Annotated in this window: 48 protein-coding genes, 3 tRNA genes and 1 riboswitch (2 of these 52 cut by a window edge); of the genes, 34 read left to right on the top strand and 17 right to left on the bottom strand. The window is 44.3% G+C overall.

Going from position 1 to position 57,671, the window contains the following annotated elements:
* The 3 genes from WC222_09945 to WC222_09935 form a co-directional block, all read right to left on the bottom strand.
* Window positions 1-316: the 5' end (the start) of a hypothetical protein gene (locus WC222_09945; protein MFA6916705.1), read on the bottom strand. Its footprint begins 530 nt before the window's first position; only the first 316 of its 846 coding nucleotides appear in the window; the start codon lies at window positions 314-316; the stop codon falls past the left edge of the window.
* A gap of 213 nt (window positions 317-529) precedes the next feature.
* Window positions 530-1,378, bottom strand: coding sequence for a hypothetical protein (locus tag WC222_09940; protein MFA6916704.1), 849 nt, complete (start codon window positions 1,376-1,378; stop codon window positions 530-532).
* Window positions 1,379-1,571: 193 nt separating this feature from the next.
* Window positions 1,572-2,930, bottom strand: a complete 1,359-nt coding sequence (locus WC222_09935) for an Npt1/Npt2 family nucleotide transporter (protein MFA6916703.1) — start codon at window positions 2,928-2,930, stop codon at window positions 1,572-1,574.
* A riboswitch (TPP riboswitch) is annotated at window positions 2,918-3,017 on the bottom strand. It overlaps the preceding gene by 13 nt.
* Before the next feature lie 108 nt (window positions 3,018-3,125).
* Between WC222_09935 and WC222_09930 the strand changes: the two genes are divergently transcribed.
* The 4 genes from WC222_09930 to WC222_09915 all read left to right on the top strand — a co-directional run bounded on the left by WC222_09930 (window position 3,126) and on the right by WC222_09915 (window position 7,722).
* Window positions 3,126-4,052, top strand: a complete 927-nt coding sequence (locus tag WC222_09930; GenBank protein ID MFA6916702.1) for a hypothetical protein — start codon at window positions 3,126-3,128, stop codon at window positions 4,050-4,052.
* Between the two features lie 18 nt (window positions 4,053-4,070).
* Entirely contained in the window at window positions 4,071-5,276 is a 1,206-nt protein-coding gene (locus WC222_09925) for a M24 family metallopeptidase (GenBank protein ID MFA6916701.1), read from the top strand.
* Window positions 5,277-5,398: 122 nt separating this feature from the next.
* Window positions 5,399-5,893, top strand: a complete 495-nt coding sequence (locus WC222_09920; GenBank protein MFA6916700.1) for a DUF2760 domain-containing protein — start codon at window positions 5,399-5,401, stop codon at window positions 5,891-5,893.
* Between the two features lie 23 nt (window positions 5,894-5,916).
* Window positions 5,917-7,722, top strand: coding sequence for an Hsp70 family protein (locus tag WC222_09915; GenBank protein MFA6916699.1), 1,806 nt, complete (start codon window positions 5,917-5,919; stop codon window positions 7,720-7,722).
* A 606-nt stretch (window positions 7,723-8,328) separates the two neighbouring features.
* On the opposite strand, the gene WC222_09910 is transcribed toward WC222_09915, so the two are convergent.
* A complete protein-coding gene (locus WC222_09910) occupies window positions 8,329-8,772 on the bottom strand; it encodes a SufE family protein (protein MFA6916698.1) in 444 nt (147 codons plus the stop codon).
* A 102-nt stretch (window positions 8,773-8,874) separates the two neighbouring features.
* Here WC222_09910 and WC222_09905 point away from each other — a divergent pair, with 102 nt between their 5' ends.
* The 13 genes from WC222_09905 (at window position 8,875) to rpoC (ending at window position 23,217) form a co-directional block, all read left to right on the top strand.
* A complete protein-coding gene (locus WC222_09905; GenBank protein ID MFA6916697.1) occupies window positions 8,875-9,666 on the top strand; it encodes a DUF1295 domain-containing protein in 792 nt (263 codons plus the stop codon).
* A gap of 92 nt (window positions 9,667-9,758) precedes the next feature.
* The gene (gene infA, locus WC222_09900; GenBank protein ID MFA6916696.1) at window positions 9,759-9,977 is read left to right on the top strand and encodes a translation initiation factor IF-1; all 219 of its coding nucleotides are present in this window, start codon (window positions 9,759-9,761) and stop codon (window positions 9,975-9,977) included.
* 55 nt (window positions 9,978-10,032) lie between these two features.
* A tRNA-Thr gene (locus WC222_09895) sits at window positions 10,033-10,104 on the top strand.
* A gap of 61 nt (window positions 10,105-10,165) precedes the next feature.
* A complete protein-coding gene (gene tuf, locus WC222_09890; GenBank protein MFA6916695.1) occupies window positions 10,166-11,350 on the top strand; it encodes an elongation factor Tu in 1,185 nt (394 codons plus the stop codon).
* Between the two features lie 69 nt (window positions 11,351-11,419).
* A tRNA-Trp gene (locus tag WC222_09885) sits at window positions 11,420-11,492 on the top strand.
* Window positions 11,493-11,622: 130 nt separating this feature from the next.
* Entirely contained in the window at window positions 11,623-11,919 is a 297-nt protein-coding gene (gene secE, locus WC222_09880; GenBank protein ID MFA6916694.1) for a preprotein translocase subunit SecE, read from the top strand.
* 24 nt (window positions 11,920-11,943) lie between these two features.
* Entirely contained in the window at window positions 11,944-12,492 is a 549-nt protein-coding gene (gene nusG / locus WC222_09875; protein ID MFA6916693.1) for a transcription termination/antitermination protein NusG, read from the top strand.
* Window positions 12,493-12,545: 53 nt separating this feature from the next.
* On the top strand, window positions 12,546-12,974 hold the full coding sequence (gene rplK, locus WC222_09870) for a 50S ribosomal protein L11 (GenBank protein ID MFA6916692.1): 429 nt from the start codon (window positions 12,546-12,548) through the stop codon (window positions 12,972-12,974).
* Between the two features lie 19 nt (window positions 12,975-12,993).
* On the top strand, window positions 12,994-13,692 hold the full coding sequence (gene rplA / locus WC222_09865) for a 50S ribosomal protein L1 (protein MFA6916691.1): 699 nt from the start codon (window positions 12,994-12,996) through the stop codon (window positions 13,690-13,692).
* A gap of 12 nt (window positions 13,693-13,704) precedes the next feature.
* Window positions 13,705-14,247 carry a 50S ribosomal protein L10 gene (gene rplJ, locus WC222_09860; GenBank protein ID MFA6916690.1) on the top strand — a complete coding sequence of 181 codons (543 nt, stop codon included), beginning with the start codon at window positions 13,705-13,707 and terminating at the stop codon, window positions 14,245-14,247.
* Window positions 14,248-14,286: 39 nt separating this feature from the next.
* Complete coding sequence (rplL, locus tag WC222_09855; protein MFA6916689.1) at window positions 14,287-14,679, top strand: 50S ribosomal protein L7/L12; 393 nt, start codon at window positions 14,287-14,289, stop codon at window positions 14,677-14,679.
* Between the two features lie 505 nt (window positions 14,680-15,184).
* Complete coding sequence (rpoB, locus tag WC222_09850) at window positions 15,185-18,946, top strand: DNA-directed RNA polymerase subunit beta (GenBank protein MFA6916688.1); 3,762 nt, start codon at window positions 15,185-15,187, stop codon at window positions 18,944-18,946.
* 74 nt (window positions 18,947-19,020) lie between these two features.
* Window positions 19,021-23,217 carry a DNA-directed RNA polymerase subunit beta' gene (gene rpoC / locus WC222_09845; GenBank protein MFA6916687.1) on the top strand — a complete coding sequence of 1,399 codons (4,197 nt, stop codon included), beginning with the start codon at window positions 19,021-19,023 and terminating at the stop codon, window positions 23,215-23,217.
* A 409-nt stretch (window positions 23,218-23,626) separates the two neighbouring features.
* Here rpoC and WC222_09840 read toward each other — a convergent pair whose 3' ends face one another.
* The 6 genes from WC222_09840 to WC222_09815 form a co-directional block, all read right to left on the bottom strand.
* Window positions 23,627-24,604, bottom strand: coding sequence for a hypothetical protein (locus tag WC222_09840; protein ID MFA6916686.1), 978 nt, complete (start codon window positions 24,602-24,604; stop codon window positions 23,627-23,629).
* A gap of 66 nt (window positions 24,605-24,670) precedes the next feature.
* Window positions 24,671-25,306, bottom strand: coding sequence for a hypothetical protein (locus tag WC222_09835; protein ID MFA6916685.1), 636 nt, complete (start codon window positions 25,304-25,306; stop codon window positions 24,671-24,673).
* Window positions 25,307-25,401: 95 nt separating this feature from the next.
* On the bottom strand, window positions 25,402-26,589 hold the full coding sequence (locus tag WC222_09830; GenBank protein ID MFA6916684.1) for an aromatic amino acid transport family protein: 1,188 nt from the start codon (window positions 26,587-26,589) through the stop codon (window positions 25,402-25,404).
* Window positions 26,590-26,802: 213 nt separating this feature from the next.
* Window positions 26,803-29,325, bottom strand: a complete 2,523-nt coding sequence (gene alr / locus WC222_09825) for an alanine racemase (GenBank protein ID MFA6916683.1) — start codon at window positions 29,323-29,325, stop codon at window positions 26,803-26,805.
* A 4-nt stretch (window positions 29,326-29,329) separates the two neighbouring features.
* Complete coding sequence (locus tag WC222_09820; protein MFA6916682.1) at window positions 29,330-30,403, bottom strand: LptF/LptG family permease; 1,074 nt, start codon at window positions 30,401-30,403, stop codon at window positions 29,330-29,332.
* A gap of 54 nt (window positions 30,404-30,457) precedes the next feature.
* The gene (locus tag WC222_09815) at window positions 30,458-31,591 is read right to left on the bottom strand and encodes an LptF/LptG family permease (protein ID MFA6916681.1); all 1,134 of its coding nucleotides are present in this window, start codon (window positions 31,589-31,591) and stop codon (window positions 30,458-30,460) included.
* A gap of 284 nt (window positions 31,592-31,875) precedes the next feature.
* Here WC222_09815 and WC222_09810 point away from each other — a divergent pair, with 284 nt between their 5' ends.
* The 4 genes from WC222_09810 (at window position 31,876) to WC222_09795 (ending at window position 38,155) form a co-directional block, all read left to right on the top strand.
* Complete coding sequence (locus WC222_09810) at window positions 31,876-32,220, top strand: DUF4339 domain-containing protein (protein ID MFA6916680.1); 345 nt, start codon at window positions 31,876-31,878, stop codon at window positions 32,218-32,220.
* Entirely contained in the window at window positions 32,220-33,530 is a 1,311-nt protein-coding gene (tilS, locus tag WC222_09805) for a tRNA lysidine(34) synthetase TilS (GenBank protein MFA6916679.1), read from the top strand. The genes WC222_09810 and tilS overlap by 1 nt, the downstream gene beginning before the upstream one ends.
* Before the next feature lie 93 nt (window positions 33,531-33,623).
* Window positions 33,624-36,383 (top strand): ATP-dependent zinc metalloprotease FtsH, encoded by a 2,760-nt coding sequence (ftsH, locus tag WC222_09800; GenBank protein MFA6916678.1) that lies wholly within the window; start codon window positions 33,624-33,626, stop codon window positions 36,381-36,383.
* A 101-nt stretch (window positions 36,384-36,484) separates the two neighbouring features.
* Window positions 36,485-38,155, top strand: a complete 1,671-nt coding sequence (locus WC222_09795; protein ID MFA6916677.1) for a cation:proton antiporter — start codon at window positions 36,485-36,487, stop codon at window positions 38,153-38,155.
* Between the two features lie 130 nt (window positions 38,156-38,285).
* On the opposite strand, the gene pnp is transcribed toward WC222_09795, so the two are convergent.
* The 3 genes from pnp to WC222_09780 all read right to left on the bottom strand — a co-directional run bounded on the left by pnp (window position 38,286) and on the right by WC222_09780 (window position 41,311).
* Window positions 38,286-40,388 carry a polyribonucleotide nucleotidyltransferase gene (gene pnp, locus WC222_09790; GenBank protein MFA6916676.1) on the bottom strand — a complete coding sequence of 701 codons (2,103 nt, stop codon included), beginning with the start codon at window positions 40,386-40,388 and terminating at the stop codon, window positions 38,286-38,288.
* 260 nt (window positions 40,389-40,648) lie between these two features.
* On the bottom strand, window positions 40,649-40,918 hold the full coding sequence (rpsO, locus tag WC222_09785) for a 30S ribosomal protein S15 (GenBank protein MFA6916675.1): 270 nt from the start codon (window positions 40,916-40,918) through the stop codon (window positions 40,649-40,651).
* 144 nt (window positions 40,919-41,062) lie between these two features.
* Window positions 41,063-41,311, bottom strand: coding sequence for a hypothetical protein (locus WC222_09780; GenBank protein MFA6916674.1), 249 nt, complete (start codon window positions 41,309-41,311; stop codon window positions 41,063-41,065).
* Between the two features lie 97 nt (window positions 41,312-41,408).
* Between WC222_09780 and WC222_09775 the strand changes: the two genes are divergently transcribed.
* From WC222_09775 to WC222_09765, 3 genes are read left to right on the top strand one after another with little or no spacing between them, the layout of a single operon-like run.
* Window positions 41,409-42,101, top strand: a complete 693-nt coding sequence (locus tag WC222_09775; GenBank protein ID MFA6916673.1) for a hypothetical protein — start codon at window positions 41,409-41,411, stop codon at window positions 42,099-42,101.
* A complete protein-coding gene (gene tadA, locus WC222_09770; GenBank protein ID MFA6916672.1) occupies window positions 42,101-42,682 on the top strand; it encodes a tRNA adenosine(34) deaminase TadA in 582 nt (193 codons plus the stop codon). Before WC222_09775 ends, tadA begins: the two co-directional genes overlap by 1 nt.
* Window positions 42,660-42,836, top strand: a complete 177-nt coding sequence (locus tag WC222_09765) for a hypothetical protein (GenBank protein ID MFA6916671.1) — start codon at window positions 42,660-42,662, stop codon at window positions 42,834-42,836. The genes tadA and WC222_09765 overlap by 23 nt, the downstream gene beginning before the upstream one ends.
* Before the next feature lie 25 nt (window positions 42,837-42,861).
* On the opposite strand, the gene WC222_09760 is transcribed toward WC222_09765, so the two are convergent.
* On the bottom strand, window positions 42,862-43,761 hold the full coding sequence (locus tag WC222_09760; GenBank protein ID MFA6916670.1) for a rhomboid family intramembrane serine protease: 900 nt from the start codon (window positions 43,759-43,761) through the stop codon (window positions 42,862-42,864).
* Between the two features lie 85 nt (window positions 43,762-43,846).
* On the opposite strand from WC222_09760, the gene WC222_09755 reads away from it, so the two are divergent.
* Both WC222_09755 and rlmN read left to right on the top strand, forming a co-directional pair.
* Window positions 43,847-44,722 carry a glycosyltransferase gene (locus WC222_09755; protein ID MFA6916669.1) on the top strand — a complete coding sequence of 292 codons (876 nt, stop codon included), beginning with the start codon at window positions 43,847-43,849 and terminating at the stop codon, window positions 44,720-44,722.
* A 66-nt stretch (window positions 44,723-44,788) separates the two neighbouring features.
* Window positions 44,789-45,862 carry a 23S rRNA (adenine(2503)-C(2))-methyltransferase RlmN gene (gene rlmN / locus WC222_09750; GenBank protein ID MFA6916668.1) on the top strand — a complete coding sequence of 358 codons (1,074 nt, stop codon included), beginning with the start codon at window positions 44,789-44,791 and terminating at the stop codon, window positions 45,860-45,862.
* Here the strand turns inward: rlmN and WC222_09745 are convergent.
* A complete protein-coding gene (locus WC222_09745; GenBank protein MFA6916667.1) occupies window positions 45,846-46,430 on the bottom strand; it encodes a hypothetical protein in 585 nt (194 codons plus the stop codon). The two genes, rlmN and WC222_09745, sit on opposite strands and share 17 nt — an antisense overlap.
* 55 nt (window positions 46,431-46,485) lie before the next feature.
* Here WC222_09745 and uvrC point away from each other — a divergent pair, with 55 nt between their 5' ends.
* Window positions 46,486-48,321, top strand: a complete 1,836-nt coding sequence (gene uvrC / locus WC222_09740) for an excinuclease ABC subunit UvrC (protein ID MFA6916666.1) — start codon at window positions 46,486-46,488, stop codon at window positions 48,319-48,321.
* On the opposite strand, the gene WC222_09735 is transcribed toward uvrC, so the two are convergent.
* Together WC222_09735 and WC222_09730 are read right to left on the bottom strand one after the other, a co-directional pair.
* The gene (locus tag WC222_09735) at window positions 48,318-49,250 is read right to left on the bottom strand and encodes a hypothetical protein (GenBank protein MFA6916665.1); all 933 of its coding nucleotides are present in this window, start codon (window positions 49,248-49,250) and stop codon (window positions 48,318-48,320) included. The genes uvrC and WC222_09735 overlap by 4 nt on opposite strands.
* A gap of 80 nt (window positions 49,251-49,330) precedes the next feature.
* Entirely contained in the window at window positions 49,331-50,278 is a 948-nt protein-coding gene (locus WC222_09730) for a bile acid:sodium symporter (protein MFA6916664.1), read from the bottom strand.
* 53 nt (window positions 50,279-50,331) lie between these two features.
* On the opposite strand from WC222_09730, the gene WC222_09725 reads away from it, so the two are divergent.
* The 7 genes from WC222_09725 to WC222_09695 form a co-directional block, all read left to right on the top strand.
* A tRNA-Val gene (locus tag WC222_09725) sits at window positions 50,332-50,405 on the top strand.
* 5 nt (window positions 50,406-50,410) lie between these two features.
* Entirely contained in the window at window positions 50,411-51,763 is a 1,353-nt protein-coding gene (locus WC222_09720; GenBank protein ID MFA6916663.1) for a hypothetical protein, read from the top strand.
* Between the two features lie 57 nt (window positions 51,764-51,820).
* Window positions 51,821-52,375 carry a translation initiation factor IF-3 gene (infC, locus tag WC222_09715; GenBank protein ID MFA6916662.1) on the top strand — a complete coding sequence of 185 codons (555 nt, stop codon included), beginning with the start codon at window positions 51,821-51,823 and terminating at the stop codon, window positions 52,373-52,375.
* Between the two features lie 37 nt (window positions 52,376-52,412).
* Complete coding sequence (gene rpmI, locus WC222_09710) at window positions 52,413-52,601, top strand: 50S ribosomal protein L35 (protein MFA6916661.1); 189 nt, start codon at window positions 52,413-52,415, stop codon at window positions 52,599-52,601.
* A gap of 53 nt (window positions 52,602-52,654) precedes the next feature.
* Window positions 52,655-53,014 (top strand): 50S ribosomal protein L20, encoded by a 360-nt coding sequence (gene rplT / locus WC222_09705; protein MFA6916660.1) that lies wholly within the window; start codon window positions 52,655-52,657, stop codon window positions 53,012-53,014.
* A gap of 67 nt (window positions 53,015-53,081) precedes the next feature.
* Window positions 53,082-54,104, top strand: coding sequence for a phenylalanine--tRNA ligase subunit alpha (gene pheS, locus WC222_09700; protein ID MFA6916659.1), 1,023 nt, complete (start codon window positions 53,082-53,084; stop codon window positions 54,102-54,104).
* 205 nt (window positions 54,105-54,309) lie between these two features.
* On the top strand, window positions 54,310-57,671 hold the 5' portion of the coding sequence (locus WC222_09695; protein ID MFA6916658.1) for a hypothetical protein. The gene runs 1,783 nt beyond the window's last position; 3,362 of the gene's 5,145 nt are visible here — the first part of the coding sequence; the start codon lies at window positions 54,310-54,312; the stop codon falls past the right edge of the window.

The raw sequence follows: 57,671 nt of genomic DNA, 5'->3' as shown, positions 1-57,671 counted from the left end.
ATCCAAGTTCAAGACCAACAGTCCAAGGCAAATCGAAAACGTCATTGAATTTTGGAGTCTTGCCAATGGAGAAAACTGGTACTAACAATGATGGGTTGACAGCGTAAATTGTGCCACGGTTATTCCAAGTTGTTGGAACAACTCCGCCTTTCACGAGTACGCTAAAATGGCATTCAGACAATGGGCCTGGGCAGCAGCTAGTTTCGCACTGGTTCCAGTCGCAGCAATCTTCACCCCATGCAAATGATTTTGTTGGGATTAACAGGCAGGTCAAAACTAGGAATAGTCCGACCACATTACGTAATTTAGAAGTCATGTATAGTCTCCTTGCTCAATCTTGAGTGGTTTAGGCCTACTGTAGAGAACAGGGCATAAAGAAGTCAAAAAAAATATTAATTTTGATGAAATTTTTCTAAAAAAATGCTTGAACTCGGGGATAGCGCCCAAACTTACTTTTTTGAAAAATTAATTATGGATGGGCTGGAAAAGAAAAGGATGCTGAATTCAGCATCCTTTTCTATGATGACGATTAGAAAGAGTAGCGTAAGGCAACAGTAATGGGGAAAGTGATTTCTGTATTGACTCTTCCGGCAATAATATTCGTTGCACCATTTTCAACTACAGCGGGAAGGACGATATTGCGTTTGCCTTGGATAGCTTGCGATACCAAAACGTCTGACTGCAATTGTAGCGATAGGCATTCCATTAAAGCACAATCCAAACCTAAGAATAAGCCAGCAGAAACGCCGGTTGTAGATTCAAACAAGGTGAAACTGCCTGCTTTTGACGCATTTTCAGTAACTTTTATGCGGATTTTCTGGTGGTGTACGAATCCTGCTTTAAAACCGATATAGGGTGCTACGCTGTCACAGATCCAATCGCGGCAGAAAAATTGACGGACGCCAAAATAACCGAACCAATCTTTGCCATCGTCCATTGTTTCACGGATAGTAATTTGAGTATCGGGGAAGGTTCTTGTGAGGACAGTTTTGTTAGGAGAGCATCTGTACAAACCTTCGATGAAATACTGAGTATGGCCTGTGGAGTTATAGGCGATCTCAAGACCGGCAGCCCAAGGCATATCGAAGAGGTCTTGGTAAGATTTAACTTGTCCGGAAGAAAGAACCGGAGGGACGTTAGTGGGGATGACAACATATCCATTGCCTCTGTTCATCCATATGGAAGGGGCGATGCCACCTTTAATAGAGATATTCCAGTTTCCTTCATTAAGTGGTGTGCCGCAGTAAGGGGCTTCAAGAACGCAAACTTCGTCGATGCAAGGGTCGTTGCAGCAATCAAATTCATCAGCATGCATTGTTGAGGAAAAGCAGAGTGTGGTGAGGGCGATAAAGGCGAATTTACGAAGTAGATCAGTCATAAGTAACTCCAAAATGGTGTGTGAATGGCCACATTTTTGAATAAAATAACTCTTAAGTCAATCGAATTTATTTAAAATCTTAAATTAAAAATATTTTTTTAGTTTGAATTACTATTTAGATTGCTTTGTTTTTAAATTAAAAGTAATCAGCTTTCACTTGTCAAAATAAAATATTGTTGTGTTACAAAGTTTTTTAGTTATTTGTTTCTTCTACTAAAGCAGAGTCAAGAACATCCCCCATTTTTAAAGTCATTTTTGTCCATAAATATGCAGTCGATAAAAAAGTTACAAAAAGCGGTGTTGCAGAAGCAGCGATCCCTCCGCTGAATGTGATGAGGCCTATCGTCGTTAATGAGGCAAGAGCCCTGCCTCCTCTGCTTGCAATACCCTCTATAATTAATTTCCCTTGCATCCGCAGGGTCGAATTAAGGGCTAGATAAGCAAGTTCCTTGGAACTGTCAAGCAGAGCGTATTTGGTTGCTCTGCAGACACAGTAGCACGTGCAGCTTAGTATGAGTGCTAATTCGATATGTCCTAAGCCCATCATGACCAATAGCATGTAGGGACCTGCCAAAGCAATGACAGAGACGGGTGTAACAAGCGCGACCGTTTTCCAAGAGCATCTACGCATAGCCCAAGGACCTACGATGATAGCCGCAAAGGCAGTGAGCGCTCCTGCCCACTGGTTAAGGGAACCCATGATTCCGTTGAAATCTATGGGTTGGGGATAACTGCTTTTTAGTGTGTCCAAGAAGAGAACTTCGAACAGTGTATAGGTGATGTAATCGGTGAGGACGATGAAAGAAAGGGAGGATAGGATAGGATTTCCTACTGTCGCTTGGAAGCTTTTGACAAGGTCTATCCTCTCCTTTTCGAAATTAGGATGTGAACTGACGGACATTTTTCTTATCAACACAAAAAATAAACCACCTCCAATACAGCTTGTACAAGCGATAATCCCCATTTCAAAAAGAAGGGTCGCATGCCAAGCGTCGATAGCAATGGAATGAAGTACCTCAGGTCCCCACTGAGTGGAAAGTTCAACTAAGGGACCGGCTAGAAATCCACCTAAGCTGGTTCCAAGCATCAAAGGGGCGTAGGTATTTTTAGCGTAGCTGAGCGTCATATAATTATTGATGAATCCCCACAGCAGAATGCTGATGAGCGCGACTTTCCACAGTTCCGTTACGACAAAGAAAGAACCGACCGAAAGATAAAAGGATATGTGGGATAGAAAAGAAGAAGAGGCAAGCCAATAGGCGGCGTGTGTTTTCCAAAAAGGATAGAAAAAAACAATGTAGCCTGAAAGGAAAAGGACAAAAGCAGCCAAAGTGTAATAGAATACTACCGGTAGGGAACGTTTCTTTAGGAAGGAAGCAAGGCACCATGAAAGTAAGATGGAAGCAGGTAAAGCTGCCAACTCATAATAAGGAATAAGGGAGGCAGTACCACCGATATCCGCGACAGCCAAAGCACTGCGTGCATTTCTTAATAATGTAAAAGCAGTGGTAAGCAAAGTTACCAATGCCATGATCATAGATGTAACTAACATCACACTCCCTCCGCTGGGATGACCCAGATCAGGTTATTGGGCTATAATCTCAGCCCTAAATACATTAGGGCACACCCGGTGAAATGCCTAGTCTACATAAGATCAGCTTTTATGTAAAAATTACCCAATCTTTAAAAAGAGTTTACAAATTACGTGGTATAATAAAGTATTATAAAAATTTTTTACGAGTAGATCATGAAGAGTATTATCTCCCATTTTGTTTTCTTAATTCTATTTACGGGAATATCTACAGCTATTGCTGCAAAAGAATGGGAAGAAGAGCCATCAGAAAAATTGATTTTTAATATGGTGAATTTGAACGAACTGCCACGCAGTTTCCGCACGACATCCTACGTTTATTCTCCCGAAATCATTAAACGCAAAGGGTTTGTCCCTAGCGATGCGGGTTTAAGAAAATTGAGAATGTCGGGAAGTTCCCAATTCTCTAAAGATTCCCTAGAGGTTATTCTTAACACCGTCGATAAGAACAAAAATAATATATATGTTGTCGATCTCCGTCAGGAAATCCATGGATTTGTGAATGGCCACGCCATTAGTTGGTATGCAAAAAGAAATTGGGGCAATGTGGGAATGAGTTCTACAGAAATCGAGAATCAGCAGCACCAGCGACTCGTGGACTTATTTTCTCAGCGTATTGCTTCCTTTTTTCTAGATAAGAAGAGCGATACATTAGAAAACATCGAAGTAGACCGCATTGAAAATGAAGAAACGATAGCTCAAGGCCTCGGCTCACACTATCGCCGTTTTTATGTGACCGATCATACTCGTCCCGCTGATAAAACTGTGGATGAATTCATTTCCTTTGTTAAAAAATTACCTAAAAATGCCTGGCTGCATTTCCACTGTAAAGGTGGAAAAGGACGCACGACCACCTTCATGTCAATGTATGATATGATACATAACGCGGGGAACGTCTCGTTTGAGGAGATCGTCTTACGCCAGTGGTTCATCGGCGGTATCAACTTATTTACTGATGAAATGGATGAAAGCTGGAAAGTAGAATATGCCGAAGCAAGAATTAACTTTTTACGTGACTTCTATAAGTATTGCCGCGAAAATCCCACATTTAACCAAGAATGGTCCTATTGGGTAAATAGTTAATGGGGAAGTGGAGTTTTTATGGCGGATATTGTTCCTTTCATCGAGCGGAGAGCACAGGCAACCGATATCCTTGCACAGGAGTGTGAGGGGTGGCTTGCTTATGATTTCCGCCGCAGCAATTCCCTAGCCTGCTATGCTCTGGGAATAGATCCCGGTGCCTTATTAACGCGCCGTTTTTTCTATTGGGTACCCGTTCAGGGCGATCCTGTCAAAATTGTACACGGCATTGAACCAGGCGTGTTGGATCACCTTCCCGGCGAAAGTATTACCTATAGGACATGGCAGGAATTAGATGTAGCCCTAAAAAATGCTCTTGAAGGTGTGCGCACTGTTGCAATGGAGTATTCCCCCCGCAATGCCATTCCTTATTTATCAAAAGTCGATGCAGGCACAGTCGATTGGGTACGTTCACTGGGGATTGATGTCGTATCATCCGGGAATTTTATTCAATATCTTACCAGCGTACTCACCCAAGAACAGATCAGAGCACATTTAACTGCTGAAGAAGCAGCTGTACACATCATGCGTGAGGCTTGGCAGTGGATTAAGCATGCATTGCAAGAAGACAAACTCATTACAGATTGGGCAGTGCAAAAATACATTCTAGATCAAATTGCACAACGCGGCCTAATCACAGAAGTCTCACCTCTTTGCGCACTGAACGCCAATACTGCCGACCCGCATTTCATGGCCGTGGAAGACACGGCCCGATTTATTCGGAAAGGGGATTTCATTATGATCGACTTGGGCTGCAAAGTCCCTGGAGACGCCGGAGTTTATGCAGATATCACCCATGTTGGCATAGCAGCAAAAAATGCTTTACCTATTCATCATGAGGTTTTTAAAACCGTTAAAGCAGCGCGAGATGCAGCCTGTACATTTGTACAGGAACGTTTCGAACGTGCAAAACCCCTGACAGGAGCTGAAGTCGACCGCTGCACGCGCACCGTGATCGAAGAAGCAGGCTATGGAGAATACTTCATCCATCGTACAGGCCATAACATCGGTTATCACGAGCATGGAGATGGGGCCCATTTGGATAGTTATGAAACAGAAGACAACCGTCAATTATTGCCGGGCACATGTTTTTCCATCGAACCGGGCATCTATCTTCCCGGCGATTTTGGCGTTAGGTTGGAACATGATGTTCTTGTCCTTCCTGATGGCGAAGTGAGAATGACCGGCGGAATGCAGCACGAACTGCATTATCTTTTAGCAGATTAAGCATTTCCCATAATTTAAACCCAACATGCCCCTAAATTGCAGCTAGAATTTAGGGGCATGTTGGGTTTAAAAATATCGTCAGATTGAGTATTGTTTAACCTAAAAAATTACAAGGAAATTCCATGGGACTCATGCTCGCATTTAAAGCTTTTATGAAAGCTCTCCGCCAACCTAAAGAAGCGGAAACATTTCTAAAAGATTCACAACCCGTCCTTCCCCTAAAAAAAGAGGATACTGCAGACAAAAACCATTTACGTTTGCTGTCATTTCTTCAACGAGATGGAAGATTATTAGACTTTTTCCAAGAGGATATCAGCGGATTTGATGATGCCCAAGTTGGAGCCGCCGCACGTGAAGTCCATCGTGCCTGCAAAGAAAGTTTAGATGAACTCATCTCCGTTGCTCCTGTCACCGATGATAGGGAAGGAGCCGAAGTAAGGCTGCCTAAAGGGTATGATGCAACGAAATATAAAGTAGTTGGAAAAGTTGTGGGAGACCCCCCCTATGTCGGTATCCTTGTACATAGAGGATGGCAGGCGCGTAAACATCAACTGCCAAAATCCACCTCGACAGAAGGGATAGAAATCCTCTGTCCCGCAGAAATAGAATTAAGGTAATGGACCCAAAAAAGGATAACAAAATGACCTACGTGATCGGCATCGATTTGGGGACCACCAATAGCACTTTAGCTTATATCATACCGGAAGAGGAAAACCATGAAATTCATCAGTTTCTAATTCCACAGTTGACTTCTGCAGGAACAATCACTGAGGAACCCTCCCTGCCGTCTTTCATCTATTTTCCTTTAGAAGAGGAATTGGAAAAAGGAGCAGCCATCCTTCCTTGGGATAAAAAACGTGAATACTGTATCGGCATTTATGCCCGCGATAGGGGAGGAGAAGCTCCTAACCGCTTGATCCATTCCGCTAAATCCTGGCTATGCCATCAAAGCATCGACAGAAAAGTGAAAAACCTCCCTTATTCGACTCAAGCAAGTGAAGCGCCACGCATGAGTCCGCTAGAAGCATGCACAGCATTTTTATCTTACCTGAAAGAATCTTGGGACTTCAAAATGGGTAAAAAAGCCCCCTTTGAACAGCAAGAAATCTTTGTCACGGTTCCTGCCTCCTTTGATCCAGGCGCACGTCAGCTCGTGCAAGAAGCCGCTACACTTGCAGGGTACCCTTCTTCAGTCATTCTCTTAGAAGAACCCCTTGCAGCATTTTATTCTTGGCTGCAACGCCATGCACAAGATTGGCGCAACCACCTTAAAATTGGAGACACCGTTCTTGTCGTAGATATCGGCGGCGGAACTACAGACTTCAGCACGATCGCAGTTAGAGAAGATGAGGGGAACCTTACACTCGAACGTAAAGCCGTAGGCTCCCACCTTCTCCTCGGTGGAGATAATATCGACCTTTCCCTGGCCTATATGGCCAAAGATAAATTGGAAGAAAAAGGACAACATATCGACGACTGGCAACTGAGCAGTCTCGTCCATTCCTGCCGCAGGGAAAAAGAGAAAGTCTTTAGCGACCCCTCCCTTAAGCACATTGAAGTGGCTATAGTGGGACGTGGAAGCAAATTGATCGGCGGTACACTTAAAGCGAAAATTGCTCGTGAAGAAGTTCTAACCATACTGCAGCAAGGATTTTTCCCTCTCGTTAAAGCAAGCGAACAAGCCATTGCCGATCAGCGCATCGGCCTAAGGCAAACAGGCCTTCCCTTTGCACAAGATGCGCGGATCACATGCCAGCTCGCAAAATTCCTTTCCATGACAGGCGAAGGAACAAATGGCGAAACAACCGACTTCATCGTTCCTACAGCAGTCCTATTCAATGGCGGTACCATGAAAAGCGATACATTCCGCCAAACTCTGCTCGACCAGATCAATGCCTGGGCTCAGGAGTTAGGACAGCCCTCAGCAAAAGAACTTCCCGCTGCCGACCTAGACCATGCTGTAAGCAGCGGAGCAGCCAGCTATGGGCTAGCGCGCAAAGGCAAAGCCGTGCGCGTACGTGCCGGCACCTCGCGCAGCTACTTCATCGGCATAGAAGATACAGCCCCTGCTGTACCGGGACGCGCGCCTAGGATTAGGGCGCTTTGCGTCGTTCCCTATGGTATGGAAGAGGGGACGGAAAAATCCGTCGAAGGACAGGAGTTTTCACTGCTGCTGGGTGAAAAGGCAACCTTTAGGTTTTTCAGCCACGGCACCATCAAACTGTCCAATGGAGATACTCCTGACGTAGGAACTATCATTCCGGATTGGCAAAAAGAATTATCTGAATTGTCGCCTATTGAGATGACGCTGGATAAAGGCATTCTTGATGGTAAAATGATCAATGTGCGATTGCATACACGTGTGACAGAGCTAGGCGTGTTGGAGCTGTGGTGCGAGGCTGCCGATGGCCGCCGCTGGAAGCTAGAATTCAATGTGAGGTCTTGAGTAGACGCAAAAAGTGCAGAGAAAAAGCTCTGTTCAGTAAGAAGTTGTCTTTAGGTGTGTTTGTGTGGCTTTTTTTTTTTGAACGCAAAGACCCAAAGAACGCAGAGAAGCTCCGCCCCGCATTAAGCTGCCACAGGCATGGTTGTTTTCGTTCCGATCTCACATCGCTGCGGTCCCCCGCGGGACCGCAGCGCCGACGTTGACATGCTCGCTGACGCGATCACGTCAAGGATTTACAATTCACCGAATTATTCTAGATTTATGCAGGATAAACCCAAATGGAAACAGTTCATTTTGGTCATGCTAACTCTCATTAAGTTCGCCCACTTGTTTCTTTTGTGCAAACCGCGATTTTGTTTTTTCTATGGAGTGTCTAACTATGTTTGACGTGATCGCGTCAGCGAGCATGTCAACGTCGGCGCTGCGGTCCCGCGGGGGACCGCAGCGATGTGAGATCGGAACGAAAACAACCATGCCTGTGGCAGCTTAATGCGGGGCGGAGCTTCTCTGCGTTCTTCGCGTTCAAAAAAAAGCCACACAAACACACCTAAAGGCAACTTATTGCTGAGCGAAGCTTCTTTTCATCTCAGCGCTCATTGCGTTATATTACGACTTGGCTAACAACAACTTCAAGGCCTGCTGCTTCATCTTCAAGTGTATACTATACAGCCCGCTAGCCCTATTAGGAGAGAGCATGGAGTTTAAATGCAAACGATCTAGAAACTCCGGGGGGCACTTCAAAACGACTTCCGGCGTCGATCCGCTATAAACCTTAATCAGCAGCTGTGCCAGACCCGAGGAAATCAAGGCTTCAGACTCGGCAGCGAAATAAATCCGCTCTTTTTCCATCCACGCATGCATAAACATTAAACTTTGACAGCCGGGAACATTATTTTCGGGAATCTTATATTTATCATTAAGCGGCAACGCACTGCGCCCCATCTCAATGATTTTCTCATATCGCTTCTCATCATCATTACAAGCAACGAACAATCTTTCAATTTCCTGCTGACGCTCTTGGCATTCCATCATCGCACTTTCAAAATCCAACACGACTCCTCCCAAATAAGGGGTCTATTGTAATTATTAACGGATTTTGACGCTAATCATCAAATTAATTATATGCTATTAGGGAAGATATGAGGTTATAAAATGGTTACTCTTTTCCAGATGATCGGCGCCAGCTTTGTCTTGGTCCAATTGCTAATGTTCATATTGTGGGGCATTTATACGCGTCAAAGGAATACCGCAATAGTCGACGTGGGCTGGGCTGTAGGATTTATACTTACAATGGTCGCTTATTTTTTCCTGGGATATGGCAGCTTCTGGAAAACTCTCCTTCTTCTTCTGATGGTCGTTTTATGGGCAAGCCGTCTAGCTTTCTACCTTTTCGACCGTCTAATCAATAATGTGGAGGATCCACGCTATGCAGAGCTGCGCAAACGCTGGGGCGACTCAAACGGTGATGTTAAAGTTTTAGTTCTCTTTGTATTCCAAGGGGTTTTAGTTACCGTTTTAACCTTGCCCTTTCTTTTAGTTGCATGCTGTCCTAATCCCATATGGACAGGTTGGGAGATCTTCGGGGCGCTTCTGTGGGCTGTAGGTTTAGCAGGCGAGACGTACGCTGACGAAAACTTGCGACAGTATAAAGCCGCCCAAACAGGAGAAGTATGCAAAAAAGGTCTCTGGTATTACTCACGTCATCCCAACTACTTTTTTGAATGGATTATTTGGCTTGGTTTCGCTTTCTATGCTCTTTCCTCTACGGCAGGTATTTTAGCCTTCATTTCTCCGGCCTTAATGTACTATATTCTGCGATATATCAGCGTTCCCTTGACTGAAGCGCATCTTTTACAGTCAAAAGGGGAGAATTATAAACAATATCAAGAAACCACTAATGAATTTTTTCCATGGTTTCCGGCGAAAAAAGCGGATTCTCCTTGACTTCTATGTAAATCCTGGTAACTTATCTCTATATTGCTGCTATGGCGACCGATAAATGCGGTTGCTGTAGCCCCACAAAAAATTTTACACTCATGCCAAAAGAAGATACTTTTAAGCTAGAAGGGGTGGTCGTAGAACCTCTACCGAACGCAACATTCCGCGTTAAGCTAACCAATGGAACTATTGTAACTGCTCACCTATGCGGTAAGATGCGAATGAAAAACATTCGTGTTCTCGCTGGGGATAAAGTGACAGTAGAGATGTCGCCTTACGATCTTTCGCAAGCGCGAATTATCTATCGGCAAAAATGATTGTAAAAGTTGTTGAATTTATTTTGTGAACAGAATAAATTTAACGGCACTTGACGCCCAGATAGCTCAGTGGCAGAGCGTGTGCATGGTAAGCACAAGGTCGTAGGTTCAATCCCTATTCTGGGCAAAGCTAGGCGCAAAAAATTGCGTTCACTAAGCAAAGTGTTAAAAATAACGGAGAAACAAAGATGGCTAAAGAAGCTTTTAAGCGTACCAAGCCACATGTCAACATCGGTACTATCGGCCACGTTGACCATGGCAAAACTACAACAACCGCAGCGATCACTAAAGTATTGTCCGAAAAATACGGCGGCCAAGCCCGTTCTTTCGCCAGTATCGACAATACACCAGAAGAACGCGCACGCGGTATCACCATTAATGCTAGCCACGTCGAGTATGAGACTGCAAATCGTCACTACGCTCACGTTGACTGCCCAGGCCACGCCGACTATGTCAAGAACATGATCACCGGTGCCGCACAGATGGACGGAGCAATCCTCGTCGTCGCAGCAACTGACGGTGCTATGCCTCAAACACGCGAGCACATTCTGCTTGCTCACCAGATGCAAGTTCCTGCCGTTGTCGTATTCCTCAACAAATGCGATATGCTCGGCGAAGCTGACGCAGAACTGATCGACCTCGTGGAAATGGAAGTACATGAACTACTAGAGTCTCGCGGCTACAAAAACAGCCCGATCATTCGTGGTTCAGGACTACGCGCCCTCGAAAACGATCCGTACTATGTGCAAAAAATCCTAGAGCTGATGGAAGCTGTAGACAACTTCATCCCAGAACCTGCTCGCGAAGTTGACAAGCCCTTCCTAATGCCAATCGAAGACGTATTCTCCATCTCAGGTCGCGGTACTGTAGTTACAGGTCGTGTCGAGCGCGGAAGCGTCAAATTGAACGATAAGCTAGAACTCATCGGTTTGCGTGAAACACGTCAAACAGTTGCTACCGGCTTGGAAATGTTCCAAAAAACTTTGGACATTGCTAACGCAGGTGAGAACGTAGGTATTCTTCTCCGCGGTATCAACAAAGAAGACGTAGAGCGCGGTATGGTTCTTGCTGCTCCTGGCACATGCACACCGCATAGCGAATTCAAAGGTAACGTTTACGTTCTAACTAAAGAAGAAGGCGGCCGTCATAAGCCATTCTTCTCCGGCTACCGTCCTCAGTTGTACATCCGTACAACAGACGTAACTGGTACAGTAGAACTTCCAGCAGACGTAGAAATGGTTATGCCTGGCGATGACGTCAGCTTAACAGTAAAATTGCTCGCTCCTGTTGCGATGGAACAAGGTATGCGCTTCGCGATTCGCGAAGGCGGCCGTACTATCGGTGCAGGTCTCGTAACTGAGATCATTAAGTAAGCGAAGAAAATCTTACAGATAAGGGCGAGAAAAATTCTCGCCCTTTTTTTAAGAAAAATGACTTGTTAAGGGTGTGTAGCTCAGTTGGTAGAGCGGCGGTCTCCAAAGCCGCGGGTCGGGGGTTCGAGTCCCTCCGCACTCGATAAAAAAAAATGTGTGCTAGAAAATAGTAAGATCTATTATGCTAGCTGCTGATTCACCTCATCAGGTACTCATTTGACAATACCTTGATGACACAAAGCTATATTAACGCGCCCTTGTGAGGTGTAAACGTGACAGTGGATTCCAAGATAATGGAAATTAAAAAAACACAGCCGCAAGTAACAACAGCAACACCGACTCCGACAACAGCGCCGGCAGTCAGTACAAGAGGATTTGCTGATTATATCGCGGGTGTTAAAGCCGAATTTTTTAAGATTACGTGGACATCACGCGATGAGCTGATAGTCTACACACAAATCGTCGTAGTTGCGACATTTGTTATGGGGTTGGCCGTCTTTTTTACCGACGTCCTCATTCGAGCTGGTTTATCAGCGATCGGAGGCCTCATCCACTTCATATTTGGCTAAATATACTAGGCGGATTGTGAACCCATGCATAAATGGTACGTTGTACAAGTTCTCTCGACGCACGAGAAAAAAGTTAAAAAAGCTCTAGAAGAGCAGCTTGAACACCAAGGGATGGCTGGGTTTATTGATAAAATCATGGTACCCACAGAAAACGTCTCTGAAGTGAAGAAAGGGCAACAAAAAATCGTTGAAAAAAGATTGTGGCCTGGATACATCCTTGTCAAAATGATCTTGAACGACGATTCGTGGAGCTACGTCAAAGGAACAGCTGGTGTGATCGATTTCCTAGGCGGAAAGTCACCCACTTCGCTCACTGACTCCGAAGTACAAGAAATACTTAAAGATCTTGAAAACAAAAAACAAACTGTTACGCACAAACATAAAATTGATGTGGGTGACCACGTTAAAATTGTTGACGGTGTCTTTGTTAACTTCATCGGCACAGTGACAGAAGTCTTCCACGATAAAGGACGCTTAAGCGTCATGGTTTCCATCTTCGGAAGAGAAACCCGCGTGGATGACCTCGAGTTCTCACAAGTTGAAGAAGTAACAGAAGAAGAAACAGCTAATTAGAATCCTTGCACAATGCATCGCCTCAACATGCAGCAAGGATAGATTGAGGAAATATGGCTAAGAAGAAAATCACAAAAATTATTAAGTTGCAGATCCCTGCCGGAAAAGCAAACCCAGCTCCGCCCATCGGTCCAGCACTCGGCGGTGCAGGCGTTAACATTATGGCATTCTGCAAAGAGTATAATGCGAAAACACAAAGTATGGCAGGAGATATCCTCCCTGTCATCATTACCGTCTATGCTGATAAATCTTTTACATTTATCACAAAAAAACCTCCAGTCGCTGAACTGCTTAAAAAAGCAGCCGGCGTCCAGAAAGGCTCAGCTATTCCTAACCGTAACAAAGTAGGCAAAGTCACTCGCGCCGACACTCTTAAAATTGCAGAAACAAAACTGCAAGATATGAATGCTCGTGATCTAGACCAAGCCGCTCTTATGGTTGCAGGTACTGCTCGCTCCATGGGATTGGATGTGGTCAACTAGAAGAAAATAGAAGGAAACAATGGGTCAAAAAAGCAAACGCGTTCGGGAGATGGACAAGTTAGTTGATGCCACGAAAGTGTACTCAGTTAATGATGCTATCGCTATTTTAAAGAAATCTCCACCTGTTAAATTTGAACAGTCTGTGGAAATTTCACTGCGGCTTGGTATAGACCCGCGTCAATCCAATCAAAACGTTAGAGGGACTGTAGCTTTACCGAAAGGTTCAGGAAAAACTCTGCGTATATTGGTGTTTGCTAAAGGCGACAAGGCACATGATGCCGAACAAGCCGGTGCCGATTTCGTCGGTTCCCAAGAGCTTGTAGATAAAGTCGCTGGTGGTTGGACAGATTTTGACGCGGTCATCGCCACGCCGGATATGATGCGCGAAGTAGGTAAACTAGGTAAAGTACTCGGCCCCCGCGGTCTGATGCCTACTCCAAAAGCCGGAACGGTGACTACTGATGTAACCACCGCCATTCGCGAACTCAAAGCAGGTAAAATCGAGTTTAAATCCGACAGACACGGTGTTGTTAACTCACTCGTCGGTAAACTTAATTTTGCAGCAGAAAATATAGCTGAAAATATCACATCTTTCATCGCCGCTGTTGTAAGAGCTAAACCTCCTACAGCAAAAGGTCAATATGTAAAGGGAGTATGCCTCTCTTCCACAATGGGCCCAGGTATGAAAATCGATATGCGCGAACTGGATCTATCATAGGAGTGCGACACCATGAGACAAGATAAACATCTCCTTCTCGATGAAGTAACAGAAAGCCTCCAAAAGTTTGATCACTTTTTCGTGATGCGCTACGGTAACCTAAACGCCAATCAAGCTAACAGCTTCCGCAACGAAGTAGCTAAGAAAGGCGGCGATGTACATATCCTTCGTAAAAGACTGTTCTCCAAAGCAGCAGTAACCATGGGTTACAGCATGGATCACATTCCTCTCGAAGGACATATCGGCCTCGTATTTGCATCCGGTGATCCGGTTGAAATGTGCAAAGCGCTCATTCAGTTCGGCAAAGAAAACAACGACACCATCGCTTTAGTTGGCGGACGCGTAGACAGCCAAGTGTTAGGTCAAGATCAAGTGGCCGTACTGTCTAAACTCCCAGGCAAAGCAGAAATGCAAGCTCAATTGCTTGCAACATTCGAAGCGCCCTTGTCGCAGACACTGTCTGTTATGGAAGCGCTCATATCCAGCGTCGTGTACTGCCTGGACAACAAAGTCAAAAAAGAAGGCGGCGAAGACACTCCCGCAGAAAGCGCTTAAAGCCGCTTAGATATAAGTTTTAAAAAAAGAGGTAGTATCGTGAGTAACAGTAAACATGAGAAATTGGTAGAAGAACTCAGCAATCTAACAGTGTTGGAAATGGCTGAACTAAAAACAGCTCTAGAAGATAAGTGGGGCGTTAAGGCCGCAGCAGCAGTATCAGTTGCAGCAGCACCAGCAGCCGCAGCACCTGCAGAAGCAGAAGCTGAGTCCACAGAATTTGACATCAATCTAGAGTCAGTTCCTGCCGATAAGAAAATTGGCGTTATTAAAATCGTGCGCGAAGTCACCGGCCTTGGCTTGAAAGAAGCAAAAGACCTAGTAGACGCAGCTCCAAAAACGCTGAAAGAAAATGCACCTAAAGCAGAAGCTGAAGACATCAAAAAGAAAGTCGAAGCTGCTGGTGGTAAAGTAGTATTAAAAGGCAAATAAGCCTTTGAAGATCGTCGCGTCCGAGCAGAAACTGTTCGGGCGCGTTTTGCATTCTTAAAGTATTGACAGCGCATCAAACTTTAAGTATAACTAATTAGAAGATAGGTTTGCTAATTCTATATGATGAGTCGACTATTACGTTTTTGCTTACCTACCCATTTGATTTGCAATTCCTTCCCATCGAAACGATTGCTTAACTTTGGTTTAACTCTTTCTATCAAGAATCAGTCTGTACCAAATCCTATGCAGCCATTTTTTTCCTCTCTGCGCACGAAAATCACTATTTGGAACAAAATTTTTTGTATCTACTCGCTTGCTCGAAGAAATAAGTTTTTCGCAAGTCCTAGATATGATGCAACAAGTTTATTTTTTGACTCCTTGCAAGCCTTGTTCTCCACGTCAAAATTACCTTTTGCACGTCGAACATATGCAAGTAGTTTATTGAGCCGAGAGCAAACGCCTCGTATAGTCTATTAGATCAACTCACACTAGGGAGTCCAGTGTAATGTTACTTAAGCCACCTCGTCGAGTGAGCTTCCACGAAAAGGAAGAAATCATCGATCTCCCCAATCTAATTGAGGTTCAGATCAAGTCGTATAACTCTTTTCTGCAAGCGAATAAATTTCCTCATGAAAGAGATAATAACGGCTTGCAAGAAGTGTTTAATGAAATTTTCCCCATAAAATCGTACGATGAAAAGACGATTTTAGAGTTTATCTCTTACAGCCTGGGAGTTCCCAAATATTTACCGGAAGAGTGTATACGTCGTGGGATTACCTACAACGTTACTCTGAAAGTGAAATTCCGCCTCACGGATGAGACGGGGATCAAGGAAGAAGAAGTCTATATGGGTACCATCCCCATTATGACCGATAAAGGGACTTTCATTATCAATGGAGCCGAAAGAGTCGTTGTTTCTCAGCTCCACCGCTCGCCCGGTATTTGTTTCGAAGTGGAACGCCACCCACGCGGCAACGTCCTACACTCCTTCCGCATTATTCCTTATCGCGGAAGCTGGTTAGAAGCTTCTTTTGACTCCAATGACCTCGTCTATATCTATATCGATAGAAAAAAACGCCGCCGTAAAATTCTGGCCACCACCTTCATCCGTGCTTTAGGCTACTCCACAAACGCAGATATCATCGAGGAATTCTTCAGCACACGCAAAATGAAGATCGCTTCCGAAAAAGATTTCGCTAAACTGGTCGGTAAAGTTCTAGCAGAAGATGTAATGGATGAAGATAGCGGAGTTGTCTTTGGCCGCGCTGCTGAAAAATTGACCACAGCAATGTTAAAACGCATGGCCGATGCAGGCATCGAAATGGTCCGTATCGCAGAAGATGCAGACGAATCCAGCCCTATCATCAAAATGTTAGCTAAGGATGCAACAGATTCTTATGAATCTGCCCTAAAAGACTTCTATCGTAAAATTAGACCCGGTGAACCCGCTACATTATCAAACGCCCGTTCGGCTATGATGCGCCTTTTCTTCGATCCGAAACGCTACAACCTCGGAAGAGTAGGCCGCTATAAACTGAACAGCAAACTCGGTGTCGAAATCGATGACGAAACTTTGCAAGTGGTGACATTGACGAAAGAAGACGTTATCGGCGCTCTAAAATACCTCATCCGCTTAAAACAAGGCGATGAAGATGCTAATATCGACGATATCGATCACTTAGGCAACCGTCGCGTCCGTTCCGTAGGGGAGTTAATCCAAAACCAATGCCGTATCGGCTTGGCGAGAATGGAGAAAATCATCCGCGAAAGAATGAACTTGTTCGACTTCTCCTCAGATACTCTGACTCCAGGCAAAATTGTTTCTGCCAAAGGTCTCTCCGGTGTGCTTAAGGACTTCTTCGGACGTTCTCAGCTCTCCCAGTTCATGGACCAGACCAACCCGATCGCTGAATTGACACACAAACGTCGTCTCTCCTCCCTCGGGCCAGGCGGCTTAAACCGTGACCGTGCAGGCTTTGAAGTACGTGACGTTCACTCCAGCCACTATGGTCGTATCTGCCCGATCGAAACACCTGAAGGTCCGAACATCGGTCTTATCACATCGCTGTCTTCCTTCGCGAAAATTAACGAGTTCGGTTTTATCGAGACTCCTTATCGCATCGTCAGAGACGGTATTGTGACTGAAGAAATCGAGTACATGACTGCTGACCAAGAAGAGCGCTGCGTTATCGCCCAGGCCTCTGCGAAACTCGACGAATATAAAATGTTCATCGATCCTATCGTATGGGTACGCTACAAAGGTGAACCCTCCGAAATGGAGAACTCCCGCGTTAACTACATGGACGTTTCGCCTAAACAGCTCGTCTCCATCGTCACCGGCCTAATTCCATTCCTCGAGCATGATGACGCCAACCGCGCACTCATGGGCTCAAACATGCAACGCCAAGGTGTTCCTCTGCTTAAACCAGAAGCACCGATCGTAGGTACAGGCCTCGAAGCCCGCGCTGCACGCGACTCCGGCGCTGTTGTTGTAGCACAAGAAGACGGTATAGTAGATTATGTCGATGGTACAAAAATCGTCATCGCTCCTAAAGACAACCGTCTCGAGAAGAAAACATACCACCTCAAGAAATTCCTCCGTTCCAATGCAGGCACTTGCTTAAACCAAGTTCCTCTTTGCAACATCGGCGACCAAATCCGCGCCGGGGATGTTATTGCTGATGGTCCTGCTACTGATAAAGGCGAAGTCGCCCTCGGTAAAAACGTTCTAGTGGCCTTTATGCCATGGTACGGTTACAACTACGAGGATGCGATCATCATCTCGGAGAAAAACCTCCGCGAAGATGCCTTCACTTCGATCTACATCGAAGAATTCGAGCTGACCGCACGCGATACAAAACTAGGCAAGGAAGAAATCACACGCGATATTCCTAACGTCTCTGAAGAAGCTCTTGTTAACTTAGGCGAAGACGGCATTATCCGTATCGGTGCTGAAGTTAAACCCGGCGATATCCTTGTCGGTAAGATCTCTCCTAAATCTGAAACAGAACTCGCTCCGGAAGAAAGATTGCTAAGAGCTATCTTCGGTGAAAAAGCTGGCGATGTTAAAGACTCCTCCCTCGTAGCCCCTCCAGGTACCGAAGGCGTTGTCCAAGACGTTAAAGTTTTCAGCCGCCGCGACCGTCTTTCTAAATCCGATGACGAACTTGTGGAAGAAGCTGCAGCTTTACGCGATATTCAACGCGAATATAAAGCAAAAATCGGTGAAGCAAGAACAGAACGCCATGAGAAGATCGGCGCTTTGCTCCTCAACGAAAAAGCCCCTGCTGCTATCATCCATAGACGTACAGCCGAGATCATCGTCGACAAAGGCGAAGTCATCACGCAAGATATCATCGAACACTTGGAAAAAGAGTTCATTGAAGACCTACTGATGCCTTCACACGAAATATACGATACTCTTAAACAACTTCTGCACGACTACGATATCCGCCTTCAAACATTGGAATCACAGTTAAAAACCGAAGTGGAACTTCTCCGTAAAGGGGATACCGAACTCGATCCAGGCATCATCCGCCAAGTAAAAGTTTATGTTGCTTGCAAACGTAAACTCCAAGTCGGCGATAAGATGGCGGGACGTCACGGTAACAAGGGTGTAGTTTCTAAGATCGTCCCAGAGGCTGATATGCCTTTCCTACCAGATGGACGTTCCATTGAAATCATCCTTAACCCACTCGGCGTACCTTCCCGTATGAATATGGGTCAGCTGTTCGAAACACATCTAGGCTTCGTGGCTAAACATGTCGGCATCTATGTCCAAAGCCCTGTCTTCGAAGGATTCCCAGAAGACGAGATCTGGTCCATGATGCGCGATGCAGGAATGCCGCAAGACGGTAAGTTCTGGCTCTATGATGGTTTCAACGGCGATCGCTATGATAATAGGGTTGTTGTCGGCTACATCTATATGATGAAGCTAAGCCACCTTGTTGCGGACAAAATCCACGCACGCGCCGTTGGCCCTTACTCTTTAGTTACGCAACAACCTCTCGGCGGTAAAGCCCAGATGGGTGGTCAGCGTTTCGGGGAGATGGAAGTGTGGGCCGCGGAAGCTTATGGCGCCGCTCACTTGCTGCAGGAACTGCTTACAGTCAAATCGGACGATGTTGTCGGACGTACGCGTATCTACGAATCTATCGTTAAAGGCGAAAACTTATTACGCCCCGGCACGCCAGAATCGTTCAACGTTTTGATTAAAGAAATGCAAGGCCTCGGCCTCGATATCCGCGCTGAACGCGTCGGTCAATAGTATAGATAGCGCATGTGCGCTTTTTCCGCCCGGACATGTTCCGGGCGCGTTTAAAAAAATTTTAGGAGACCTCGATGTCAGAACAGTTTCCACAGCAAGAGTCAGGGTTCGATAAGCTGACGATTAGGATCGCTTCGGATGAAGTGATCCGCAATAGTTGGTCGAGAGGCGAAATTAAAAAGCCTGAGACCATCAACTACCGTACCTTTAAGCCAGAAAAAGGCGGTTTGTTCTGCGAAAAGATTTTCGGTCCTACACATGACTGGGAATGCGCCTGCGGTAAGTATAAGAAGATCAAACATAAAGGGATTGTCTGCGATCGCTGCGGCGTTGAAGTCACCCTTTCCAAAGTACGCCGCGAAAGAATGGCCCACATCGATTTGGCCGTTCCCGTTGTGCATATTTGGTTCTTTAAAACAATGCCATCCCGTATTGGTAATATCTTGGGTATGTCTTCTACAGACCTCGAAAGGATCATCTATTACGAAGAATATGTTGTTATCGATCCAGGCCATACTGAACTAGAAAAAAAACAACTTCTTAACGATGTCGAATACCGCGAAGCCCAAGAGAAATACGGCCGTGATGCTTTCGTCGCTAAAATGGGCGGTGAAGCCATACGCGACCTACTCGCTAGCGAAGACCTGCAGCTGCTGCTCATTGATCTGAAAGAAAAGCTTAGAAAGACAAAATCACAGCAAGCTCGTATGAAATTGGCAAAAAGATTGAAGATAGTTGAAAGCTTCGTCTCATCTTCCAATAAGCCTCAGTGGATGGTCATGTCCGCTGTGCCGGTCATACCTCCCGAGTTGCGTCCTCTTGTGCCTCTAGATGGCGGCCGCTTTGCAACTTCAGACTTGAACGACCTATACCGTCGTGTGATCAACCGTAACAATCGTTTGAAAGCGATTCTTAAGCTGAAAACACCGGAAGTTATCGTTCGTAACGAGAAGAGAATGCTACAGGAAGCTGTGGACGCCCTCTTTGACAACGGCCGCCATGGCCATCCTGTCATGGGCGCGGGCAACCGTCCTCTGAAATCTCTTTCTGAAATGCTTAAAGGTAAATCAGGACGTTTCCGTCAAAACTTGCTCGGTAAACGTGTGGACTACTCAGGCCGTTCCGTCATTATCGTCGGTCCGGAACTGAAGTTCAACCAGTGCGGTCTGCCTAAGCTAATGGCTCTTGAGCTGTTCGAACCGTTTATTGTTAAACGTTTGAAAGATCTTGGCTATGTCTATACTATCCGCTCCGCTAAGAAAATGATTCAGCGCCATGCGACTGAAGTGTGGGATGTTCTGGAAGAGATCATTAAAGGTCACCCTGTCCTCCTAAACCGTGCTCCTACATTGCACCGCTTAGGTATCCAGGCTTTCCAACCTGTCTTGATCGAAGGTAAAGCGATCCGTATTCACCCACTCGTTTGCGAAGCGTTCAACGCGGACTTCGACGGTGACCAGATGGCGGTTTATGTTCCTCTGTCAGTAGAAGCTCAGCTAGAAGCAAAGCTTTTGATGATGGCTCCTGATAACATCTTCTTGCCTTCTTCCGGTAAACCTGTCGCGATTCCTTCTAAGGATATGACCTTAGGCTTGTATTATCTAATGTGTGATCCGCTTTATATTGCGGAAGAACATGGTGAAAAGACTAAGGTTTTCCGCGATGCCAACGAAGTGCTTTTAGCTCTCTATGCTAGCAGCCACTATTATTACTTCGATAAAGAAGGATATGGCGAAGACAAAGAAGACAAAAATGAGAAGGAAGGCAGAAAAGATGCCGTCCGCGGTCTCCGCATCCACGAGAAGATCAAGGTGCGTACTGAAGATGGCAGTATTATTGAAACGACCCCCGGCCGTGTTATCTTCAATACAATCGTACCTAAAGAACTAGGCTTCCAAAACTATAGTATGCCGAAAAAGAAAGTCGGCGAACTGGTCATGCAGTGCTATAAGAAAGTTGGTCTAGAAGCGACTGTACGTTTCCTCGATAACCTTAAGTCTCTGGGCTTTGTCGAAGCAACCCGCGCTGCTACATCCATGGGTGTTTGCGACGTCTGCGTTCCTCCTAACAAGCAAAAGCTACTTGAAGGTGCTTACGAAAGAGTACTTCAAGTTCAGAAGCAATACGAAGACGGTATCATCACTGACGGTGAACGTAAATCTAAAGTTATTAGCCTATGGACAGAAGTGACGGAAGAGCTTTCACAAGACCTGTTCAAGCTTATCAGCGAAACGAAAAACGGCCGCTTGAATCCTCTCTATATGATGATGGACTCCGGTGCTCGTGGTAACAAATCGCAGGTTAAACAGCTGGGCGCTCTCCGCGGCCTGATGGCGAAACCTTCAGGCGAGATCCTTGAGTCTCCTATTACGTCTAACTTCCGTGAAGGCTTGACAGTTCTAGAATACTCTATCTCTTCTCACGGTGCGCGTAAAGGTCTCTCTGATACCGCTCTAAAAACTGCTGACTCCGGTTACCTCACACGCCGTCTCGTTGACGTTGCGCAGGATGTGATCATCACAGAAGAAGATTGCGGCACTCTTAACGGCATTGAAGTTTCTGCCATTAAGCAAGGCCAGGAAGAACTTCTACCTTTGAAAGACCGTATTTTCGGACGTACTGTATGCGAAGATATCTTCCTACCTGGCGATAGCACTAAGCTGCTAGCTAAAGCAGGCGATACTCTGAATATTCAGCAAGCTGAAGCTATCGACGACTCAGGTATCGATTCTATCCGCATCCGTTCCGTTCTTACCTGTGAAACTCGCCGCGGTGTCTGCGCGAAGTGCTACGGTGTCAACCTTGCAAACGGACGTTCCGTCGGCATGGGTGAAGCTGTTGGTATCATTGCTGCTCAGTCGATCGGTGAACCGGGTACTCAGTTAACGATGCGTACGTTCCACCTTGGCGGTATCGCTTCTGCGGGCACCAACCCGGAACTTGTATCTGATGTAGAAGGCATCCTGGTATATAGCGATCTCCGTACTGTTCAGCACGAAGATGGTTACTGGATCGCCCTGAACAAAAACGGTTGCCTGCATATCGTCCGTGATGAAGGTCGTAAACTGGAAGAGTACAAAAAACTTCTAGCGACAAAATCGATCGAACCGCTCCAAACCTTCACTGTCGACTTGGGTACACGTATCCTCGTTGCTGATGGCTCAAAAGTAAAACCGCATACTAAGATTGGTGAGTGGGAACAACACAACATTCCTATTATCTGCGATCGCCCCGGTTATGCAAAATATGAAGACCTCGTCGAAGGTATCTCTACAGAACGTGATGTCAACAAGCAAACAGGCCAGGCCGAATTGCTTGTTAAACAGCACCGCGGTGAGCTGCATCCTCAGATCGTCATCTACGCTGATAATGAATTTAAGGAACTGATAGGTACCTATCCTCTTCCAGCCGGTTCTATTATTTCCGTTGAAGAAGGTCAATATGCAACTGCAGGTACGTTGTTAGCACGTCTTCCACGCGGAGCCTTGAAAACAAAAGACATCACGGGCGGTCTGCCACGTGTTGCCGAGTTGTTCGAAGCCCGTAAACCGAAGGACTCTTCAGAAATCGCTAAGATCGACGGTGTCGTCGACTTCCGCGGCGTCCAGAAGAACAAACGTATCGTTGTTGTGCGTGACGAAGCGACAGGCATGGAAGAAGAACACCTGATCCCGCATAGCAAGCACTTGCTCGTTCAAAGAAGTGACCACGTCTCCAAAGGCCAGCAGCTGACTGACGGCGTCATTATCCCTCACGAGATCCTTGAGATTTGCGGTGTGCGTGAACTACAAAAGTATTTGGTCAACCAGGTACAAGAAGTTTACCGTCTGCAGGGTGTAGACATCAACGACAAGCACATCGAAATCATCGTACGTCAGATGCTCAAGAAAGTGCGCGTCATCGATCCGGGCGATACAAGCCTACTGTTCGGTGAAGAAGTCGATAAGAAGGAATTCGATATTGAGAATAAGAAAGTTATGCAAGAAGGCGGAAAAGCATCTTATGCTGCTCCAGTACTCTTAGGTATTACTAAAGCATCTCTCAGTACCGATTCGTTTATTTCTGCAGCTTCCTTCCAAGACACGACACGTGTTCTGACAGAAGCAGCGTGCGCAAGTAAAACGGACTACTTATTAGGCTTTAAAGAAAACGTGATCATGGGACACATTATTCCTGGTGGTACAGGCTTTGAGAAGCACCGCCATGTGAAGAAGTTTGTTGACCGTGAACATGAAGCCGAGTTTGTATTAGACTTCATTTCGATGCCTTAAGTATCTTGTTCTAAGTGCGGCGGTTTAGGCCGCCGCACTTTATTCTTTATCTCCCTTTTACTCTTTCTAAAATATCCCTTTTATTGAATTGCACTGCGAAGCGAAACGTTCCCTAGTATTGGAGTACTGCGAGTTGTCGACGACTGTTAATCTGGACAAAACTATCATTTAAAAACATGGTGTAAGATGCTCTCGATAAGTCCTTTCAGTGGGACACATCTTTTTTTTCTTAGCCCTTTGTATGGGATATTGCAGTCCTTTAGACTGCATATATGTGTTTAAACAATACCTAGGGCGATGCCCTAGGTAACAGAATACCTCTATATGCAGTCTAAAGGACTGCAATGATTTGAAGATAGATGCAAGAAGAAGATGTGTCCAACTGAGGACAAGTCACCGCACTCTTATACTAGGGTAGGTTTGTGCTAGTTCTGAGATTTTCTACTTCTTCTAGGAAAGTCTTGACTATGCCATCAAGAGTCGTTTGCGCATCTTCTGCTTTAATATCAAAATGACGAATAGTATTAATGAATGTAGTGATAAATTGGGGGTCAAAGCCAAATTTAACAAAATGAGATTCCGGTGAATAGTTAGCTGTATCAAAGGCAGGCTTGTTTAGAAGACAGCTAATATCATAAGCGTCGGCTTGTAAACCTTTAGCTATTTTTGCAGCCTCTATAAACATTTCGAGAAACTGTGGTTTCAGTATCCTCGGATAATGGAGAGCTGCTGCAAAGCCTTCCTTACGGATTTTATCGCGCATTGCAAATTCTTTATGGACAGGGCACTCCCATGCTAGCATCTGTTCTTTTGCTTGACTTTCACGTTTTTTTGCTAGGATGAATATTCCAATTCCTAAAATGATTGTGGCTGTAGGAATAATGAATATAGACAAACTAGTACTAACAGCTGCTCCTGATGCTATTCCATAGGCTGTTCCTGCGAGGGATAGCACAGCGCCGAAACATGCTGTTCTAAATGCTTGAATGTTTCTGTTGTACCAAAAGCAGAGGATCTCAGGACGCCCTATTCCCCCCTCGAAATTATTACGCGCAGTATCTATGATTACGGTATAGTCAATCAAATAGGTTTCAGTGCTTAAATCTTTACCCTCATTTATCACAACCTTCGTCTTACCAACACCAAAACTACTTTGTTTAATGGGTAAAGTTTGATCAAGTTTCGGGGGGGTACGATATTGATCGGGTGCAAAATTGTTTCTTGCAAACTCTGAATTTAAACCGTTAAATAAGAAAGAAATAAAATTAGTGGAAGGAACTAGCTCGCGAGCTGCTTTTCTGTCTGCTCTTTTTATTGTCTCCTTTGTTTGGCCAGGTACACACCCAATATAGTTAATATTATAGGGGTTAGTAATAGAAGCACTCATTAATTTCACCATTTTTTAAATTAAAAAGTTATTATAATTTAAAAGGTATAATTTGTAAAGTTGTAATTAAGTATCATAAAGCGGTGCAGAATTTACATCAATTTCATAAATGCTTAGAAGTTCTCTATCTCTCGGATTCCATAATCCGTTTATTCCCGTGAGAAAGGTAAATTTAATATTGGAAAAGTGATCAGAAGCTAAACTCCTTTCTTTTTCATTTTCTCTCTTGTTTGAGAAAGTTGATGTGATCAGTTCTCGTATCCCTTGCAGTGCATTATCAAGAGCATAAGTAATGCCTACGATAGGAGAAAGGATACGTCCTTGCCAGGAGTGCATTAAATAAACTGTGTTTGGATTGAAATAGATTTCGTGATCCATATATGCAGAAATGCGTTTTATCGTTTCAATGGCTTTAAGGGGGGAATAGAGGCCTAATACGCCTAAAGCTATAAGGATCAAAGGGTCGCCGATCGACATATAGAGGTGGACTACAGCTTTCCAAAGGTGTTTTTTTTCTAATGTCAGTAAAGTTGCGGCAGCCTCATCCGCCATTCTTAAAAGTCTTCTTGGAAATTGAATCAGGGAAGAAACAACGCAATATTTTGTAGAAATTAAACGTGCGGCGATTTTTTGTGGAAAAGTATGATTTACGGAGTAGTCCTCCATTTGATGGTAGTAGTCACTTAGAAGATGGTTGAGCATGGAATATCCTTTAGAAAAAAGAATAGATAGCTATAGCTCAGCGATAAAAATAAGGCAAGAGGGCTGAAACAGTAGGATCAGCCCTCAATTAAGATCTAATATACGCCCAGCTGACGAGCGATTTCTAAACCTAGGACTAAGGAAGAAAAAGCGATCACAAGAATAAGTGCAGTTTTTCCACCTCCTAAGATCTGTCCGGGCCTATTCTCCTTATAGCGACCATGCCATACGACGACAGCAGGTAGAATTCCAAAGATGATTACTGTAGCAGTGCCGCCGGCAATGCTTAAGGCACTTAGGAAGGAGTTAGGGTCTAATACAGCAATAATGAAAGGGGGCAACAATGTAGCTATAATAAGGGCAACGTGGTTGGTTTTGCCTACATAACGTCTTAAGCCGTCATGTAGAAAATGAACACACGTTAAGGAGTTCGCTAAAAGCGATGTTGTGATCGCAAAAAGGGCAAACCCTTTGGATAAAGGAATAATATAGGGGATGCGGCTCGTGTTTTGCAAAAGCTCGGTGACCATTTGCCCTTTATCCATGACAGTTTGTACGCTTTCGCCTGATGCAGGGAGTATGCCCAAGATCACTGTTTCCCAGATAACATAGATGACAAAAGTCAGAGCCATTCCCAAGGCCATGGAGATACGGATTTTGCGGACATCCCTTCTCAAATAATGGGTCATACTGGGAACAAGATTTTGATATCCGAAGGAAATCAAAAGCAGCGGTATAGATGCTAAAGAAGCATCCCAGTGGGTTATTTGAAGGTTAGATGTATCCACATAAGATGCTCCGCTCGCAACCAAAAGGCAGTAGGTGATGATGAGGCCTACCATAAGTCCACGGTTTAGATAATCCACAGTACGTGTTCCGGCATAGATCAATATTCCTACAAAAGTCAGGGCTACTGCGGCGCCAAGCGTTTCACTTTGGAAGAGAGGTCCGAGGATTTCTCCACAGCCAATGGTATACGCTACGCAGAGGCAATAGAATAAGAAGACGAAGCAACCCCAAGTGATGATTTGTCCGGGAGTTCCGAGAGTGTGCCTAGCTAAGCTGAGAAGATTGACATCTTCTTGAAACCATAGTGTCGCTTCCAAGAGTAGAAGACCTGTGATGTACATAAATACACAGCAAAGTAACATAATAACAGTGGAGGGGATAAAACCTGCAGTCGCCGTGATGACGGGCATACCGAGCATTCCCGCGCCTATGCAACATCCGGTGATGAGTAATATACAGCCTAATATGCTGCCGTGGTGTGATTGACCTGACATGATAAAAAAATCCTAAAAATGACGTTTAGTAAATTAAAAAAAGAGGGGGACGATTAGCGCCAACGCCAAGAGCTAGGCAGAGTGCCTATGGACATATGCGTGAAGAAAGTATGAAATTTGAAAATTCTAAACATAACCCAAGGTTAAACAATTTAGTAGATTTAAGCCAAGAATTATTGAGCCGTTAGGTATTTTGACTTCTTTCGAACTTTCTTATAGCGCTTCTTCGTGAATGAAAACACGGGGAATTCGGGGTCCCAAGCAGGTGATCAATTCATGCGCGATGGAATTGCCTGAAAGGGCAAGGTTTTCAGGAGAAAGGAACTGTCCGTATTGATCACTGCCGAAGATAAGGACAGGATCGCCTACTTTTACTTGCGGTACGGCTGTTACATCCACCATCATATAATCCATGCAGATCGATCCCACCATCGGAGCGATGTGTCCTCTGATCATTACATGCGCTTTACCACTGTAATGTCTATGCAGGCCATCGAAATATCCTATAGGGAGGACTGCAATGGCTTGGTGGTCTTTCTCGATGCGATATCTGCGTCCATAGCTAACGGTGTCGCCTTTTTTACAGAGGTTGATGCCTTCTATGTGCGATATTAGGGAAAGGGCTAGTCGTAATTCTAAGATGCTAGCTGCTGCTTCCGAAGTATGGAGGCCCCAAGCTGCCAGCCCTATCCTGACCATATTATACTGTGGTAGTTTGAAGCGTATGGCGCCGGCAGAATTGGCGGCGTGTTTCCACTTTGGGTCTAGACCGTTTATTTGCAGTTCTTCGATACATTTATCGAACAATGCAATTTGCTGGAGAGTGAAGTCGTCATGTACGGGGTCATCTGCGCATGCGAAGTGTGTCATCACCCCTTCAAAAGTTAAGGAAGGGGATTGCGCAATGACTTGCGCTAAAGGCAGAGTGTCTTCGGAGCGGCATCCGAAGCGGCTCATGCCAGTGTCGACATGAAGATGGATGGGCATGTTTTTCTTTTGCCGTTCGGCCTCTTTGCCAATAGCTTCGATGGAGGCGAGGGAGCTTACACCGGCTTCAAGGTTCCATTTAACAATCTTGGCTGCTTCGTGCGGAGGGACGTTGATGACAAAGATGGGCATAGTAATCCCTGAGCGACGCAAAACAACAGCTTCGTCCACATAGGAAACACCTAAAATATGTGCGCCGGCATGATTAAGGAAACGCGCCATCCTGACACTGTCGCTACCATAGGCGTGGGCTTTGACCATGACCATGAGGCGTGTGTCATTAGGTAGATGGCGTTTTAGGGCTTGCAGATTCCATTCGATCGCTGCCAGATTAATGATGCAGAGGTTGGCGCAGCTGGCATCTGCAAAAGCACCGGCGAGGGTGTCGAAGGGAAGTTTACGTGAACCTTTAAGCAGGATGACATCATCGTGGCGTGCTTCTTGACGTAGGAGATCTATCGCTTGCTCATGATCTTGGCAAAGAGATAGCTGGATCTGAGGTGAAAAGGATTTGATTTGTTCTAGCAGAGCATTATAGGGGTGATTTCCAACAAGGAATAGACGGTCTACAGGATTTTTCACCAGCGCTTGTCCGATGCGTTTATAGTCGTGGTCGGGTGTGGTCGACGTCGTGCGTAGGCCGGAGAAAACGAAAATTTTGCGTCCTTTACCGGCAGCTTTGCGCAAGGTGAGTAAGGATTGGTCGATAGAAAGAGGGTCGTTGCAAGTGCTGTCATTGATGAAAGTAGTGCCAAGCGAAGATTGCCAGATTTCTGTACGGGTAGGTTCAGGTGTGAAGTCTTTCAGGATATTAAGAATGTTTTCTTGATTTGCTCCTAAGAGCCAAGCCGCTTTTACAGCCATGTTGAGCAGATCGATGTAATAGTGGTGTTCCCCCGGGATGATACTCTCGTAAACGGTCTTATCAGGAAAAACTATCGTGAATGGTTGGACAGGATCAGATGTGGATCCGGCAGTAAATGCATGAGGAAGATGTTCCCTTCTATCATGCCAGCAGATCAAGTCGGTATCTATTTTAACGCTAAATGGTGCTAGTAGTGTGCTTTTGGGTGCCAGCAGCCAGGAATCCTTCGGGAGTAATTTGAAGAGCAGCATAATTTCATGCACCGTAGTGGTGATATCGCCCATAGTGTGGAGGTGTTTTTTTCCAAAGTGGGTGATGATCCCTCTGTCCGGGAGGACCATTTTATGCAGGATATCCATTTCTCCCGGTTCGGAGACGGCAGTTTCAATGAGGGCGATCTTATCTTTGGAGGAGACAGTGAATAGGCTAAGAGGAACGCCGATTTGGCTATTATAGCTCCCCGGTGAGGCAGCGATAGGATACTGAAGTCGCAGGATATTCCAAAGAAGGTCTTTCAGCATAGTTTTTCCGAAAGAGCCTGCGATGGCAACGAAAGTAGTGTCTTTAAGCTGCTTGCGGTAGCTTCCGGCTAATGATTGCAGAGTTTGGAGCGGAGAGTGAACACGCAGCAGATGGATGGATTGGGGAAGGGCAAGTGCGGGAAAGTCCTCTTTTACCACTGCGAAACGAGCTCCATTGGAGATAGCATTTTCGATAAAATGATGACCGTCATGGGTTCCTTGAAGGGCGAAGAATATGGAATGGGGAGAGCTAATGCGCCTGGAGTCAATGGCGACCTGGTCGATAAATGTAGGGGAGTGGATGTGGAGTTTATTTAGGAGCGAGGCTATTTCAGGGCATAACTGAAGATCGAAAGGGTCCATAATTCTACCTCATTTTGTAGAAGCGGTACAGTCCAAAAAGCATTGTTAGGCCGATAGGGGTGAGAAGTAAAAAAGCAGGATCGGCCAGCTGCCTTCGTGAAATGACAGTGAGGGCATCAAGAAAAAGGTAAAACGCGATAAGAGAGAAAATACCGATAGCGTAGTAAAGAAAAATGGGCAGTTGCCGTGCAAAACGGGTGCAGAAGGAGGCGGGAATAAGTACGGCGATAAGGCAAAGCAACGGCATGGATGCCTTGTGGAAGAAGACGGTGGAGATCTGAGCTTCGCGCGGGGTTAGCATTGTTCCGGGGGATTTAATTTCACTCCACAGTTCGGAAAGAGGCTGCAGTTCCGGAATAGCGGAGGCTGTTTTAAGGGAGTCATTGCTGATTTTAAGGTCAGTCAGAGCGAGAAAAGAATCGGAGGAAGTCACATTCAATTTACCTTTTTCATCGCGCTTGAAGGACTCTACAAATTCGCCATAGGGGATTTGAGCGTAAGGATAGAAATATTTGATTTTATAGATTTCATGGATATTTTTAATCCAGTAAGCATCAAAGAACCGTAGCTGGTCAGGCTCGTAGTTTTGGTAGACGAAGAAAGCATTATTGCCTAGGGGAAGAGTATGAGGAACCACTTGCAAATTCTTAGCAGGTTTCTGCTTACGTATGGCGTGAAGGAATTTGACTTGAGCTAGAGAGCGCGGGATGAACCACTGCTCATTAGCATATAAAAAGAGTGTACAAAGGATTCCTAGAATAAGGAAAGGACGCATGAGGGTACGTAAGGAGAGCCCTCCGCATTGCAAGGCTGTTAGTTCATTGTTAGTGTTCAACCTTAGGAGTACACGCATGGTTGCTAAGCTTAATGCAAAAGGGATCAAAACATCTGCGCGGTGTACAAACTCCAAAGCATAGTAGACTCCCCACTGGAGCCATGAAATATGGATGCCTTTACTGCGGAAAGCGCCGAGTTGATTGGAAAAATCAATGAGGACATAGAGAGCGTAAAATCCTATGAGCGTTCCAAAGAATGCTTGCAGCAGCTGTATCCAAATATATTTTTTCCAAGTTTGCATAAACACTAGTATCGCAGAGGATTATTTTCAGAGGCTGATTTATTACCCAAACTATTACTCCTTCCCATGATTTAATCGGTAGAGCTTGAAGGATGACAAGCTTATCAAAAAAAGCTGGGGGACAAAATATAATAAGAGTGCAGGAACAACCTTATCATCTAAACTTTTGGCAAGAAAGTAACATAACAGGAAAACACCGGATAGAAGACCAAGAGTAAGCATGCTCCAGCGGCGCTGCTGCCGTCCAATCTGGATGCTAAATGCGGCCCCCAATAACGTGAAGGTAAATAGTGCGAGCGCTGCTGATACTCTTCTGCCCAATTCAGTATAGACTCGAGATATATTTTTCTTGGCCTCTTTGCATCGTTCAGAGTTCTTTTGTTCACAGGCGAGGCTCAAATTATCCTTCTGTACAGTAAGGTGCTGATTCAAAAGGGCAAGCTGAAGATGGTCGGGATGGACGTTCCAACTTTTCTGTTGAAGCGCAGGAGTGAAGGCGTCGTAAGGTGTTTCCAATAGGGAAATGTTCTCAATGTTTAATGCGTCAAAGCCATTTTCCTCTGCTACGGGAAGGATAAATGTGACATTTTCTCCGATGACGGCATTTTTATCTCCACGGATAGATTGTGCTAAGGCCAAGTCAATCCGTTGGTTGCGCATATCCGGGATGGCAAAGAAAACATCGCCGGCAAATTCTGCGTAGGTGGAAGTGCCTAAAGTTTCGCAAGAGATACCTTGCATGGATAGGATACGTTTATTCTGTAGGAGAATCAAGGGATTGATCGTGCGTAATTTATGGCGAAGCTGGCCATTCGTGAGGTGAGCTTGTGAGGCTATCTCAGACGTTAGATAGAAGTCCGCTGCCGTCAGGAAGGTCGCTGTAATCAGGATAGGGGTTAAAATAGCAAACAGCCCCACACCGCAAGCTCTCAGAGCAGTCAGTTCCTGGCGTATGGACAAACGTGAGAAAAGGAGGTATGAGGAAATCAATGCTGCTATCGGTAATGCGATCGGGAGTAGATAAGGAAGCTGCAGGGTGATGAATTGGGCAAGTTCTCCTGCAGAGGAACCTAAGCAGGCAAAGTGCGCAATTTCGTCAAAACGGAGGGTTAGCAGGATAGCTACAAATGAGATTGTACATAGCGCCATGACTTTTAAATAGTCATACACTAAATATTTCCACAACATTGGCATAAACTAACCGCTAAAAACAATATTTTAGTAATATTATACTGAAAAGCTGCATTGTTGCATAATTAACTATCCAGCTTGCAATAGATAGAAAAATTCAAAGAAATTTTTATTGTTTGTTTATGCGATAGCCCTCGTCACAATTCCGACGAATGGCATTAGACTTCTTTCGAAATTCGCTTTGGTAGAGAAATTTGCCGGTAAAGATGCCAAAAGTGGCAGTTTTAACAATCAAATGGAATGTCGAAAGAAGTCTATTAATAATAAAAACGAGATAGCAGATGCAGGAAATTGCTAAGAATAAGATATGGTATTTATGGGTGAACGGCAAAGAAGAGGGGCCTTTCTCTTTGGCTGAAGTGCAATCCCACCCTGCTTTGACTCCTGACCTCTATGTCCGAAAAGAGGGGAGCGACAAGTGGACCCCTGCGCGTCATGTTCCTGAACTGCAGCGGCTTTTTGAAGACCCGCAAGAAATTGCCCCTGAGATAAAAAAAACTCCTCTCCTCAATCCTGCAGGAGACGAGCTGACCCTTTCCTACCAAGATCCTTCTTCTTTTTGGTTTTGGCTGCTGGTTTTAGGAATTGTCTTAACGTATCTTGCAATATATTCCCGCGGTTCTTGATGCATTTGGCGGATACCCTCCATCACTTCCTATTTAAATACGGACTTATCCGTTCTAAAGTATTGCTTGCAGTTTCAGGTGGACCTGACTCTATGGCTATGCTGCACGCCTTCCATAGCAAGCACCGCTTCCCTGGTTTGGAAGTAGGGGTTGCTCATGTCGATCATTGCTGGCGGTCAGAGAGTACCCAAGAAGCTCTTACTCTAGAAAAAATCGTTAAAGCTAAAAATTTGGATTGGCATCTTAAGACTTTGGATCCCTCCTTGATGCAAGGAAATCTGGAAGAGGCCTGCCGGGAGGCTCGGCTGAATTTTTTTGCGGAGGTCTGTCAGAAGTACGGTTATGCTGGGGTTCTATTAGCGCATCATGCGGATGATCAGGCTGAAACTGTATTAAAGCGTGTTTTTGAGGGCGCTTCATTGCTTTCTTCCAAAGGGATGCAAGAAAAAAGCACTTATCAGGGCTTGGTGTTATATCGTCCTTTCCTAAAACTAACTAAGAAAAATATCCTCGACTATATCCAAGCGCAGAGTATTCAAGCTTTCGATGACCCCACTAATTATAGTGAGAAATATACTCGTGCGAAGATGCGTAGTGCCCTGATCCCGCAGTTATCAAACTATTTTGGGAAAGAGATTGCGCCTCCTCTAGCTCGTCTAGGGGAAACATTGAATGAATTAGAAGATTTTATTTCCACTCAGCTGCCTCCAGTGGAAAAGGGTTGGTGTGGATGGATGGTGGACTGTAATAATAGGGCTCAGTTGCATCCTTTTGTTTTAAAACATATTCTTTACGCCCTGTTTAGGAATCAAGATTTCGCCGTCCCTTCAGTTCTTATGGAGGGAATTGTCATTGATTTGAAAGGAAATGCAGCGAATAAATCCTACGTTATAGGCCAGACTACTCTCTATGTAGACAGGGGATATATTTTTGCCTTACAAGTTTCCGATCAGAAGTCAGAACGCCTACCCCTTAAATTAGGGGAGAATCACTGGGGTGAATGGAAAATTACCTTAGAGAGAAATATTAGCGGCGCTAGGAACCATTCTGGATGGAAAAATCTGTGGAAAGGGGAAGTGTCTGTTCAAGTGCCTGACAGTGAATATTTTGCAGGCTTGGGAGACTCGCACGCCACGTTAATCCCGCGCAATAAGGAGTTAGGTCATTGGTGGAGTGATTCGAAAGTCCCCGCTTTTCTAAGGCAACTTATTCCGGTGATCTGGGACAAGGATGCGGTCACTGCAGAATTCTTAGGTCCCCCTTTAATTAATGATAAGTTGCCCCTCTTGATTACTCTTTCCCGTGAGTGATACCCAATAACGTTGCGGCTGAATGGGAGTTTTGATAGAGTGGAATAATGCAACTTTGTAGATTATTACAGATTATTTGAATTGGTTTAGCTTATGAATGATGACAATAAACAAGATATGAAGAAAGGTTTCTCCAACAGTTTCGTTTGGCTGCTTATGGCCGCCTTTCTTTTGATGATGCTTGTCCAGAACATGATCGAAACGAAAAGAGCCAACGTCTCTTTTAGTTATCAGCTAGAAAGTTTGGTCAACCTCCAACTACTTCAACCGGAAGACAACCGCAAAATAGCTCTCAACGATAATCTTGTCACTTTTAGCGGCAAATTTAGGGATAGGGAGACAGAAGAGGGCAAACAGCGCTATAAATATCTGGAGCTTCTCTACAACCAGTTAGAACTTACCCAAAAACAGCAGCACGTCACTTCCGAGCTGGAAGCTATGCGCGGAGCTATTACTGAAGCTGCGGAATGGTTCCTCCTGCTGACAGGTCAACCTCTTCAGAAAGAGGGCTATGTCGTTGTCGAAGATTTCTATAGCACCCCAAGTAGAGACTATTCCATTGTTGTTAAACAATTGCCTAACAAAAAGGCAGAGTCTTTAGCTGATTTGAAAAAACGCTTTGACGCCATGAACGCCGAAACTCCTCAGCAAACTGTGGATGCTTTTGGTAATGCTTTGTCAGGCCTTATTAAAAATTTCAGATCCCCTTACCTTGGTGTGGGCAGCGAACCGTTAAAATTGACATTGAAGTCTATTGATAATGATGTATCCCGCGTCAATAGCACTCTCAATCTCAGCACATCTAACCGCCTTGCTGTTTATGGGAAAAGCCTAGATAGTTTGCAGCAGACCGTTAATGAGTTGAATACAGCTCAAAACCGTACAAAGCTAGCCGCATTACGCAGCGTCCGTTCTTATAAAACTACGATTGAAGATCTCAACCAAATCAATACAAAATTAGATGACAACTCTGTGCAGCTGGATAAAGCCCGCCAAAACGTCGCTAATACTGTCTGGTTCTTCAATAACAAAGAACTGTCGACTCGCGCCCTTGAAAAACAAGATCCTGATTTATTCACACAATGGTTTGCTACAGCCAGAGAGGAGTGGGAGCGTTTTCCTGCCAATAAAGGCGCCTCTTTCAAAGCTCCTGACCAGCCATTGAACCTTGTGCTGGAAAAAACCTTTAAAAGCGAAGAGCCTGCTCCCAATTATATGAGCTATCTCGTGACGCTTCTGCCTGTCCTACTGGTGTTATTCGCCCTCTACTTCCTGTTTGCAAGACAAATGAAGGGGATGGGGTCAAACGCTATGAATTTCGGCAAATCTCCTGCAAAACTCCTGCAAAAAGGGTCCAATAAACTGACATTTAAGGATGTTGCCGGCGTAGACGAAGCTATCGAGGAATTACAAGAGATTGTCGACTTCTTAAAGTCGCCCAATAAATTCACTGCCCTCGGCGGCCGTATTCCCAAAGGCGTTCTTTTGATCGGTCCTCCGGGTACAGGTAAGACTCTTATTGCAAAAGCCGTGGCTGGAGAAGCCGACAGACCATTCTTCTCTATCTCAGGCTCTGACTTTGTTGAGATGTTTGTCGGTGTAGGTGCAAGCCGTATCCGTGATATGTTCTCCGAAGCGAAGAAAAACGCACCTTGCATCATCTTTATGGATGAGATCGACGCTGTGGGTCGCCATAGAGGTGCAGGCATTGGCGGGGGTCATGACGAACGCGAACAAACGCTTAACCAGCTTCTGGTTGAAATGGACGGCTTTGATACTAACGAAGGCGTCATTCTGATGGCAGCGACCAACCGCCCGGATGTGCTGGATAAAGCCCTATTGCGTCCTGGAAGGTTTGACCGTAGAGTTATCATCAATTTGCCTGACATTAAGGGCCGTTATGATATCTTGAAAGTCCATGCACGCAAAATCAAATTAGATCCTTCCGTCGATCTAATGTCTATTGCACGTGCGACTCCCGGTTCTTCAGGCGCTGACCTAGCCAACCTCTTGAATGAAGCAGCATTGTTGGCAGCCCGTAAAGGGCGTTCTGCCGTTACCATGCAAGAAGCGACAGAAGCACGCGACAAAGTGCTCTATGGAAAAGAAAGACGCAGCTTAGAGCTAGATAACGAAGAGAAGAAAACAACAGCCTATCACGAATCCGGTCACGCTATCGTGGGATTAGTTGTAGAGCATGCAGATCCGATTGATAAGGTGACGATTATTCCACGCGGCATGTCTTTAGGTGCGACATTCTTCCTGCCTAAAAAGAATCGTGTCAGTATGTGGAAGCGTGAAGCTTTCGATCAGCTTGCAGTGTTAATGGGTGGACGTGTTGCGGAAGAAGTCTTTATAGGGGATATCTCCAGTGGTGCCCGTCAAGACATCGAACAGGCGACTAGTTTAGCCCGTAGTATGGTATGTGAATGGGGGATGAGCGAAAAACTCGGTCTCGTAGCCTATGATGAACGTTCAGATTCCGGACAGCATTTAGGCCTTACCAACTATTACGAAAAGAAATATTCCGAAGAAACCGCCCGTGCAATTGATAGTGAAGTGCGCCAGCTCTTGGACAATGCTTATAGACGTGCCAAAGAGATTATTCTAAAGTACAGAGAGCATCTTGAGTTAATGACGCAGATGTTGATGGAGTTTGAAACTTTAGATGCGAAAGACGTAGATCTCATTATCAATGGTAAGTGGGATATTGAAGAGAAGCGGAAACGCATTCGTGAAGCAGAGGAACTCAATAGAAAAATGCCTCTCACACCTCCGCCGCCGCCGCCGCCGTCGATCAAAGCGACAGAGGGGATCAAGCCTGTGGAGCTTCAACCTGATATCAGGGTGTAATCGAAAACGCTATATGAAGAACGGCGCTTTCCGCAAGGATTAGCGCCGTTTTGCTATAATAAAGAACAGCTGCAATCATTGCTGAGGCACCTAATACGCTTATGGAACATAGTTTAGCCATTGTAGCGATACTTACCATCGGTTTCTCATTAGCAAGCTTTCTCGGCTATATCACGCAACGCCTTAACCTCCCGACAATTTTAGGCTACCTTCTTGCAGGCTTTGTTATTGGTCCTTATTCTCCGGGCTATGTAGCGGACTTAACGATTTCTGAACAACTTGCCGAAATCGGTGTTATCCTTATGCTTTTCGGCGTAGGTATGCATTTCAAGCTAGAAGACCTAATCAACGTAAAAAATATCGCAATCCCAGGCGCTACGGTTCAGACACTTGCTGCTACGATTATTGGCACTACAATCGTCTATGCTGCAGGTTGGCCATTGGTAGCTGGACTTATCATCGGCTTATCCATTGGCGTTGCGAGTACAGTCGTTCTTGTGCGCGTACTTTCTGACAGAAACTTGTTGAATACACAGCAAGGACATATTGCTGTCGGCTGGTTAGTTGTCGAAGATATATTTACTGTGATCATCCTTATCCTCCTTCCAACTATCTCAGCTCTTTCGGAAGGTGCATCGTTTTCATACACTTCCTTGATAGGATCAGTGTTATTTGTTATGGGTAAATTTGTTGTTTTAGCTCTCCTGATGTTTACTTGGGGGCATAAAGTCGTAGGGTTTATCCTCACAAATATTGCCCGTGTCCGTTCACAAGAGCTTTTTACTTTAACGGTTCTTGCAATTGTTTTTGTTATCGCTGCCGGATCAGCAGTTGTATTCGGTACTTCCATTGCATTAGGTGCCTTCATTGCAGGGATGGTGATAGGAAAAACAAGCGTCAGGCATCAAGCAGCGGCCAATGCACTTCCTTTTAAAGATATCTTTGCAATCATCTTCTTTTTATCAGTAGGGATGTTGTTCAATCCGATGGCGATAGTGACTCATTTCGGCTTATTTATAGGCTTAATTAGCGTGATCTTAATTGTGAAGCCCTTAGCAGCTTACCTTATCACTATCTTCCTCAAGTACCCCCTGAAAGTAGCTCTTACAGTTGCTATTTCACTTGCACAGATTGGAGAATTCTCCTTTATTCTTGCAGAAGAAGCGATGAACCTGAAGCTGCTTCCGGATGATGGCTTCGACATTTTAGTCGCTTGCGCGTTGATCTCCATTTCCATCAATCCGTTGCTTTTCCAGATGTTGGATTATACTGAAACCTACTTGCTTAGAATGAAATTTTTCAGAGAGTTCAATCTAAGCTCGGCAAAAGCGCAGGAGATGAAGAAGCTGTACGTACCTAAAGTTGTGGTTGTGGGTTTTGGACCTATCGGTAGGGAAGTCTCAAAGATCCTTAGAAAGATAGGCTATATTCCGATGATTATCGAGCACAATATTGATACAGTATCGGCTTTGGATGAGGATAATGCACTAATTTTTGGCGATGCTGCGGAAGAAAATATCTTAAAAGACGCCAATCTTGCCGATGCCCGCTATCTCATCATTACGATACCCGATACTGCTAAAACGTGTGAGATTATCCATGCTGCACGCCAAGTGAATCCCACGATCCAAATCATTGCCAGAGTCCAATATCATGGAGAAAGGTATCTGATGGAACAGCAAAAAGTACCTTATATCTGTACGGAAGATGAAGCTCTTGCAGCCTTTACCCATCTGGTCCGTCGAACAGTCCTTAATTCTAAAGTACTTTAGACTACAATTGTAAATAGGCTTAGTTGTGGAAGAAAGTGGAGCGGCTTGAATAGGATGTATGAGTTGCCCTTCGATGGCTCGAAGGGCAACAAAGCAGCGGCAAGTCGCCGCTTTCCTGAATTAGAATAGACTAAGCTGCCGGTGCAGTATTGGGAAGTGTGGCTTTTCTGCTGAGCTTCAGCTGGCCGCGTTCGTTGATATCCAATACCTTGACGGAGATCATCTCGCCTACTTTCACATGCAGGTTCAAGTCATTGATTCGTGCGAAATCATATTCTGAGATATGGCACAAACCTTCTTTTCCTGGCAGAATCTCAACGAACAATCCAAATGGCGCTACGGATGTGATTTTGCCGTGATAGACGCGTCCAATTTCAACATCGGAAGTAAGGCCTAAAATAATGGCTTTAGCACGTTCTATGCTTTCCAAGTCGGATGAGGAAATACTGACCCGGCCATCATCGTCGATGTCAATTTCTACACCGGTTTGCTCAATGATTGCACGGATTTGCTTGCCGCCTGGACCAATGACCGATGCGATTTTGCTTGGCTTAATCAGCAGCGTTTCGATACGCGGTGCATAAACCGACATTTCTTTACGTGGTTCTGGGCATACAGCCAGCATTTTCTCTAGGATGTGGACTCTGCCGTGTTTTGCTTGCGCTAAAGCTGCAGCCATAATCTCGTGAGTGATGCCTTCAACCTTGATGTCCATTTGGAAGGCTGTAATACCGTCTTTGTCACCTGTGATTTTGAAGTCCATATCACCTAAGGCATCTTCAATGCCTAGAATATCCGAAAGGATAGTGTAGCGATCCTCTTCAAGAATCAAGCCCATAGCGATGCCTGCTACCGGACGTTTAATCGGGACACCAGCATCCATCAACGCTAAGCAGCAGCCGCAGACTGACGCCATGGAAGATGAACCATTGGATTCTGTGATGTTGGATTCAAGACGTACGGTATAGGGGAATACTTCTTTAGGGGGCATAATAGCGAGCAAAGCGCGTTCGGCAAGTTTGCCGTGGCCAATTTCACGTCTTCCCGGGGAGCCTATGCGTCCGACTTCACCTACAGAGAATGGGGGGAAGAAATATTGTAGATAGAAGCGGTGCGCGTTCTCGCCTTCAAGGTTTTCAAAACGCTGCGCCATATGTTCTCCACCCAGAGTACATACTGCGAGTGACTGTGTTTCGCCGCGTGTAAATAGCGAGCTGCCGTGGCTGCGTGGAAGAATGCCTTGCTCAACGAAGATTGCACGAATTTCTGTAGTGGAGCGTTGGTCGCTTCTCTTTCCTTCATCGAGGATCATTTTGCGCATGATCTTCGACATGTAACTTTTATATGCTTTAGCAATAAGCTTAGTAGACCAGCGCTCTTCGCTGCCTTCTGGATTGAGGTGTGCTAGAAGATCTTCTTTAATGCTATCGATTGCTTCTTCACGTTCTTTTTTACCTTTAATGCGTAGAGCTTGGCCGATTTTTGCACTCACATGGCTTTCGACTTCTTTTTGGAGGTCTTCAGGATCGTGGGTGATAGTGCTGAGGTTCTTCTCTTTACCAAGTTCTTTCTGCCATTGAGCTAATCCGTGGCAAATTTCTTTAATTGCATTATGGCCGGTCTCGATAGCTTCTATTACTTGTTCTTCTGTTAGGAAGTCGCAGTAGCCTTCGATCATTAGGATCGCGTCAGTAGTACCCGCGATCATCAGATCTAGCAAGGATACTTTCATTTCTTCAGCAGAAGGGTTGATGACAAATTTGTTATTTACCAAGCCGACACGAACTGCGCCTAGAGGTTTAGAAAGAGGGATATCTGAAAGGCATAAGGCGGCGGAAGCGGCGCAGATTGCTAGAGGTTCGGGTGCATGAACACCATCATAGGACCAAACGTAGGAGAGAATTTGAACTTCGTCATGATAGCCTTCAGGAAAAAGGGGACGGAGAGGGCGGTCAATAAGACGGGAGACGAGGATTTCTTTTTCGGAGGGGCGTCCTTGACGTTTGATAAATCCGCTAGCTGTTTTACCTACAGAAGAGAAGTTTTCTTGGTAATCTACACGCAGGCCTAGGAAGTCGGCTGTTTCGGATCCAGCGGCGGAGCATGCAGATGTAAAGACGAGGGTATCGCCATGGCGAACGAGTACGGCGCCATTAGCTTGGCGTGCGATGCGTCCTGTTTCAAATAGCAATTCTTTGCCGCCAACTTGGACTTTAAGTGTTTTGCGTTCCATGTTTCTTAGGAGCTCCTTAATAGGGTTATTGATGCGTTCAAAAATATTCTCAGAGAACGCATCGCATATTTAGTTAGTGAATAATGAGTATATCGAGATAGAAAATTGTTTGCTAGGATATTGACGCCCAACTCTGCGCAGATGAATGAGTGTAATTTCCGTGAATAATAATTTGGTGTATTTTTGATATTAGGCTAAAAACGGGGAGTGATCGTGAGAAAGGGGAAAGCGTCTTGATTAGACGCTTTCCATAAGGAAAATCAGCGTCTAAGCTTAAGCTTAGTGATGAGGGCCTGGTAACGCTTCGTATCTGTAGAGTTTAAGTAGTCTAGAAGACGGCGACGTTGACCTACGAGTTTTAAAAGAGCTAGGCGTGAGCCGTGATCTTTTGGTGAGCGTTTTAAATGCTCAGTAAGTTCCGCAATTCTTTCTGTTAGAATAGCGATCTGAACATCAGCGGAGCCGGTGTCTTTCTCGTGAAGTTGGAACTTTTTAGTAATTTCCTCTTTAGTGCCTTTATCTAGTGACATTCAGAGTTTCCCCCTGTTAATGGAGCTTAGCAGATGCATTCTAAGCTCGGGATTTATTAACTTTTGGTTATCATCTTGTTAAGGCAATATTGTATCACAAATCGAATTATACATCAAGTGATACGTCAAGTGTTAGATCAAGGGTTATACCTTAGTATCAAGTATTATCTCAAGATAGGGCGGGAATTTCCCTGTGGCGTCTCTGCGTAGGGCTAATTTGAAGGGAATAGTGATGTGTCCAAGACTTTTTTCTTCCATCAATTCCTCCCAAACTTTTTTCTTTAAATCATCATTTATGGGTTCGTTTTCATATTTCTTCAATAATTTCTTAACATATTCCTGTTCATCACCCCGAATAATGTCATGTCCATAGAAGGGACCGTGATGTGACATGATGTCATTTCCTTGCTTTTACAGAAGTTTGGTGTTATGTTAATTACCGATTAAACGTGTATACAATCCATATTAATACTTACGAAGAGGTTTTGCAATGACTGATGTCGTAGAACAAGAAAAAAGTTTAAGAGAAAAATTCGCTCTTTTGGGAGATTGGATCATTGAGATTATCCATCCCATAAAAAAAGATCTGCGTCAAGACCACTTGGCTCAAGATAGAGTTTTTGCCAATAAGTATTTCAGAGGCAAGACTTTAAATAAGATCACTAATGAAGAGTTTGTAAAAGTCTACTCGCATGCAGTACAGCAGGAAGAAAAAGGCGAGCAAATTGCTGAGTTCTTGTTCCATCGCTGGTTAATGAAGAATACTGATGTCTATTATATGTTTGACCGTGAGCTTTCAAAAATCACTGAAGACTATACGACATTAAAAAGTATTGATCGCGAAACAAGTCAGAAGATCAAAGATAAAGCGATTGAACAGTTCGGCCCTGAGAAAGTGTACTTATTCTGCCTATTGAATGGAGTCGTCTTCGACCATGAAACAATGGACGAGATTGCACATAAGGCAAATGAAACACGTCAGAAAAATCTGAAAGAAGGCGAAGAGCGTAAGACGCAGCACGAAAAAGATGCGGAAGTACGTAACCAAGAAGCCGAGATAGCCAGACTGAAAAATAAATATGAAGACAAGCTAGCCGGCTTAGAAAAGAAATATGAGCGCGATGTCTCTGCTTTGAAAAAACAAGTCGCCCAGCTGCAGCGCAACTTACAAAATAAGTCCTAATGCCTGAGCCGTTTCCTTTTACACTGCAGCCAATCAATGACGATGAGAAGTTTATGTTGGCTGCATTGCGCGAAGCTTGGAAAGCTTTCCAGCAAGGCGAAGTTCCCGTCGGGGCGGTGATTGTCATTGAAGGGAAAATTGTAGCTCGCGGCTCCAATCAGGTGGAAATGCTGAATGATGCCACGGCGCACGCCGAGATGTTAGCAATCACTTCCGCCGCGGGTGCCCTGCAAAATTGGCGTTTGCAAGGAGCAGTGCTATACTGCACGTTGGAACCCTGCAGCATGTGCGCAGGGGCAGCTATTCTATCGCGTGTAGAGAGAATCGTGTGGGGAGCGCCGGATATCCGCCATGGGGCTAATGGAAGCTGGCTGGACCTTTTTAAACAACAGCACCCTATCCATCAGGTTAAAATAGAAGGTGGAATTTATGCTGCTGAATGCGGTGAACTAATGCGATCATTTTTTAAGAAGAGGCGTGAACAGAATGAGCGTTGCGATGGAAGCGTGGGAAGAGGTGCACCGAGTCTTGAGGGAGCTGATAGAGCACCAGGAGAAAGTGGTTTTAGCGACGGGGCGTGAAATTATCCCTTCGCTCACCACAGATGACGTCCTGCAGCCGAATGACTTTCCCGCTTTGGAAGAACATCCCTATTTTCGTTATGAAGAAGGGCTGTTAGCAGGTTTAAATGCAGCCTGGATAGCACTTTCTGCAGCGCAAAGAGACGCTGAATAAGGAATTCCGCATTTCCACCGGGGTCTTAGAAACTGTCCTTATGTCTTCTCTTCTCAGCAATTTCATCCAAACGTTTTTTCTCAGCCCATGAAAGGGCTTCCTGTCCATGTTTAGCAATTTTTGCGAGCATCTCATCCACAAATGCATCATCATCCTTGGGCGGTTGGCCCGTACGCAAATCATAGATTTTTGTGGGACTGATCGCTTTGTTTTTGAAGAAGCGGTTGTTCATAAATGTTCCTAGCCGAAAGAAGAAATGGTCTACCGGGTGCAGGAAAGGAAATGGAGAAGAGATCTGCCAAGCGACTGTGCTATAGATATAGCCGATAGTTACAGCGGCAAAGGTGAGGAAAAAGGAGACAAAATCCAATTTGGAAAGGGAAATAAGTAGCACGCCCCCGGCAATTACAGCAAAGAGCCACTTTATCTTAATGGGAATAATAAATAGAAAAAGGACTTCACGTTCAGGGTTGAGCATTGTCCATAAAGTGAAAATGGCGATTAGACCGGCCCATGGTCCTAATAGGAGATAGCTAAATGAGGCAAAAAAGATCCCGACGAGTCCACTTAGTGCCCCTGAACCAACGTAGTAGTATATAAAGCGGGAAGTTCCCAACCTATCGCAGAGCTCAGCTCCTATAATCCAAAGCATGTACATATTGATGGCAAGAGAGAGCAAGAAGCCGAAAGAAAGGCCATCGCTGAGTCCGCTTTGAAAAAAGAGATAGGTCAACGGCTGCCAGATGTACCAGCTAGAAAGGCCTTCTCTGGAAAGGCCAAAGAGAAAGCTCAGTCCGGGAGCGTTCATGAAGTATTCGTAAATAGGATCAAAGATGGCGGTAAAAAATGAAATGCACAATGTACCGATAATTAACCACTTAAGTCCCTTTGGAGTTTCGATGGGCCCTAGGCCGTAAGGAAGCACTATTTCACCTTTTTTTTAAAATTATGCCGGTCTTGTCTATAACAAAATCCAGTGAAGTTGTACAAAGGATTTTGGAGTTTTTACCATGCAAGATGTACCGCGCATATCCCTGGAATTGCCGCGTTTGGATACGCTATCGCCCCCGGCTTTAGGCGAAATTTCCCTGACTACAACATACCATGATTATGAATTTCCGACTGTATCTGTTGTTATTCCTACCTATAATTGCGCTCAGTCCATTTTGCAAACAATAGAAAGCGTCCTGAATCAAACTTATCCTACTGTTGAGATTATCGTCATAGACGGCGGTTCAACAGATAAGACAATTGAGTTAATTAAGGGCTTCCAGAGCGATAAGATCCAAATTTACTCTGTTTCCATCCACCAGCGTTATGAAATGTTGAACAAGGGTATTTCCCAGACAGGAGGCGAATATATCAGTTGTTTATTTCCAGGGGACTATTTCGTCTCACAGTACACATATAGAACAATGATGGAAGAGGTTTTAGAGCATGATAGACCGCATATGATTTATTGCGGAACATTGATAAGGGAAACCAAAAAAGATGTGCGCACTATATTAAGGCCATTTTCAATTAAGTTCTTAAAAGAAGGGCTTCAGCCTACGAGTTTGCAAGCATGCTGGTTTCGCACCGATCTTTTCAGTACTATAGGTAAATTCGATACAACCTATAGCCAGCGCGGTGGATTTGAACTCATGTGTAGAATTATAAATCAAAAGAGTTTGCGGACTGTAGAAGTTAAAAGGGTATATACTGATTCCGAAACGCGAAATTATACACGTCAAAATATTTTCATCCACTTTTGGGAAAGCGCCCGGGCTATTCGGCATCATTTTGGAGTAGCCTCTCTCTTATCCTGGTTACTTATCCAGAAAGATACGAAGAGGTTAATGCAGATGTGGGTGCGCTCGATAAAACTTGCCATCTTCGGCAAGTAGTCAATTAGTTCGTTACAATAATATTTATATGTGATATTATTTGATGAATTTTTACAAAGCTTTATTATGAAATTTCTTTGCGATTATACAATAGATGAATTGGCAAAAGAACTAGCCGAAATGGGCGAAGCTTCTTTTATTGCTAAACAAATGGTAGATTGGGTCTATCTGAAAAGTGTGTCCGGCTGGGATCAGATGTCTAATCTTAGCGCCGCACGCCGCCAAAGCTTTAGCGAGATCTGGCGCTATTCTGCCTTGAAATTGGTGAAGGTCCAACCCTCCGACGATCAGCAAACCTATAAATTTTTATGGGAGCTATATAACAAGCAGTTAGTCGAATCGGTATTGATCTTTTCTGATGAAAGAAGGACCGTTTGCGTTTCTTCGCAGGTGGGTTGCCCGGCAGCATGTGCATTCTGTGCATCAGGCAAGCAGGGTTTTAAACGTAATCTCGCAGCAGCTGAAATTGTGGAGCAGGTCGTCCAGATCAACCACTGGCTCGCAGCCAGAGGCGAGAAAATCACGCACGTCGTTTACATGGGAATGGGCGAGCCGATGAAGAACTATAATTCTGTCGTCCGTTCTATCAATATCCTTTGCCATCCGCAGATGCTGAACTTATCGCAGAGACGTATCACAGTTTCCACTGTCGGAGTAATCGAGGGGATCAAGCAGCTTTCTCATGAAGGATTGAAGGTCAACCTCGTCCTATCTTTGCATGCGCCCAATCAGCATATCCGTAAAAAAATTATTCCTTATGCTAGAAAATATCCTCTAGAAGATATCCTTACTGCGATGGATGATTACGCTACTGCCACAAAAAGAGATATTACTTATGAATATACTCTTATTCATGGCATTAATGACCATCCTGATCATGCCTTCGAATTGGCGAATTTATTACGCAAACGTCAATGCACTGTGAACTTAATCCCTTATAATCCTGTAGAGGGCGTAAGATTAAAACGTCCGGACAAAAAGGCGATCAAAGAATTCCGCAGCGTATTATTCGGTGCAGGTATTGTCAATACATGCCGTTACACCAAAGGTGATGATATTGCAGCGGCATGCGGTCAGCTTGCGTTGCAAGAAAGGGAGACTTCTAAATCGGCACTTCCCGTCGTCAACGCCGTCGAATAAGCAACGCTTGAGCTGACGATGCTTTTTGGTCTATATCTATCAGAAGGTGTGTAGCAGTGGGGGAAGGGTTTTGCAAAGGAGAGACGACGATTCTGTCGCCGGCTTTCCACCCCCACGTTTGCCCACCCATGCGATCCTTCCAAGAAATAGTCCACTGGGAGCCGTCGTCCAATGTTATTTTTGCCCCCGCATTTTCTGTAGCAGTAATATTGGATAGCATCTCGCGCGCCAGTCGTTCAAAAGCTACCGTAGCAGTCCCTTTGTAGGTTGTATTATCTAATACAAACCCTTGCGGATTGCTTTGGATTAATACTTCATCTCCCACAAGCCATCCTAGATGAAATGGATTTGCCCTGACATGCTTCCAAACAGTCCCATTGTTAAGGTGGACGAAGATGCTACCACCTTCATCGTAAACTGCAGTAATGCGGAGGGAGTAGGGATCGGATTGTTCCAGTTCAACAGCATTTTTCCCTGCGCCTACCTGCCGAGGTTGCGTAGGATTTTGCGCTGCGATACCATATGAGCAAATGATGAAAAATAAAAAGAAGATGCGCAGGTATAACATATCCACATCAGGGGTTGTATTTTCTTCATCTTAGTTTTTTTTATGGAAAAAAGACATGCACTTTCAATTTGATACCGCTCTTCTCGATAAGTTTCCTCATCTTCCCGGTGTTTATATCATGAAAAACCGCGGAGAAGCGGTGATTTATGTCGGGAAGGCTAAAGATCTCAAGCAGAGAGTAAAGCAATATTTTGTTCCGGGGCGAGACGGCAGAACAATGGTGCCCTTCTTAGTGGGTCAAGTTTTCAAGATTGAGACTATCGTTGTACGATCCGAAAAAGAAGCATTGTTATTAGAAAATACTCTGATCAAGCAGCATAAGCCTAAGTTCAATGCTCTGCTTAAAGACGATAAAACATATATCGCAATCCGTATCAACTATCGTCATGCCTGGCCGGATTTACAAGTGGTGCGCATTAAAGGTAAACCCCTGGATGACGCATTGTATTTTGGCCCCTATACAAGTGCCTACGCAGCTAGAAATACCGTGGACTTATTGCAGAGGTTATTTCCTCTAAGACAATGTTCCGATGCAGAGTTTGCCCGCCGTAATCGCCCATGTATTCTTTATGGTCTGAAACGGTGCATTGCTCCCTGTGTCGGTAGATGTAGTGTGGAAGAATACCGAACTTTTGTGGACAAAACGATCAGCTTTTTAAAAGGACATAATAAGGAAATTGCCCGAGAACTTGAGAAAGCGATGATTAAAAGCGCTGAAGCCCTGGATTTTGAGGCGGCGGCCGCTTACCAACGCACATTACTGCAAATCGAAGCCACTATTCAGCAGCAGCACGTAGATATGCCCCAAGGCGGTGACGCTGATCTCATTGGAATCTATCGGGAAGCGGATGAAGTTGTGCTCTGTCAGATGTTTGTGAGAGGGGGGAAGCTTATCGGCAGTAAAATGTATCCTTTTTCGAATACGGTGCAGGAAGATTCTGAAATCATCGAGTCCTTTTTATTGCAGCACTACGATGCAGAAATTGCCCCAGCGAAGGAAATCTTATTAGCAGAACCGTTGGGAGAAGCGGCGATCATAGCAGATATCCTGACAAACCTGCATGGATATAAAGTGGATGTCTATCAGCCCCAGCGCGGGGCAAAGAAATCGTTGGCAGAGCTAGCTAAGATCAATGCACACAATGCCTTCAAGCAAGAAAAAGACGCTGCAGCCCTAAAAGAAAAAATCCTCCTCTCATTAAAGGAGACACTGAGATTGCAGCATTATCCCAAGAGAATCGAATGTTTTGACAACTCACACCTTAGTGGAAGTCAATTAGTGTCTGTATTAGTTGCTTATACGAACGGATTCAAGGACTCCTCCCGTTACAGAACCTATAAAAGCAAAGACGTTGTCGGAGCAGATGACTATGGGGCGATGAAGGAAGTTTTGTTAAGACGGTATAAAAAGGCAAAAGAGGAGGACGATCTACCCGATCTGGTTATTATCGACGGCGGTAAAGGCCATCTGAATGTAGCGCTGCGGGTATTTGAAGAATTGAATATTATTTCAGTGGAAGTTATCGGCATAGCTAAAGACGATTCCCGCCATGATAAGGGCGGCACGCAAGAGCAGATCTTTTTACCTAATATTAAAGATCCGGTTTTGCTGAAAAAAAACTCGCCCTTGCTATTTCTTCTACAAGAGATCCGGGATGAGGCTCACCGTTTTGCTATCAACTTTCAGAAAAAACAACGCTCCAAAAAATTAGTAAAAAGCACCCTGGACGATATCGAGGGAATAGGCCCGGTGAAGAAAAAAGCTCTCTTGTTGCACTTTGGCAGTGTTAAAGCGATTAAAGCTGCCGCACTGCAAGATTTGGCAGCAGTTTCAGGGATTTCAGACGTTATTGCAAAACAAGTTTATGACTTCTTTCGCACCAACGATTAGATTGAAAGGGCTTCCGGAATAAAGGCAAGGATTTTGCCAATCTTACCCAAGGCCTTATTAATCAGAAGCATTTCGCTGATCTTATAGGTTGTAATGAATACATCAAAAACTACCGTCGCAGCATCTGAAACAAAAGCGTGACTTGCTCGATCCAGTAAGGAATAGGCTAAGGGAGCTGCTGTCGGAAAAGTTATTTTAATAGGCGTAAAACTGATGACCGCTATTTTAATGACCATAAGTGCGCCTAATCCGACCGTTCCTACGGCTCCTGTAGCTATCAAAGTCACATTGCAAATACTATTAGGGATTGTTAGCAGGGTATGGGCAGCTATACTGCTAAATGTGCGTGTGTCTAAATTAATGTTGAATGTATGAGTATATGCATTTAAGCCAAAAGGAGACGGAACTTCTTCGAGGGGATGCGGTTCATCTTGAAATGCAGTTTTAATGCCGATAGAAATATTATTTGCGACTGCTGCGAAAAAATTTCCAATCGATTCGAATATGGGGTTTAAGAATCTCCCCAATGAAAGTTTGCCTGCAATCCAGCGTGAGAGTTGATACCCTTGATATAAGGGCTGCACAGCATCATATAACAATTCTTTTCCTGTGATCACTGCATTAACTAATCCTTCTACACCTATTACAAGGCCTGGTAATACAAATGTAGGAAATTCCGGTTTTACGTATCTAGCTGTGATCGCAAAGATCCCCACTTTTAAAACACCTAAGGTTAGGGCTGTAGCTGAGGCAATTCCAAATCCGCCCACAAATTTTAAGGCGTTAGCAGGCAAAGTGATCACTGTAAGACATTTATGGGCAAAAAAAGCGGATGTACACTCTAAATAAGATTCTTTTGAATAAATTTGTTTGTGATACTCTTTTCTTAATGTATTAGCTCTAGATAATAGAGTTACTTCAGTTGTCATTTATTGATACCAATATTTTAATTAATTTTTAAATTATACTGTAATCTATTATAAAAGTAAATATATTGATTTAAGCGTGGCTATTCATAAATTGCTTTCCTTCCGTTTATCCAAGCAATTGTTCCGCCTACCAAATATTGAATATTATTATACATTAGTAATGGCATCACTAGGGCTAGCCAGAGAGCCTGATTCTGCCCGCTATTGGCCAAAGCTGCAGCTAGAGGTAGACCTAGGACGATGGTTTTTTGGGGAATGGTAAATAGGAACACCATGCGTGTGTCTCCATCAAAGTGGAAAAAGTACCCTATTGCCAATGAGATGAGATTTCCCAAACCGTGAAATATCAACATCCCAAAAAATAAGGGATAAAGCCCGCTCTCATCACTTCCATATAGGATGCTAAAGCTTTTGCAGTAGCACCTGTAGATTATCCATAAGAGCAGTGCTTGGCTTACTGTTCTTATATTCCATCCTTTAAAGAATGACCTTAGACCCAAAAAATAACCTAAGACCAGAGGGACAAATACAAACAATCCCACCTGTGTCATCGCCCCCCGCATCGCTCCATAAGGGTCGCTGTCTGTGTTCATTAGGAGCAACGGCACTAAAAAGGGGAGTACTGCCAGCCCCAGCATGTTACCCACAATGGCATTCATGACTGCATCTAAAGGAGGCACCTTTGCCAGTTGGCAAAAGGCTCCGCAGGATGTCGTCGTTACAGGGAGCATGGCTGTAAATAAAATTCCTATTGTGTAGCTGGATGGAATTCCTATGCGCGGAAAAAGAATCCATAAGAGAAGGAGAGCGAGCAAGGGCATCAAAATAAAGCTGCCTGTCTGAATTGCTAATGCAGCCCTTAAATGCCGCTGTGTATCTGAAAATGCTGTCCTGTCAATCTGCAGTCCGGCGCAAAAAAATATTCCTGCCACGCAAACCAAATAAATAGATTCGGGAGACTGGTTGCCTATCCAGGGGGCTGTCCATGCAGCCAGGGGGCAGCAAAGTAAAAGAAAATAAAATAGCATTTTTTTCTCTTGCGGGATAACATCCCAAAACGGTATCTTTTCAATGTTTTTACGGGGTATTAGCTCAGTTGGTTAGAGCGCCACGTTGACATCGTGGAGGTCAGCTGTTCGAGTCAGCTATACCCCAATTTTATGTCTACTATATCTTTACTTAATACCGGAATTATTGTCCTTGTTAGCGCAATCAAAAATGCGTTTCCTACTTCACAGTGGGCGCATGCGGGTACAAGAGGCGATATCCTTTTCTGTGATTTTTATCTTCCTCAGCCTGTGCATGAGAAAATCTCTCTTGAAGTGGTGGGACAAACTCTCCGTTCCGTTATGGAGCAGTTAGAGTCCATCTCCATGCGTGAGATGCTGCTAGGGAACGCTCTTGCTTACTTAAAGCATTATAAAGGGGAATGGCCCCTGCTGCGTGAAGAAGAAGATCCGCAACAGCTAACTTATATAGCTGAGCTTAATGGCAAGCCTTTCCTCGCGAATGGGCCTATTATCCTTGATCTAGAAGAATTGCAAGATTGCCGTCTTTGGGAAGTGCAACTTCTTCCCTGTGAAGCGATCCCCAGCTCCAATATACTTCCAGTGCGTTTTACCGCATATGCCGTCAGCGATAAATCCGATTTGTCACATCAACGCAAAAAACTGCAGCAGATTAAAAGAGATAATTCTGTAGAGAAAGGTACTGCTCTTCAACTTTTCATTCCTCCGCAAAACGAAGATCAACGCTGGATTTGGCTGCCGAAAGGAGTCTCTCTACGTCAGCGCCTCCTCTCTAGGATATTGAGTCAATTTAATGCGGATGTTGTCCAAGGCACATCTCTCAATGCCCAAGAGGAAGTGGAAGAAGTTCTTCAGCAAAACGCCCTTTGTCTTTTGCATTACTTAGAAAAAAAATCATCCCTTCCTCTAACTTTTTTTCAGTCTATAGAAATTCATTCGTCTCCAGCCCCTTTTTCCTCCCCACTCCAACTCTACGACTGCCCTAGCTCTACCCGATTAACTGGGCATATTTTTTGTTCTGAAGAAAAGCTCGGAGAGGAACTGATTTCATCCTTGCAAATCATTGAAAAAACCTATAAGATGTTTGCAATTGAGGGTTATTGGGCCTTGCGGTTGTCAAAGCCTAGGAAACACCAAGATAAAGCTGACTGGAAAAAAATGCAGCAATGCATGCAGCAAGCTATCGACAAATGCGGTTATTCATGCGAACTCCTCCCCAGTGAAGACGAGCAGGCCGGGCCGCAAGCTGAATTTGTTGTTAATGATAGCTACGGCTGCCCATGGAACTTTGCCCGTATAACCGCTTGTGCAGGCTACCCAGTCTTGGATGACGCATTACAAAAACGTCTCCAAAACGGTAAACCTAAAGTGGCAATATTACAGGTCGATGCCCTCGAGTCGCTTGAAAGATTAATTGCGGTCTTGCTTGAGCAACACAAAGATATGATCTTTGAACTGTTCTCCGAGCAATTAAAAAACCAATGAAAGCCAAATCGTCAAAGTGGGCACCAAATGCCCCCAATAGAGGAGTTGTAAAAAGGCTTGAAAGTTAATAGAGAAATCCGGGCGCCAAAAGTACGACTCATTGGTGTAGAAGGAGAACAATTAGGTGTCGTCCCTTTCTTCGAAGCTCTTAAACAAGCAGAAGAACTTGGACTCGATCTCGTTGAAATCGCACCCAATGTTGTACCTCCAGTTTGCAAAATTATCGACTACGGTAAGTACCGGTACGATCAAACTAAGCGGGAAAAAGAAAGCAAAAAAGCACAGCACCAGATCAAGGTCAAAGAGGTCAAACTAAAACCTAATATCGATGATAATGACTTGGAGACGAAAAACCGTCATGCCAAGGAATTCCTCGAGAAAGGCAATAAAGTCAAAGTGACATGTACTCTTAGAGGACGTGAAATGGTGCACCCAGAGATCGGTGAAGAAATCGTTAAAAAGTTTTGCGAGAAACTTACCGATTATTGTGAAATCGAGGCTCCAGCTAAAAGGATGGGTAGAGTAATCACCGTCGTGCTAGCCCCCTCGATGAAGAAAAAGAAGGCAGTGGCACCTCAAACACCCGCAGAGGGAACGCCACCCTCAGTATGACAACAAAGCTACGACCAGGAGAGCAGTTGTGCCTAAAATGAAAACAAGAAAGTCCGTAGCATCCAGGTTTCGCGTCACCGGAACCGGCAAGCTCAAGCGCGCGCGCCCTGGCAAACGGCATATTTTGACTAAAAAGTCCGGAAAACGCAAACGTCACCTATCGCGTCCGGCACTAGTGAGCGATGCACAAACTAAAACGTATAAACGTATGATGTGCATTGAATAGTAAATATAATGAAATTCGGCATCCACAGATGCCCCAACATCTGGAGATAAGCTATGGTTAGAGTAACCAATGCTGTCGCCACGCATAGACGCAAAAAAAGGTTGTTCAAGCGTGCAAAAGGTTTTCGCGGAGATCGTAAAAACCACCTGCGCCTAACAATAACAACTGTATTGCGTGCGTTGGCCTTCAACTATGAACATAGAAAACAAAATAAGCGCAACTTCCGCAGCTTATGGATTCAGCGTATCAACGCAGCCGCTAAAATTAACGGCATATCCTATAGCAAATTCATGCATGGATTGAAGTTGGCACAGTGCGAACTAGACCGTAAAGTACTCGCTGACATGGCTGTCCGCGATCCTAACGGTTTCGCTCTCGTTGCTGGACGCGCTAAAGAAGCGCTAGCTTCTTAAAACCGTTCTGCGGAGGCTATAGTAGCCTCCGCCTTTTTCCCAGACCGAAGCAAAAGGCAATTCTACTGTGCAAACACTGATAGCAGATCTGTATTCCCAATTCCAAGAAGACCTTTCCCATACAAGTAACGTAACAGAAATTGAAAATCTTAAAATCAAGTACCTTGGAAAAAAAGGTTCTATCCAAGACCTGATGAAAGGACTCAAAGAAGCCTCGCCTGAGGAAAGACCTCTATTGGGTAAAGGAATCAATGATTTAAAAGAAATTGTCGAAGCTAAAATAGAAGAAAGGCAAGCCACTTTTGGATCACAGGAACAGCAAGAGCGTTTAGAGAAAGAAACCCTCGATATCACTTTGCCCGGTAAAAGGAAATTTAGCGGACGAAAGCACATCATAACCCATACCATGGAAGAGATGCTGGGCATCCTAGGCAAGATGGGATTCAGTGTGCAAATCGGACCCGAAATCGAATCTGACTTCTATAATTTCGAAGCCTTGAACCTAGGCCCCGATCATCCTGCTAGAGATATGCAGGATACATTTTATATCACACCCAAAATGCTACTCCGCACGCATACCTCCAACACACAAGTACGCGTGATGGAAAATCATCGCCCTCCTATCCGCGTTGTCGCACCAGGCAAAGCCTATCGCAATGAGGACATCTCCGCTCGATCCCACGTTTTTTTCCATCAGTTAGAGGCATTTTATATTGACCAAAACGTAAGTTTTGGCGATTTATTGGGAACAATGGAAGAGTTTTTAAAGAAACTATTTCATGCAGATGTCGAAATGCGCGTAAGACCCAGTTACTTCCCTTTCGTTGAACCCGGAATGGAAGTAGATATCCGTTGTCTATCCTGCAAAGGAAGTGGTTGCAACCTTTGTAAATATACCGGCTGGCTAGAGATCGCCGGAGCAGGAATGATGCATCCCGATGTGCTTCGTACAGGAGGCATTGATCCGGAAGAATACACAGGATTTGCTTGGGGAATGGGCATTGAGCGTGTAGTTATGCTTAAGTATGGAATAAAAGATATACGTCAATTCACCGAAAACGACCTTCGCTTTCTACAACAGTTCACATAGCAATTAATATTAAGGTATGCAATATGTCAGATATTGTGAGTGTAAACGAACATGAGACAGTTGCAAGAGCCATCTTTTCCTAATTCGGCAGGGCGGCGACACAATGCCGCATCGATCCCTTTGTTAACGCCCTCCCAGATTAGGAAAACCTTCCTTAGTTCCATTCACATCTTAGTAAATATCTCATACTTCCTGAGGGTAGCTTATGCCAAACTTCACACTCCAACTTAACCTTACTAAAGAAAAATCTGAAGAGCCTTATATCGAAAAAATAACATTGGAATGCCATTCGCCCCGCAGAAAAAACTGCTCCATTACCAAGATTGTTTCTAATATGGTACGTCTAATAAATGCAGGAGGGGAGATTGAGGTTAACAAAAAGGTAAAAAGTTTTTTCAGACTATTTAGTTTTTGCACTACTGTGAGTTCTCCTTTAATCGACAGCTTCGTCAAAGAATGTCCGACAGCAAGCCAGCTTAAAAAAACCTATGAAGTGGTAAGATTAATTCTTGAAAAGAACCAGGCACAAGTTGTCCAGGAGATATCAAAAGCTGCAGAGGAATTAGATTACGGCAAAATTGCTAAGCACGCAGCGGCACAAATGCAGCCACTTGTCATAAGGGCCTTATTGGATAGAACATGCGATGATGCAGATAAACAAGCCCAGATCATCACAGCCTGCAGCAAAGCCTTTCTAACTAAACTAAGAGATGACGGAGATGAACTTCTTGTTCAAATGGTCATTACATGTATTTATTGGGGGAAATATAAAGTTTTAGATGTCCTGCTTCAGCTTTATCCGCAATTCGACTGGGACACAATAGATATTGAGATGGGAGAAATTTTCGAACTCCTCTGCAACGGGAGTATAGGAGAGGCCGGAAGTACATTAAGAGTGTTGACCGCTCATGGATACAATCCTTTAAAACCTTGCGGTAAAGGCATTTCATTCTATTCTTACGCTTTAGACTCAAACAATAGAATATTACAAAAGTTCTTTATCGATGAAGTCCTCTTTGAAGAAAGTGTGAACACTCTAGTCGAATTTCTTTTTGAACTGTTTAAAGATAAACCGGATCTTGTCGGCTTCAATGATTTGGAATTCAAAGATCCTACCCTATTACTAAATACATTGAGGCATGCTGAATTCACAAAAGAGCAGTTCACAGTCCTTTTCCCTTTGGTATTGACTCAAATTTACCCCCTTAACTCAAAACGTCCTACCTTAGATAAAGATTCCATGTCCGCTCTCTTCGAGAGATGGGGTGAGCTCTACCAATTGATTATTCAAACTATCCCCGCTAACTTAGACGACATAACAAAGGACACATTAGAATCAGTAAAATTCTTAGTAAGGGAATACTATGATGAGAATGTTACCTATATATATGCTTTGCTTAACCAGGCAGTGCAGGTCCTCCCTGCTACAAGTAAGACAAGAGTATGGATTTTTGAGCTGTTATCAACATTCAATCAATCTTTCTACACTGCCCAGGAAAAGCAAAAGGAAGTTTGGAGTATCTATAGGGGACTTCATTTTGCCGATAGCGGTACCGAATATTCGCCCCCTTCCCTCATCATATCCAAAATGCATCACGTTATACTTTATGGGAACTTATTAGAGCTGACCGGTTTTCTCAATCTCTACCCCGCTATTGTCAATAATGTCCCCTTTGCCAAAGAAGAACATGTCGTATTCTCCAATGGGAACGTATTAGAGCGGGCCGGTTTTCTCGATAGTTTTCCCAATATTGTCGAAGAGGAACATGCCGTATTCTCATTAGTTAGGGAACGGCGAGGCGATACTTTGTTACTCTGGTTGGAAAGGGGCGGCAATCCTAATTTATCGAATAGCCACGGAGAGACGTTACTAGGCATTGCTTGCCACAAGATGTACTTTGAGATAATCAACATCCTGATCAAGGCGGGAGCGTACATCCAACCCCATTTCATGTATGTAGAAGATAGCGCCGTAGATAGGTTTTCTTTAATGGACTTACTTACGCGCGAGCAGGGGAGTTTAAATAACAAAGATAAGGTAAATACTCTGTATGTATTGCTGTATTTTTTATTTGGCGGAGAACCTTATCGCTTGGAAATAGGTTCTCAGGACAAAAAATCATTCGAGGATTCACTTAAGAGAGACCTCGTAGTTGCAACATTTCAATTCTTGGGTTTAAATTACGGCTGCAGCTATCTTATAAATGTCATTGGCGAAGAGGCTCTTTTCCAAATAATTTATGGTGATCAATCTTACTTATTGCGCAGATATATCTATCAAGCCGATAACGGTATAATTTTAAAACAACTAAACAAGTTTAAATATTCTCAAGAATTAGAGATTGAGAAAAAGCTTCTACAAGGTAGTAATGATCTAAACATATTCATTAAAGCTGACAACTATATTGAATATTTATATCACTATACATTCAGGCGGGATTCTAAATCCCTTGAAAGATTGGTTCAGCATAAATCCGCTATAAGTCAGAGAATAAGAGAAGATACAGCTCTTCAAGGGGTCAGCATACGAAAATTGCTAGCTGTTATCTCAAAACTTATCGAATATGAGAATGTTGACAACTTTGACTTCGAGGAACTCTGGGATAGTTTTCAGGACGATGAACTAAGGGTGCAGAAATTCACCCTTGAACGAGAAATAGATACCCTATCAGATATCTCCACACTTTTAATGGTGCACAGTGAAATAGCCCGTATTAACCAACGTTATTCCTGGATGGAACATGTCATCACGGAGGCTCAACTTCATAACGTCCCTTCTAATATCCACCATGAGCTAGATAGATGGAAAGCTAGATATCATGGGATCATTGAAGCCTCTCAAAATTGCTTGGAAACACTTAAATTAAGAATTGGCGGATGTGCTTTACCCGGTGAAGACCTACTCATGACATTCAGTTGTGAAGACAATAACTCATTTGTAGAGACCCTCATTTTTACACTGCAATCTAAGAATGAAGAAGAGCGCCAAGCCGACATTGAAAATATTGCTTCCACAGCTTTTGGTCAAAATATTCTCTTCGAACTTATCATTACTTGTATTGAAAATCATGATGATGAACAAGTAGATGCTTCAGCGGACCTCATTAAGCATATCATCGCACTATATCCGACAATAATTAGAGCTCCACGATTTCAAGGGAATTCAGAGGTGGCCTCTGTGCTGCTCACACATAACGCTTATCTAGACCTGCTTCTCTTTTTGTTGGAAAGGGGGTATAGGCTTTCAGCTGATCAAATCAATCTCAATAGCATACATCTCGATGAAAATTCTTTAACTGCCTTTGATGCCATTATCCAAAGCCGATTTAATAATAGTCATCTGCAAGAAATCATAGATTTTCTGAAAGCATTGAATTGGGATAACTACGAAATGGGCTCTGAGCTAGCTAGGATTATCATCATTCATTTGGCTAAGTTGGCTAACCCTAGTTTAGAAAAAGCTTTTGCATGCATCTTATTTAAAAATCAAAACCATTTTAAATCGGATGAAATAGCTTACCTCCTTTCTATTGCAAGGAAGCATAAAGCTAAAATATTAGCTCAAAA

The organism is Parachlamydiales bacterium (genome assembly GCA_041671045.1).
Classification (GTDB): Bacteria; Chlamydiota; Chlamydiia; order Chlamydiales; family JABDDJ01; genus JABDDJ01.
Note: the sequence above shows the minus strand (reverse complement) of the source record. Positions and strands in the feature narration are given on the sequence as shown.

What these genes read in the sequence shown, in the direction of transcription:
- WC222_09775 (MFA6916673.1), top strand. Translation starts at nt 41,409, where the DNA reads ATGACTGATGTCGTAGAACAAGAAAAAAGTTTAAGAGAAAAATTCGCT.
- WC222_09735 (MFA6916665.1), bottom strand. Translation starts at nt 49,250, where the DNA reads ATGACAACTGAAGTAACTCTATTATCTAGAGCTAATACATTAAGAAAA.
- nusG (MFA6916693.1), top strand. Translation starts at nt 11,944, where the DNA reads ATGCATAAATGGTACGTTGTACAAGTTCTCTCGACGCACGAGAAAAAA.
- WC222_09730 (MFA6916664.1), bottom strand. Translation starts at nt 50,278, where the DNA reads ATGCTATTTTATTTTCTTTTACTTTGCTGCCCCCTGGCTGCATGGACA.
- WC222_09930 (MFA6916702.1), top strand. Translation starts at nt 3,126, where the DNA reads ATGAAGAGTATTATCTCCCATTTTGTTTTCTTAATTCTATTTACGGGA.
- tadA (MFA6916672.1), top strand. Translation starts at nt 42,101, where the DNA reads ATGCCTGAGCCGTTTCCTTTTACACTGCAGCCAATCAATGACGATGAG.
- pnp (MFA6916676.1), bottom strand. Translation starts at nt 40,388, where the DNA reads ATGGAACGCAAAACACTTAAAGTCCAAGTTGGCGGCAAAGAATTGCTA.
- WC222_09755 (MFA6916669.1), top strand. Translation starts at nt 43,847, where the DNA reads ATGCAAGATGTACCGCGCATATCCCTGGAATTGCCGCGTTTGGATACG.
- WC222_09780 (MFA6916674.1), bottom strand. Translation starts at nt 41,311, where the DNA reads ATGTCACATCACGGTCCCTTCTATGGACATGACATTATTCGGGGTGAT.
- WC222_09905 (MFA6916697.1), top strand. Translation starts at nt 8,875, where the DNA reads ATGGTTACTCTTTTCCAGATGATCGGCGCCAGCTTTGTCTTGGTCCAA.
- WC222_09745 (MFA6916667.1), bottom strand. Translation starts at nt 46,430, where the DNA reads ATGTTATACCTGCGCATCTTCTTTTTATTTTTCATCATTTGCTCATAT.
- infA (MFA6916696.1), top strand. Translation starts at nt 9,759, where the DNA reads ATGCCAAAAGAAGATACTTTTAAGCTAGAAGGGGTGGTCGTAGAACCT.
- rplJ (MFA6916690.1), top strand. Translation starts at nt 13,705, where the DNA reads ATGAGACAAGATAAACATCTCCTTCTCGATGAAGTAACAGAAAGCCTC.
- tuf (MFA6916695.1), top strand. Translation starts at nt 10,166, where the DNA reads ATGGCTAAAGAAGCTTTTAAGCGTACCAAGCCACATGTCAACATCGGT.
- uvrC (MFA6916666.1), top strand. Translation starts at nt 46,486, where the DNA reads ATGCACTTTCAATTTGATACCGCTCTTCTCGATAAGTTTCCTCATCTT.
- WC222_09920 (MFA6916700.1), top strand. Translation starts at nt 5,399, where the DNA reads ATGGGACTCATGCTCGCATTTAAAGCTTTTATGAAAGCTCTCCGCCAA.
- rlmN (MFA6916668.1), top strand. Translation starts at nt 44,789, where the DNA reads ATGAAATTTCTTTGCGATTATACAATAGATGAATTGGCAAAAGAACTA.
- WC222_09810 (MFA6916680.1), top strand. Translation starts at nt 31,876, where the DNA reads ATGCAGGAAATTGCTAAGAATAAGATATGGTATTTATGGGTGAACGGC.
- WC222_09925 (MFA6916701.1), top strand. Translation starts at nt 4,071, where the DNA reads ATGGCGGATATTGTTCCTTTCATCGAGCGGAGAGCACAGGCAACCGAT.
- rpoB (MFA6916688.1), top strand. Translation starts at nt 15,185, where the DNA reads ATGTTACTTAAGCCACCTCGTCGAGTGAGCTTCCACGAAAAGGAAGAA.
- WC222_09830 (MFA6916684.1), bottom strand. Translation starts at nt 26,589, where the DNA reads ATGTCAGGTCAATCACACCACGGCAGCATATTAGGCTGTATATTACTC.
- WC222_09835 (MFA6916685.1), bottom strand. Translation starts at nt 25,306, where the DNA reads ATGCTCAACCATCTTCTAAGTGACTACTACCATCAAATGGAGGACTAC.
- rplT (MFA6916660.1), top strand. Translation starts at nt 52,655, where the DNA reads ATGGTTAGAGTAACCAATGCTGTCGCCACGCATAGACGCAAAAAAAGG.
- WC222_09820 (MFA6916682.1), bottom strand. Translation starts at nt 30,403, where the DNA reads ATGCAAACTTGGAAAAAATATATTTGGATACAGCTGCTGCAAGCATTC.
- WC222_09815 (MFA6916681.1), bottom strand. Translation starts at nt 31,591, where the DNA reads ATGTTGTGGAAATATTTAGTGTATGACTATTTAAAAGTCATGGCGCTA.
- ftsH (MFA6916678.1), top strand. Translation starts at nt 33,624, where the DNA reads ATGAATGATGACAATAAACAAGATATGAAGAAAGGTTTCTCCAACAGT.
- WC222_09915 (MFA6916699.1), top strand. Translation starts at nt 5,917, where the DNA reads ATGACCTACGTGATCGGCATCGATTTGGGGACCACCAATAGCACTTTA.
- WC222_09840 (MFA6916686.1), bottom strand. Translation starts at nt 24,604, where the DNA reads ATGAGTGCTTCTATTACTAACCCCTATAATATTAACTATATTGGGTGT.
- alr (MFA6916683.1), bottom strand. Translation starts at nt 29,325, where the DNA reads ATGGACCCTTTCGATCTTCAGTTATGCCCTGAAATAGCCTCGCTCCTA.
- WC222_09720 (MFA6916663.1), top strand. Translation starts at nt 50,411, where the DNA reads ATGTCTACTATATCTTTACTTAATACCGGAATTATTGTCCTTGTTAGC.
- rplA (MFA6916691.1), top strand. Translation starts at nt 12,994, where the DNA reads ATGGGTCAAAAAAGCAAACGCGTTCGGGAGATGGACAAGTTAGTTGAT.
- WC222_09935 (MFA6916703.1), bottom strand. Translation starts at nt 2,930, where the DNA reads ATGTTAGTTACATCTATGATCATGGCATTGGTAACTTTGCTTACCACT.
- rpoC (MFA6916687.1), top strand. Translation starts at nt 19,021, where the DNA reads ATGTCAGAACAGTTTCCACAGCAAGAGTCAGGGTTCGATAAGCTGACG.
- WC222_09795 (MFA6916677.1), top strand. Translation starts at nt 36,485, where the DNA reads ATGGAACATAGTTTAGCCATTGTAGCGATACTTACCATCGGTTTCTCA.
- WC222_09940 (MFA6916704.1), bottom strand. Translation starts at nt 1,378, where the DNA reads ATGACTGATCTACTTCGTAAATTCGCCTTTATCGCCCTCACCACACTC.
- tilS (MFA6916679.1), top strand. Translation starts at nt 32,220, where the DNA reads ATGCATTTGGCGGATACCCTCCATCACTTCCTATTTAAATACGGACTT.
- rpsO (MFA6916675.1), bottom strand. Translation starts at nt 40,918, where the DNA reads ATGTCACTAGATAAAGGCACTAAAGAGGAAATTACTAAAAAGTTCCAA.
- rplK (MFA6916692.1), top strand. Translation starts at nt 12,546, where the DNA reads ATGGCTAAGAAGAAAATCACAAAAATTATTAAGTTGCAGATCCCTGCC.
- rpmI (MFA6916661.1), top strand. Translation starts at nt 52,413, where the DNA reads ATGAAAACAAGAAAGTCCGTAGCATCCAGGTTTCGCGTCACCGGAACC.